At 60.3% G+C, this 57,671-nt stretch carries 52 protein-coding genes, 2 tRNA genes and 1 pseudogene (1 of these 55 running past the window's edge); 21 read left to right on the top strand and 34 right to left on the bottom strand.

Annotation, left to right across the window (positions count from 1 at the left end):
* The 5 genes from BGO80_RS05460 to BGO80_RS05440 form a co-directional block, all read left to right on the top strand.
* A protein-coding gene (locus BGO80_RS05460; protein WP_286719753.1) for an ABC transporter permease crosses the window boundary here: on the top strand, nt 1-551 show its 3' portion. Its footprint begins 622 nt before the window's first position; the window shows 551 of its 1,173 coding nt (coding positions 623-1,173); the start codon falls outside the window, past its left edge; the stop codon is at nt 549-551.
* Nucleotides 548-1,552, top strand: coding sequence for an ABC transporter ATP-binding protein (locus tag BGO80_RS05455; RefSeq protein WP_286719751.1), 1,005 nt, complete (start codon nt 548-550; stop codon nt 1,550-1,552). The genes BGO80_RS05460 and BGO80_RS05455 overlap by 4 nt, the downstream gene beginning before the upstream one ends.
* Nucleotides 1,553-1,874: 322 nt before the next feature.
* Nucleotides 1,875-2,876 carry an ABC transporter ATP-binding protein gene (locus tag BGO80_RS05450; protein ID WP_286719749.1) on the top strand — a complete coding sequence of 334 codons (1,002 nt, stop codon included), beginning with the start codon at nt 1,875-1,877 and terminating at the stop codon, nt 2,874-2,876.
* Between the two features lie 14 nt (nt 2,877-2,890).
* Entirely contained in the window at nt 2,891-4,471 is a 1,581-nt protein-coding gene (locus BGO80_RS05445; RefSeq protein WP_286719745.1) for a peptide ABC transporter substrate-binding protein, read from the top strand.
* 323 nt (nt 4,472-4,794) lie between these two features.
* Nucleotides 4,795-5,319 (top strand): peptidylprolyl isomerase, encoded by a 525-nt coding sequence (locus BGO80_RS05440; protein WP_286719740.1) that lies wholly within the window; start codon nt 4,795-4,797, stop codon nt 5,317-5,319.
* 131 nt (nt 5,320-5,450) lie between these two features.
* Here BGO80_RS05440 and BGO80_RS05435 read toward each other — a convergent pair whose 3' ends face one another.
* Nucleotides 5,451-7,493, bottom strand: coding sequence for a methyl-accepting chemotaxis protein (locus BGO80_RS05435; RefSeq protein WP_286719738.1), 2,043 nt, complete (start codon nt 7,491-7,493; stop codon nt 5,451-5,453).
* A gap of 170 nt (nt 7,494-7,663) precedes the next feature.
* On the opposite strand from BGO80_RS05435, the gene BGO80_RS05430 reads away from it, so the two are divergent.
* Complete coding sequence (locus BGO80_RS05430) at nt 7,664-8,254, top strand: TetR/AcrR family transcriptional regulator (RefSeq protein WP_286719735.1); 591 nt, start codon at nt 7,664-7,666, stop codon at nt 8,252-8,254.
* A 30-nt stretch (nt 8,255-8,284) separates the two neighbouring features.
* Here BGO80_RS05430 and BGO80_RS05425 read toward each other — a convergent pair whose 3' ends face one another.
* From BGO80_RS05425 to BGO80_RS05400, 6 genes are all read right to left on the bottom strand, one after another.
* Nucleotides 8,285-9,874, bottom strand: coding sequence for an L-aspartate oxidase (locus BGO80_RS05425; protein ID WP_286719734.1), 1,590 nt, complete (start codon nt 9,872-9,874; stop codon nt 8,285-8,287).
* 119 nt (nt 9,875-9,993) lie between these two features.
* Entirely contained in the window at nt 9,994-11,160 is a 1,167-nt protein-coding gene (locus BGO80_RS05420) for a DUF4214 domain-containing protein (RefSeq protein WP_286719732.1), read from the bottom strand.
* Nucleotides 11,161-11,357: 197 nt separating this feature from the next.
* Nucleotides 11,358-12,209 carry a fumarylacetoacetate hydrolase family protein gene (locus BGO80_RS05415; protein WP_286719730.1) on the bottom strand — a complete coding sequence of 284 codons (852 nt, stop codon included), beginning with the start codon at nt 12,207-12,209 and terminating at the stop codon, nt 11,358-11,360.
* 84 nt (nt 12,210-12,293) lie between these two features.
* Complete coding sequence (locus BGO80_RS05410) at nt 12,294-12,731, bottom strand: RbsD/FucU family protein (RefSeq protein WP_126149236.1); 438 nt, start codon at nt 12,729-12,731, stop codon at nt 12,294-12,296.
* Nucleotides 12,731-13,018 carry a hypothetical protein gene (locus tag BGO80_RS05405; RefSeq protein WP_286719729.1) on the bottom strand — a complete coding sequence of 96 codons (288 nt, stop codon included), beginning with the start codon at nt 13,016-13,018 and terminating at the stop codon, nt 12,731-12,733. Before BGO80_RS05405 ends, BGO80_RS05410 begins: the two co-directional genes overlap by 1 nt.
* Before the next feature lie 14 nt (nt 13,019-13,032).
* On the bottom strand, nt 13,033-13,782 hold the full coding sequence (locus BGO80_RS05400) for a GntR family transcriptional regulator (RefSeq protein WP_286719726.1): 750 nt from the start codon (nt 13,780-13,782) through the stop codon (nt 13,033-13,035).
* Between the two features lie 133 nt (nt 13,783-13,915).
* On the opposite strand from BGO80_RS05400, the gene BGO80_RS05395 reads away from it, so the two are divergent.
* The gene (locus tag BGO80_RS05395) at nt 13,916-15,466 is read left to right on the top strand and encodes a UxaA family hydrolase (protein WP_286719724.1); all 1,551 of its coding nucleotides are present in this window, start codon (nt 13,916-13,918) and stop codon (nt 15,464-15,466) included.
* 202 nt (nt 15,467-15,668) lie between these two features.
* Here BGO80_RS05395 and hpt read toward each other — a convergent pair whose 3' ends face one another.
* Nucleotides 15,669-16,208 carry a hypoxanthine phosphoribosyltransferase gene (gene hpt / locus BGO80_RS05390; RefSeq protein ID WP_126149239.1) on the bottom strand — a complete coding sequence of 180 codons (540 nt, stop codon included), beginning with the start codon at nt 16,206-16,208 and terminating at the stop codon, nt 15,669-15,671.
* A gap of 159 nt (nt 16,209-16,367) precedes the next feature.
* Nucleotides 16,368-16,742, bottom strand: coding sequence for a RidA family protein (locus BGO80_RS05385; RefSeq protein WP_126149259.1), 375 nt, complete (start codon nt 16,740-16,742; stop codon nt 16,368-16,370).
* 149 nt (nt 16,743-16,891) lie between these two features.
* Between BGO80_RS05385 and BGO80_RS05380 the strand changes: the two genes are divergently transcribed.
* Entirely contained in the window at nt 16,892-17,188 is a 297-nt protein-coding gene (locus BGO80_RS05380; RefSeq protein ID WP_286719721.1) for a GNAT family N-acetyltransferase, read from the top strand.
* Here BGO80_RS05380 and BGO80_RS05375 read toward each other — a convergent pair.
* The 3 genes from BGO80_RS05375 to BGO80_RS05365 all read right to left on the bottom strand — a co-directional run bounded on the left by BGO80_RS05375 (nt 17,185) and on the right by BGO80_RS05365 (nt 20,758).
* The gene (locus BGO80_RS05375) at nt 17,185-18,246 is read right to left on the bottom strand and encodes a DUF3298 domain-containing protein (protein ID WP_164550232.1); all 1,062 of its coding nucleotides are present in this window, start codon (nt 18,244-18,246) and stop codon (nt 17,185-17,187) included. The two genes, BGO80_RS05380 and BGO80_RS05375, sit on opposite strands and share 4 nt — an antisense overlap.
* Before the next feature lie 69 nt (nt 18,247-18,315).
* Nucleotides 18,316-20,055 carry a sensor domain-containing diguanylate cyclase gene (locus BGO80_RS05370; protein ID WP_286719717.1) on the bottom strand — a complete coding sequence of 580 codons (1,740 nt, stop codon included), beginning with the start codon at nt 20,053-20,055 and terminating at the stop codon, nt 18,316-18,318.
* Between the two features lie 103 nt (nt 20,056-20,158).
* Entirely contained in the window at nt 20,159-20,758 is a 600-nt protein-coding gene (locus BGO80_RS05365; protein ID WP_286719715.1) for an alpha/beta hydrolase, read from the bottom strand.
* Between the two features lie 141 nt (nt 20,759-20,899).
* Between BGO80_RS05365 and BGO80_RS05360 the strand changes: the two genes are divergently transcribed.
* Nucleotides 20,900-22,294: an L-serine ammonia-lyase gene (locus BGO80_RS05360; RefSeq protein ID WP_286719713.1), complete on the top strand. Its 1,395-nt coding sequence runs from the start codon at nt 20,900-20,902 to the stop codon at nt 22,292-22,294.
* Here BGO80_RS05360 and BGO80_RS05355 read toward each other — a convergent pair.
* Together BGO80_RS05355 and BGO80_RS05350 are read right to left on the bottom strand one after the other, a co-directional pair.
* Nucleotides 22,275-22,790, bottom strand: coding sequence for a hypothetical protein (locus tag BGO80_RS05355; protein WP_286719710.1), 516 nt, complete (start codon nt 22,788-22,790; stop codon nt 22,275-22,277). The genes BGO80_RS05360 and BGO80_RS05355 overlap by 20 nt on opposite strands.
* A 10-nt stretch (nt 22,791-22,800) precedes the next feature.
* On the bottom strand, nt 22,801-25,098 hold the full coding sequence (locus BGO80_RS05350) for an LPS-assembly protein LptD (protein WP_286719708.1): 2,298 nt from the start codon (nt 25,096-25,098) through the stop codon (nt 22,801-22,803).
* A 455-nt stretch (nt 25,099-25,553) separates the two neighbouring features.
* Between BGO80_RS05350 and BGO80_RS05345 the strand changes: the two genes are divergently transcribed.
* Nucleotides 25,554-25,629 (top strand) — tRNA-Phe (locus BGO80_RS05345).
* 499 nt (nt 25,630-26,128) lie between these two features.
* On the opposite strand, the pseudogene BGO80_RS05340 reads toward BGO80_RS05345, so the two are convergent.
* Nucleotides 26,129-27,142: pseudogene (locus tag BGO80_RS05340) on the bottom strand (recombinase family protein); the annotation flags it as partial.
* A complete protein-coding gene (locus BGO80_RS05335; protein WP_286719704.1) occupies nt 27,139-27,456 on the bottom strand; it encodes a hypothetical protein in 318 nt (105 codons plus the stop codon). The pseudogene BGO80_RS05340 and the gene BGO80_RS05335, both read right to left, overlap by 4 nt.
* A 263-nt stretch (nt 27,457-27,719) precedes the next feature.
* Between BGO80_RS05335 and BGO80_RS05330 the strand changes: the two genes are divergently transcribed.
* Nucleotides 27,720-28,457: a hypothetical protein gene (locus BGO80_RS05330; protein ID WP_286719702.1), complete on the top strand. Its 738-nt coding sequence runs from the start codon at nt 27,720-27,722 to the stop codon at nt 28,455-28,457.
* Between the two features lie 404 nt (nt 28,458-28,861).
* Here the strand turns inward: BGO80_RS05330 and BGO80_RS05325 are convergent, their stop codons facing one another.
* Nucleotides 28,862-29,479 carry a transcriptional regulator gene (locus tag BGO80_RS05325; protein ID WP_286719699.1) on the bottom strand — a complete coding sequence of 206 codons (618 nt, stop codon included), beginning with the start codon at nt 29,477-29,479 and terminating at the stop codon, nt 28,862-28,864.
* 90 nt (nt 29,480-29,569) lie between these two features.
* Nucleotides 29,570-31,684, bottom strand: a complete 2,115-nt coding sequence (locus BGO80_RS05320; RefSeq protein WP_286719697.1) for a nuclease-related domain-containing protein — start codon at nt 31,682-31,684, stop codon at nt 29,570-29,572.
* A gap of 120 nt (nt 31,685-31,804) precedes the next feature.
* Between BGO80_RS05320 and BGO80_RS05315 the strand changes: the two genes are divergently transcribed.
* On the top strand, nt 31,805-32,980 hold the full coding sequence (locus tag BGO80_RS05315; protein WP_286719695.1) for a hypothetical protein: 1,176 nt from the start codon (nt 31,805-31,807) through the stop codon (nt 32,978-32,980).
* A gap of 28 nt (nt 32,981-33,008) precedes the next feature.
* On the opposite strand, the gene BGO80_RS05310 is transcribed toward BGO80_RS05315, so the two are convergent.
* Nucleotides 33,009-33,362 carry a hypothetical protein gene (locus BGO80_RS05310; protein WP_286719692.1) on the bottom strand — a complete coding sequence of 118 codons (354 nt, stop codon included), beginning with the start codon at nt 33,360-33,362 and terminating at the stop codon, nt 33,009-33,011.
* Here BGO80_RS05310 and BGO80_RS05305 point away from each other — a divergent pair.
* Nucleotides 33,334-33,903 carry an ArdC family protein gene (locus BGO80_RS05305; protein WP_286719689.1) on the top strand — a complete coding sequence of 190 codons (570 nt, stop codon included), beginning with the start codon at nt 33,334-33,336 and terminating at the stop codon, nt 33,901-33,903. The genes BGO80_RS05310 and BGO80_RS05305 overlap by 29 nt on opposite strands.
* Before the next feature lie 61 nt (nt 33,904-33,964).
* On the opposite strand, the gene BGO80_RS05300 is transcribed toward BGO80_RS05305, so the two are convergent.
* The 7 genes from BGO80_RS05300 to BGO80_RS05270 form a co-directional block, all read right to left on the bottom strand.
* Nucleotides 33,965-35,803 (bottom strand): heavy metal translocating P-type ATPase, encoded by a 1,839-nt coding sequence (locus BGO80_RS05300; RefSeq protein ID WP_286719687.1) that lies wholly within the window; start codon nt 35,801-35,803, stop codon nt 33,965-33,967.
* A 208-nt stretch (nt 35,804-36,011) separates the two neighbouring features.
* A complete protein-coding gene (locus BGO80_RS05295; RefSeq protein WP_286719686.1) occupies nt 36,012-36,197 on the bottom strand; it encodes a hypothetical protein in 186 nt (61 codons plus the stop codon).
* A 523-nt stretch (nt 36,198-36,720) separates the two neighbouring features.
* Nucleotides 36,721-38,094: a type IV secretory system conjugative DNA transfer family protein gene (locus BGO80_RS05290; RefSeq protein WP_286719683.1), complete on the bottom strand. Its 1,374-nt coding sequence runs from the start codon at nt 38,092-38,094 to the stop codon at nt 36,721-36,723.
* Nucleotides 38,091-38,318: a hypothetical protein gene (locus BGO80_RS05285; protein WP_286719681.1), complete on the bottom strand. Its 228-nt coding sequence runs from the start codon at nt 38,316-38,318 to the stop codon at nt 38,091-38,093. Before BGO80_RS05285 ends, BGO80_RS05290 begins: the two co-directional genes overlap by 4 nt.
* On the bottom strand, nt 38,318-38,824 hold the full coding sequence (locus BGO80_RS05280) for a hypothetical protein (protein ID WP_286719679.1): 507 nt from the start codon (nt 38,822-38,824) through the stop codon (nt 38,318-38,320). The genes BGO80_RS05285 and BGO80_RS05280 overlap by 1 nt, the downstream gene beginning before the upstream one ends.
* Before the next feature lie 15 nt (nt 38,825-38,839).
* On the bottom strand, nt 38,840-40,111 hold the full coding sequence (locus BGO80_RS05275; RefSeq protein ID WP_286719677.1) for a relaxase/mobilization nuclease domain-containing protein: 1,272 nt from the start codon (nt 40,109-40,111) through the stop codon (nt 38,840-38,842).
* A complete protein-coding gene (locus BGO80_RS05270) occupies nt 40,108-40,545 on the bottom strand; it encodes a hypothetical protein (RefSeq protein ID WP_286719675.1) in 438 nt (145 codons plus the stop codon). Before BGO80_RS05270 ends, BGO80_RS05275 begins: the two co-directional genes overlap by 4 nt.
* Nucleotides 40,546-41,250: 705 nt before the next feature.
* Between BGO80_RS05270 and BGO80_RS05265 the strand changes: the two genes are divergently transcribed.
* Complete coding sequence (locus BGO80_RS05265) at nt 41,251-41,949, top strand: permease (protein WP_286719673.1); 699 nt, start codon at nt 41,251-41,253, stop codon at nt 41,947-41,949.
* A gap of 333 nt (nt 41,950-42,282) precedes the next feature.
* Here the strand turns inward: BGO80_RS05265 and BGO80_RS05260 are convergent, their stop codons facing one another.
* Nucleotides 42,283-43,278: an SH3 domain-containing protein gene (locus BGO80_RS05260; protein WP_286719672.1), complete on the bottom strand. Its 996-nt coding sequence runs from the start codon at nt 43,276-43,278 to the stop codon at nt 42,283-42,285.
* A gap of 240 nt (nt 43,279-43,518) precedes the next feature.
* Here BGO80_RS05260 and BGO80_RS05255 point away from each other — a divergent pair, with 240 nt between their 5' ends.
* Both BGO80_RS05255 and BGO80_RS05250 read left to right on the top strand, forming a co-directional pair.
* Nucleotides 43,519-45,588 (top strand): M13 family metallopeptidase, encoded by a 2,070-nt coding sequence (locus BGO80_RS05255; protein WP_286719671.1) that lies wholly within the window; start codon nt 43,519-43,521, stop codon nt 45,586-45,588.
* A 177-nt stretch (nt 45,589-45,765) separates the two neighbouring features.
* Entirely contained in the window at nt 45,766-46,323 is a 558-nt protein-coding gene (locus BGO80_RS05250; protein WP_286719668.1) for a hypothetical protein, read from the top strand.
* Between the two features lie 220 nt (nt 46,324-46,543).
* Here the strand turns inward: BGO80_RS05250 and BGO80_RS05245 are convergent.
* A tRNA-Met gene (locus BGO80_RS05245) sits at nt 46,544-46,620 on the bottom strand.
* A 253-nt stretch (nt 46,621-46,873) separates the two neighbouring features.
* On the opposite strand from BGO80_RS05245, the gene BGO80_RS05240 reads away from it, so the two are divergent.
* Both BGO80_RS05240 and BGO80_RS05235 read left to right on the top strand, forming a co-directional pair.
* Nucleotides 46,874-47,911 carry an aldo/keto reductase gene (locus BGO80_RS05240; protein WP_286719666.1) on the top strand — a complete coding sequence of 346 codons (1,038 nt, stop codon included), beginning with the start codon at nt 46,874-46,876 and terminating at the stop codon, nt 47,909-47,911.
* A gap of 134 nt (nt 47,912-48,045) precedes the next feature.
* The gene (locus BGO80_RS05235) at nt 48,046-48,750 is read left to right on the top strand and encodes a DUF599 domain-containing protein (protein WP_223214092.1); all 705 of its coding nucleotides are present in this window, start codon (nt 48,046-48,048) and stop codon (nt 48,748-48,750) included.
* Between the two features lie 53 nt (nt 48,751-48,803).
* On the opposite strand, the gene BGO80_RS05230 is transcribed toward BGO80_RS05235, so the two are convergent.
* Complete coding sequence (locus tag BGO80_RS05230; protein ID WP_126149250.1) at nt 48,804-50,078, bottom strand: tetratricopeptide repeat protein; 1,275 nt, start codon at nt 50,076-50,078, stop codon at nt 48,804-48,806.
* Between the two features lie 174 nt (nt 50,079-50,252).
* On the opposite strand from BGO80_RS05230, the gene BGO80_RS05225 reads away from it, so the two are divergent.
* The 3 genes from BGO80_RS05225 to BGO80_RS05215 all read left to right on the top strand — a co-directional run bounded on the left by BGO80_RS05225 (nt 50,253) and on the right by BGO80_RS05215 (nt 51,506).
* Nucleotides 50,253-50,564 carry a (2Fe-2S)-binding protein gene (locus BGO80_RS05225; RefSeq protein ID WP_126149251.1) on the top strand — a complete coding sequence of 104 codons (312 nt, stop codon included), beginning with the start codon at nt 50,253-50,255 and terminating at the stop codon, nt 50,562-50,564.
* Nucleotides 50,530-51,015, top strand: a complete 486-nt coding sequence (bfr, locus tag BGO80_RS05220; protein ID WP_126149252.1) for a bacterioferritin — start codon at nt 50,530-50,532, stop codon at nt 51,013-51,015. Before BGO80_RS05225 ends, bfr begins: the two co-directional genes overlap by 35 nt.
* A gap of 77 nt (nt 51,016-51,092) precedes the next feature.
* Complete coding sequence (locus BGO80_RS05215) at nt 51,093-51,506, top strand: VOC family protein (RefSeq protein WP_286719661.1); 414 nt, start codon at nt 51,093-51,095, stop codon at nt 51,504-51,506.
* Between the two features lie 18 nt (nt 51,507-51,524).
* Here BGO80_RS05215 and BGO80_RS05210 read toward each other — a convergent pair whose 3' ends face one another.
* From BGO80_RS05210 to BGO80_RS05190, 5 genes are all read right to left on the bottom strand, one after another.
* The gene (locus tag BGO80_RS05210) at nt 51,525-52,139 is read right to left on the bottom strand and encodes a nucleotidyltransferase family protein (protein WP_286719658.1); all 615 of its coding nucleotides are present in this window, start codon (nt 52,137-52,139) and stop codon (nt 51,525-51,527) included.
* A 91-nt stretch (nt 52,140-52,230) separates the two neighbouring features.
* Nucleotides 52,231-53,229, bottom strand: a complete 999-nt coding sequence (locus BGO80_RS05205) for an alpha/beta hydrolase (protein ID WP_286719654.1) — start codon at nt 53,227-53,229, stop codon at nt 52,231-52,233.
* 172 nt (nt 53,230-53,401) lie between these two features.
* Complete coding sequence (locus BGO80_RS05200; protein WP_126149255.1) at nt 53,402-54,616, bottom strand: lytic murein transglycosylase; 1,215 nt, start codon at nt 54,614-54,616, stop codon at nt 53,402-53,404.
* Between the two features lie 171 nt (nt 54,617-54,787).
* Nucleotides 54,788-56,923, bottom strand: coding sequence for a mechanosensitive ion channel domain-containing protein (locus BGO80_RS05195; RefSeq protein WP_286719649.1), 2,136 nt, complete (start codon nt 56,921-56,923; stop codon nt 54,788-54,790).
* A gap of 146 nt (nt 56,924-57,069) precedes the next feature.
* Nucleotides 57,070-57,671: hypothetical protein (locus BGO80_RS05190; RefSeq protein ID WP_286719645.1), on the bottom strand; the 602-nt coding region annotated here is incomplete at its 5' end.

Here is a 57,671-nt window from a genome sequence, read left to right as displayed (position 1 = left end):
TCTATGGCGGCATTGCCGGCTATATGGGCGGCAAGGTGGATGCGGTGATGATGCGCTTTGTCGAAATCATCTCCACCATCCCGCTGACGCTCTATGTCGTGCTGCTGATGGTTGTGTTCGATAGCGGACTGCTCTCGATCATCATCGCCATCGGCTCGGTGTTCTGGGTCGATATGGCGCGCATCGTGCGCGGACAGATTCTCTCGCTCAAGAGCCAGGATTATGTCGCCGCCGCCCGCACCATGGGGGCTTCCCCGGCGCGCATCCTCACCCGACACCTGCTGCCCAATTCCATAGGCCCGATCATCGTCACCCTGACCATGCTCATCCCCTCGGCCATCTTCATCGAGAGCTTCATGAGCTTTATCGGTCTCGGCGTCACCCCGCCGCTGGCCAGCTGGGGCTCGCTGACCTCCGAGGCCGTCGAGACACTGCGGGCCTATCCGCATCAGCTCTTCTTCCCTGCCGCCGCGATTTCCCTGACCATGTTTGCCTTCAATTTCCTGGGGGATGGCCTGCGCGATGCCCTCGATCCGAGGTTGCGCGGATGACCCAGCCCATTCTCTCCGTCCGCGATCTCGCCACCTCCTTCTTCACCCGCCGCGGCGAAGTCCAGGCCGTGCGCGGCGTCAGCTTCGATGTCTTTCCCGGGGAAATGCTCGGCCTCGTCGGCGAGAGCGGCTCAGGCAAGTCGATCACCTGCATGTCGGTGCTGCGCCTGCTCAAGGCCGGCGGCCGCATCAAGGGCGGCAGCGCCAGTTTCGAGGGCACCGATCTGCTGTCGCTCGACGAAAATGCCCTGAGCGAACTGCGCGGCAATCGCATCGGCGTCATCTTCCAAGACCCCATGACCTCGCTCAATCCCACGCTCAGCGTAGGCGAGCAGGTGATGGAAGCCATTCTGCGCCACCGCAAGGCCAGCCGCGCCGAGGCCAGGGCCCGCGCCATCGAACTGTTCGAACTGGTGCGCATCCCCTCGGCCGCCACGCGCCTCAAATCCTATCCGCACGAATTTTCCGGCGGCATGCGCCAGCGCGTCATGATCGCCATGGCTTTGGCCTGCGACCCCAAGCTCCTGATCGCCGACGAGCCGACCACCGCGCTCGACGTCACCATCCAGCGCCAGATCCTGTCCTTGCTCAAGGACCTGCAGCAGCGCCTGGGCATGTCGGTCATCCTCATCACCCACGATCTCGGCGTCATCGCCGAAGTGACAGACCGGGTGTTGGTGCTCTATGGCGGCCTGGTCATGGAAACCGCTCCGGTGCGCGATCTCTTTGCCCGCCCGGCCCATCCCTATACTGTCGGCCTGCTCGGCGCCGTACCCGATCTGCGCGACGACACCCATCGCCGCCTCACCCCCATCCCCGGCAGCCCGCCCAATATGCTGGCGCCACCGCCCGGCTGTCCCTTCGCCCCGCGCTGTCCCCACGCCATGGCCCAATGCCTCGCCGCCCTGCCGCCGCTTTTCGGCGCCACCCACCAATCCCGCTGCTGGCTCCAGCACCCCGAAGCGCCTTCGGTTCCGGGTATCCACGAGGTGGCGGCATGATGAGCGATAGCTTTGCACAGGCGGCCCCACCCCCACCCAACCTCCCCGTGATCGGGGTCGGCTTTAACACTGGACGCATGGCGACAACCGGAGGCTTCGGCTCCAGCGCCCCCTCCCCCCTTGAGGGGGAGGGCCGGGGTGGGGGGTGGTTCAGTGAGCCACTGATGGACCCCCACCCTCAATCCCTCCCCTCAAGGGGGAGGGAGGCGAAGGCTGCACACTGGCTCACTGGCACCGCACCACACTCGATCGGTCCCTCCCCCTCCTTCAGGGGGAGGCTAGGTGGGGGTGCCGAGGCCGGCGCAGCCAGGGGTATTTCCGCATGACCCAGCCCCTTCTCACCCTGCGCGATGTGCATAAGCATTTCCGTCTGCCCGGCCCGGTCTTCGGGCCCAAGCCGGTGCTGCGCGCCGTCGATGGCGTCGATCTCGAGCTGATGCGCGGGGAAACCCTCGGCCTTGTCGGCGAATCCGGCTGCGGCAAGTCCACCCTCGCCCGCACCGTCATCCGCCTTCATGAACCCACCTCCGGCAGCATCGTCTTTGACGGCGAGGAGGTCGGTCAGACCGCCGAAAGCCGGCTCGGAACCTTCCGCCGCCGCGTGCAGATGATCTTCCAGGACCCCTATGCTAGCCTCAATCCGCGCATGAGCGTGGGCGAGCTGATTGCCGAGCCCATGGACATTGCCCGTATCGGCACGCCGGACTCCCGCCGCAAGAAGGTGGCCGAACTGCTCGACCGCGTCGGCCTGCCCGCCGATGCCGGTGCACGCTTTGCCCATGAATTCTCCGGCGGCCAGCGCCAGCGCATCGGCATTGCCCGCGCCATCGCGCTCGAGCCCGATCTGGTGATCTGCGACGAGCCGATCTCGGCCCTCGACGTCTCAGTGCAGGCGCAGGTGGTCAATATGCTCGAGGACCTGCAGGCCGATCTCGGTCTCACCTACCTCTTCATCACCCATGACCTGTCCATGGTCCGGCACATCTCGGACCGCATCGGCGTCATGTATCTGGGCAAGATCGTGGAGCTGGCCACCAGCGCCGATCTCTACCATCGCCCCTCTCACCCCTATACGCGCGCTTTGCTCTCGGCCATTCCGGTGCCCGATCCGGAAGCCGCCCGCGCCGCCGAACCCATGCAGGGGGAAATCCCCAGCCCCATCGATATTCCCTCGGGTTGCCGTTTCCGCACGCGCTGCCCGCTGGCCACCGAGCTTTGCGCCCGGGTCGAGCCGCCGCTGACCGATATCGGCAGCGGACATCTCTCGGCCTGCCATTTCGCCAAGGAACTGGCGCAAGAGACGACCGGGGCTTCGGCCCCCTAACAGGAGAGAACGCAATGAAGAAATTGGTTCTGCCGCTGATCACAGCGGCACTGCTGGCAACCACTGGCGGCGTCTTCGCCGCCGGGGAATTGACCTATGTGGTCAATAATGAAAGCGCCAAATACGATCCGGGCACCACGGCCGAAACCTTCGCCGCACCGATCATCGGCAACACCTTCGAGGGTCTGGTTCGCATGAACCCCGAGGGCGAAGTCATTCCCGCCCTCGCCGAAAGCTGGGACATTTCCGAGGACGGCCTGACCTATACCTTCCATCTGCGCGATGCGAAGTGGTCCGATGGCCAGCCGGTCAAGGCCTCCGATTTCGTCTATGCCTGGAAGCGCGTGCTCGATCCGGCCACCGGCGCCATGAACTCGCAGATGCTCTACCACATCGTGGGCGCCGAAGAGGCCTTCAACGGTGGCGACGCTTCGGCCATTGCCATCTCGGCCCCCGATGACAAGACGCTGACCTTCACGCTCAAGCAGCGTGTCCCCTACATGCTGCAGCTGCTCAACTACCCGGCCTTCTACCCGGTACGCGAAGACGTGGTCTCCGCCGATCCGGAAGGCTGGACCCGCAACCCGGCCACCTTCATCGGCACCGGCCCGTTCCGCGTCACCGCCTTCAACCAGGGCGAGTCGGTCGTGTTCGAGAAGAACCCGAACTATTACGACGCCGACGCCGTCAGCCTCGACAAGCTCACCTTCCGCCTGATCCCCGATCCGGCAACGGCCCTGGCCGCCATGGAAGCCGGCGATGTCGACGGCATCGAGTCCGTCCCTGCCCCTGAAATTCCGCGTCTGTCGGTGGAATCTGATGCCTTCCTCGTCGTTCCGGCGCTGGGCACCACCTATGCCTTCTTCAACCCGCACCAGGCGCCCTTGGACAACATCCATGTCCGCAAGGCGCTCTCGATGGCCATCGACCGCTCGGAAATCATCGAATTCGTGCTGCAGTCGGCCGACACCCCGGCCCTCGGCCTCGTGCCCCCGGGCATGAGCCTTGCCGGTGAAGACTTCACCGAAGGCCGTGACACTTTCGGTCTCGCCGATACTGCCGAAGTCGAAGCCGCCCAAGCCGAACTGGCCGAAGCCGGCTACCCCAACGGCGAAGGCTTCCCGGCAACGCTCTACGTCACCTATTCCTCCCCGCCGATCGAAAAGCTGCTCGAAGCCATCCAGCAGATGTGGAAGGAAAACCTCAATATCGACGTCAATATCCAGGCGTCCGAATGGCAGGTCTACTACCCGGAAGTCCAGAAGGTCGAATACCAGATCGCCCAGATGGGCTGGGGCGCCGACTATCCGCACCCCATGACCTTCCTCGACAACTTCGTCACCGGCAGCGCCAACAACCTCAACAACTGGTCGAACGCCGACTACGACGCCGCCATCGAGGCCGCCAAGACCGCGACCGATGAGGCGACCTCGCGCGACGAGATGCGCAAGGCCGAGGCCATCCTGATGAACGACCACGTCATCCTGCCGCAATATCATCGCTACAACTACATGATGATGAGCCCCAAGGTGACCGGCTTCTGGCGCTCGCCCCTCAACGTCCCCTATTTCCGCGACGCTGAGATCAGCGAATAATCCCACTCCCAACCCCCGCCTCCGGGCGGGGGTTTTCGAACTGTATTTTTGGCTCCTGCCCTACCTCTCCCTTGCGGGAAGTGTTTACTTCGGACGTTTTGGCAATAGTCTTGAGCTCTTGCGCCTCCCTCCCCCTTGAGGGGAGGGATTGAGGGTGGGGGTCCATCAGTGGATCACTGAACCACCCCCCACCCCGGCCCTCCCCCTCAAGGGGGGAGGGAGAGTTGGAGCCGAAGCCTCGGTGCGCCCAAAGTGAGCGCTCCCCTCCTTCAGGGGAGGCCGGGTGGGGGCCGACCAAATCACCAACCTCCCGGATAAGCCCCGTGACCGTACCCGTTCTCGTCGAAACCGAACTCGGCGCCTTCACCCTCGCGATCGAGAGCGAACGCGCCCCGATCACCGCCGCCAATTTCCTCGCCTATGTCGATGGCGGCCATCTCGACAGCGCCACTGCCTATCGCATCGTCACCCTTGCCAACCAGCCCGCCGCGACGGTGCACAAGATCGAAGTGGTGCAATGGGGCCTGCGCAGCGATGAGCAAAAGCCCTCCCCCTTCCCCGCCATCGCCCACGAAACCACCGAGACGACCGGCCTTCGCCATCGGCACCTGACCATTTCCATGGCCCGCTTCGCGCCCGGCAGCGCCAGTTCGGAATTCTTCATCTGCATCGGCGACCAGCCCGAGCTCGACTTCGGTGGCCGACGCAATCCCGACGGCCAGGGCTTTGCTGCCTTCGGCACCGTCACCAGCGGCGAAGACACGCTCATGGCCCTCTTCGCCAGGGCCGAGCCCGACACCGAATACCCCGCCACGCCGCTCAAATTCCGCAAGGTCACCCGCGCCTGACACGGCGCGAGGCGGCACCGGCGCGGCGCGACCCTGAGGTCAAGCGCCGCGCCGGTCTGATCACCCCCCCCCGAGCCCGGGATAGACCTGTTGGGCGTGGTCAGTTTCCACCTTGCCGCTATTACAGCAAACTAGAACTCGTTCCAGTCCGTGCTGATCGCGGCATTGCCATTGCTGATATAGGCCCGCGCCGCCTGCACCATGCGGACACCGGTACTGGGCTTGGCCTTGGGCCTCGTTGAACCGCTATCCACCGCCGCCGGCGCGATCTTGAAGATATCGACGATGGTATCGAGATCGCGGGCCTGGGCCTCGGTCTGCTCGATGGCGGCATTGGTTTCTTCCACCAGCGCCGCATTGTGCTGGGTCATTTCGTCCATCTGGCGCACTGCCTGGCGGATCTCTGCGATGGCGGAGGACTGCTCGCCATTGGCCACCGAAATATCGTGCATCAGGCTGGCATTCTCCTGCACCGAAATCAGGATCGTGTCGAGTTTGGCAGCGGCCGTGGCCACGAGCCTGCTGCCCGCATCGACTTCGATCGAGCTCTGGTCGATCAGTGCCTTCACGTCCGAGGACGCCTGGGCTGCCGACTGAGCCAGGCGCCGCACTTCCACCGCCACCACGGCAAAACCCTTGCCGGCCTCGCCGGCACGCGCGGCCTCGACCGAAGCATTAAGCGCCAGGAGGTTGGTCTGGAAGGCGATGTCGTCGATCATGCCGATAATGTCTGATACCTTCGCCGATGAGGTGGAGATGCGGCCCATGGCACCGGTGGTTTCCTTCATCACCGCGCCGCCCTCATTGGCCAGCTGCGCCGCCCCGCGGCTGCGTTCATAGCCATCCATGGCCTTGCGGGCATTGATTTCCACCGCCTGGGTCAGCTGCTCCATGGCAGCGGAGGTTTCCTCGATGGCCGCGGCCTGGCGCGTGGTGCGCTCGGACAAATCATTGGCACCGGTCAGGATTTCATTGGTGGCGGTGCGCAATGTGCTCGAGGTTGCGCGCAGGCGCGAAACAACATCGGAAAGCGTGTCGGCAACCAGATTGGTGTCGGCGCCGAGCTTGGCAAAGGCCCCCTCATAGCTGCCGGACATGCGCTGGGTCAGGTCGGTCTTGGCCAGCGCGGCCAGGACATCCCCCGCTTCGCTTAGCGCCTCTTCGGTGCGCGTCAGCATCATGTTGAAATTGGTGGTGATCCGGCTGACATCGGCGTCGGCGAAGCTGCCCTCGATACGGCGCGAGAAATCGCCCTTGACCGCAGCGGAAACAGCGCCATCGAACTCGCCCTGGAAGCGCTCCATCATCTGGGCGCGCTCGAGCGCCCGCTGCGCCCGGTCGGCTTCTTCCTCGCCCAGCGCCGCCACGCGGATGCCATTGTCCTTGAACACCTGAACGGCGCCGGCCATGCGGCCAATTTCGTCGGTCCGGCCGGCATGGGGGATGGCGACGGAGAAATCGCCATCGGCAATGCCGATCATCGCATGGGTGATCTGCTGGATCGGCCGCACCACGGCGTTACGGGCAAACACCGCCGAACCGATGAGGATGAGGATGACCAGGCCACCAAGCGCCGCGCCGGTGACCTGTCCGATGGCCGAGGCATTGGCCGCCACGGCCTGCATCTGTTCGGCCGTGAGCTTGGCGGTATCGACACCCTCGGCGAGCAGGGCCCGCGCCTGTTCAGAAAAGCCAGACATCTCCCCCTGGATTGCCGCTTCCTGGGCGTCGAATGCCCCGCTATTTCCAGCGGCGATGTCGCGCTCGATCACTGTGCGCAATTGCGGCACCAGCGCCATGTAAGAGCCAACCAGCTGCACGGTGGCGTCGATGGCCTCGACCTCCGCTTCGTTTTGAATGCGGGCCCGAGCATCCGCCAGCACACCGATCAGGGCGGCGTGGTTCGTGTCGATGTTGTTCTGTGCCGAGGCGATCTGGATGGAGTTGGTGGCAAGACGGAAATCGCGCGAGCCGATGCGAACGCCGCGGAAATAGCTCTCGGCAGCGACGAGGTCAGTTGCAGTCGCGGCCGCTTCCATGGCTCGATTGGTGTCACGGATGGCATTGTTGTTCATCACGAAAAGCGCCGTGACCATGATGGCGAGGAAGAGCATGCCGATGGCCGAAATCGCGGTCATCTTGGTAGACAAATTCATTTTGGAAAGAAGCGACATTATGGTCTCACAAACGAATTGATAACCATACAAGACCATTAACAACTTAACATATGGTAAGTTATGATCGGCTTGGGCTTTAAAATTCCGTTAAGGTCACCCTCCTGACGCTGGCCATAGCGTAAGGAAAGGGTTAAAGCCCTGTTCTAACCCGTCGCGGGAGACAGGGGATGAACAAAAAATACAGCCGCACGCAGACCGCCATAAGCAATTCGGTTTTGAAACTGGCCAGCACGCTGGACTTCAAAGACATTACCGTGCAGATGGTGATCGATGATGCCGGAACAACAAGACCAACATTCTACAATCACTTTCGAGATGTAGAAGACGCAGCGCGTTTTACTGCCATATCCATGATGTCGGTGACGACAGAGGTGCCGCCGCAACCTGCCGAATGGGTGCCCAGGGACGCAGACTTCATCGCCAACCGCATCCGCGTCCAGGTCCGGCCCGTACTCGAAATCGTCGCCAGTCACCGCGCCTTCTTCCGCCGGGTGCTGGAGCAGGCTGCAAATCTCGACTATTTCAACCAGACCGTGGCCATGTTCATGTCCAAGGCGGACTGGGAATTTCGCATGGCGACCGAGAAAGTGCGCTCCAGCACCGACATGGATGTGCTCGAGATCGTCGCCAACGGCGCCATGTGGATGGTGATCAAGTGGACGCTGGGCGACAACGAGGCCAGCGTGGACGAATTGACCGACCGCTTCGCCCTCACGCTGACCGCGCTTGTCAGTGGTCAATTGCTCCAGACCGAATAGCCCTTTGGCGACGCGGCACCGCGTCGGGCCCTATCGCGACGCCGCTCGCAGAGCCAGCGCCTCGCCAAGCGTCATTTCGGTATGGTGTTCCCAACGCGGATCGGGCTCGGGAAAATCGGTGCGGAAATGACCGCCGCGGCTTTCGGTGCGCTTCAGCGCGGCGGCGGCGACCATGGTCGCCGAGGTGGTCATGTTGAGATAGGCAGTCGTGACCTGCTCGGCCTGCGCCTCCAGCACCGCGATATCGCGCAGCGCCTGCTGCAGGCCCTCGCGATGGCGCTCGACGCCGACCAGATTGGTCATGATCCCGCGCAATTGCTGCACGGCCAGCGAATTGCGCAGCACTTCCTCGGCCCGATTGCCTTCCGCCTCGTCCCATTCGATGCCTTTGAACGGCGCCAGTTGGCCCGCCGGCTCCAACCCGCCGATATCCTCGGCAATGCGCGCGCCATAGACCACGGCCTCGAGCAGCGAATTCGACGCCAGCCGGTTGGCCCCATGCAGCCCCGTGCACGAGGCCTCCCCGCACACCCAAAGCCCAGGCAGCGAAGAGCGACCGCGTTCGTCCACCTTTACCCCGCCCATGTGGAAATGCGCCGCCGGCGTCACCGGGATCATCTCGGCCACCGGATCGATGCCGGCATCGCGGCAATATTTGGAAACGGTGGGGAAGCGGGTGAGAATAGCGGCGCCCAGCACCTCTCTGGTATCGAGAAACACCCGCCGCCCCGCCTGAATCTGGCGGAAATTGGCGCGGGCGACGATATCGCGCGGTGCCAGTTCCGCATCGGGGTGAATGGCCGGCATGAAGCGCTCGCCCCGGTCATTGACCAGGATCGCCCCCTCCCCGCGCAATGCTTCGGTGGCAAGCGGCGCCGGGTCGGCGCCGGTGGCAATGGCGGTGGGATGAAACTGCACGAACTCGGGGTCGGCGATCACTGCCCCCGCCCGCGCCGCCATACCCATGGCGTGGCCCCGCACCCCCGGCGGATTGGTGGTCACCGCATAAAGCCCGCCCAACCCGCCGGCCGCCAGCACCGTGGCCCGCGCCCGCACGAAGATCGGCTCGGAATAACGATCCCCCAGCTTGCGGCAATAGACGCCGACGACGCGTCCATTCTCCCGCGCCAGGCTCAGCGCCGTGATCCCCTCGACGACACGGATGGACGGCGTGCGCCGCACCTGAGCGATAATGGCCTGCATGATGGCCCGGCCGGCCCGGTCGCCCTCGACCTTGACGATGCGATTGGCGGAGTGGGCCGCCTCCCGCCCCAGCTCGAAATTGCCGAAATCGTCACGATCGAACGGCGTGCCCCAGCGCGCCAGGTCCTCGATCCGCGCCACCGCCTCGGCAGTCACCCCTTCAGCCGTACCATGGTCGACAATGCCGGCCCCCGCCATTTCGGTATCCTGCGCATGGGCATGGGGGCTGTCGCCCTCTCCCATCGCTGCCGCTACCCCGCCCTGCGCCCAGGCCGAGGATGCCCCGGTGCCCAGCGGCTTGGGCGAGAGCACCGTCACCGGCCGCGGCGCCAGCTTGAGCGCGGTAAACAATCCCGCCAGCCCCGCTCCCACGATCAGCGCCCCATCGGCATAAAGCGTATTGTCGAATGTGGTCATGGCGTCCTCCCGCCTTGGCGGGATACGCCCCACGCGCCCGCGGCACAAGCCGCCCCAATCAAAAAGGCCGGTCACCCCGAAGGACAACCGGCCCCACGCCTCGGGGGAGGAGCGTGTATTCAGGCGATCCAGATGCCGTTATCGATCTGCGCCGCCACCTGCTGCTGGTTCTCCTCGCTCTCCGAGAAGAAGGCGAGCAGGTCGCCGCGATTGGTCTGGTTGTTGTCCAACCGCTGCACCCAGTAATTATAGCCCTCGCTATCGGCACCGCGATCGAGCGTATGCAGGTAGAGCAGTTCCACGAACCGTGCATTGGACACGGTCTCGACCGTCCCGAAGGTGCGCACGAATTCGGGGGAATGGATGAAACTGTCGGCAATGGCAGCGAGGCTGACATTGCCGGTATCGAGCCGGCCGATCCAATAGGTCAGCCCCTCGGCATCGGGCATGCGGTCGAACGCGGCCTGATAGAGCCGATAGGCCATGCCCGCATTTTCCCCGCCACCGGTATCGAGATAGAGCGTGCCCTCGAAGAACTCCACGCGCTCCACATCCTTGAAATAATAGAGCGTGTCCTCCTTGGCGAACACCACCGCATTCTTACCGGAGGCGAAAGCCATGCCTTCCGAGCTCTGCGCAAAGGTAACCGTATCGCGCCCACCCTTGCCATCGATATAGGTCGAGCCATTGGGCACGAGGAAGCTGTCATTGCCCGCGGTGCAATAGCGCTGGTAGGCGAAGGTCTCGGGGTTCACCTCGCCATCGGGATCGAGATTGTCGTCGGGGTCGAGCGCACCGCCAATGCTGAGCAGCCCCAGCACATCCCCCAGCACCCCACCCAGATCGAGAACGCCGCCATCGAGAATGCCCGTCAGGTTGAGCAGGCCGGACTCGGATAACAGCCCGTCAAGCTCGAGAATCCCGGTGAGGCCGGAGGTCAGCCCACCCAAATTGCCCAGATTGCCCAGGCCACCGAGCCCGCCCAACCCTGCCCCATCCAGCAGGCCGTAGGAGATGATCCCGCCATTGTCGGGCAGCACGACCAGCTTGTCGCCGCCCAGATTGAGCGTCACCAGCCCCTCTTCGAGCAGCGACACATCGAGCAGCGAGGCCAGGCCTCCCGTGCCGCTGGTTCCACCGGAGCCGCCGGTCAGGTTGCCGACCAGATTGGTCACCGGGCCGAGCGGTAGAGCACCACTTCCACCGCCGCCTCCTGCACCACCGCCACCGCCCAGAAGCCCGGACAAGGTCTTGTCGAGATTGAGCACGCCACCCAGAATAGCCATTGTGAACTCCCTAGATACTGTTGCCGGTCTCCGCGGGACATCGGCCCCAAAATGCCGGTTCAGCCTCGACGCTAGGGGCAACAGTTAAATGGGATGGCAACGTCTTCATCCGCACAAATGCGGATCAGGCTGGCCCAAGGCAAAACACCCCCCGGACCAGCGATCCGGGGGCGCAATGTCTAAAACCAACCTGGCGATCAGGCGCTATAGGCCCGCACGTTCTGCGTTTGCTCGCCCAGCCCCTCGATGCCGAGGCGCATGACATTACCCGGCTTGAGCCAGACCGGGTCGGGCTTGATGCCCATGCCGACACCCGGCGGAGTGCCCGTCGAGATGATGTCGCCCGGCTGCAGGCTCATGAACTGGCTGACATAGGAGACTATGGTGGCCACCCCGAAGATCATGGTCTTGGTGGAGCCGTTCTGATAGCGCTTGCCATCCACTTCGAGCCACATCTTGAGGTTCTGCGGATCGGCCACTTCGTCCTTGGTGACGACCCAGGGGCCGATGGGACCGAACGTGTCGGCGCCCTTGCCCTTGTCCCAGGTGCCGCCGCGTTCGGTCTGGAAATGCCGCTCGGACACGTCGTTGATCAGGCAATAGCCGGCCACATGGTCCAGCGCGTCCTTTTCCTCGACATAACGGGCTTCCTTGCCGATGACGATGCCCAGTTCCACTTCCCAGTCCGGCTTGATGGCGTTCTTGGGAATGATCACGTCGTCGTTCGGCCCGATGATGGCGCTGGTCGCCTTCATGAAGATGATCGGCTCAGCCGGAATGGGCGAACCGGTCTCGGCGGCGTGGTCGGCATAATTGAGGCCGATACAGATGAACTTGCCCACCTGCCCGACACAGGGGCCAATGCGCTGGCCGGCATCGAGCACCGGCAGTGCATTGATGTCGGCACCGGCGATCCTGGCGAGCCCTTCGGGCAGCAGCGTCGCGCCGGCAATGTCGGAGACGATGCCGGAGAGATCGCGCACGGTGCCGTCGGCAGCGAGAATGGCGGGCTTTTCGGCGCCCTTGGCGCCAATGCGGAGCAGTTTCATGGCGGGGTCTCCCTATGATGTGGCCTGTCCATACAGGCTGACATGTTAGCCTGTCGAGGCCGACCTTGGATCAATCCGTTCGCTTTATGCGGCAGCGGGACGGATGATGCCCTTCTTGAGAATGATGTTGCCGTAAAGGCGCGCTTCCCCGGTCTGCACCACCGCCGCCGCCGTGCGCGCCCGCTCGTAAAAGGCAAAGCGCTCTATGGTGGAAAAGCCCTGCCCCGGCTCGTGCCGGGTGATGATGGTCTCGAATTCCCCATAGATGGGCGGCCGCGCCGCCGCATCGCCCACCACCGCCATGCCGATGGCGGCGGCATCGACGAAATCGTCGAGCGGCATCAGCGTCAGCACCGCGTCAAGCACCTGCGTGGCCGAAACCCCGTCGAGCCGCATCACCTCGGGCCCCAGATACTCGGCCGGAAAATTGGCGTCGACGATGACGATCTCATCGCCATGGCCCATGGCGCGCAAGGCATAGAGCAGGTCAGGGCCCAAAATGGGCGGAATGGACTTGAGCATTATTGATCCTCTTCACTCTCCAGGCCCAGGGCACAGCTGCGGTTGAGCCCGGTGCCCGGGGCATTCTCGAATGTGCATCTGGTGGTGGGCGGATCGCCGCAGACCCGGGCCAGCTGCTTGAAGCCCACGCATGTCCCATCCGGACCGCGATAGCCGGGCCCGCCCTTGCAACCGCATCCCGTGCAGGCCGGGCGATCCGGACAATTGGCCAGTGCCGGCCCGGTGCTCCCCACGAGCCCGAACAGCAGGCCGGTAATCGCCAAGACCAGACTCAGGCGCGGTGCCATCGCCATGCTCCGTCTCAACCGAACGGAAAATCGTCGGTGTCACTGGCAAATTCCGCCCCGTCGTCAAACAGCTCGGGATGTTCACGTGCAAAGGCGAACAGCTCCACCATCACCGCGTCGATATGGGCGCGGATCGCGGCGATGGCCTGTGGCGCATCACCTGCCAGGATGCCGTCGAAAATCGCCTGATGCTCGGCAATGGTCAGCGCCAGCCGGCGCGGGGTGATGATCAGCCGCCGCGCCCGGTCGAGATTGGCGCGGGCCCGGTCGATGATCGACTTGACCTTGGAGAGCCGCATAGTGCGGAAAATGGTGTCGTGAAAACCCACATCGATCTGGTGGAAGATTTCCGCGTCGTCCCGGCTCGCCGCCTCGCGCTGATCGGCCATATTGGCATGCAGCGCCGCGATCACCTCGGCATCGTGCTTGCCGATCAGCACCCGCAAAGCCTCGCTTTCGAGGCCTTTGCGGATCAGCATATATTCCCGCACATCGGCGATGCGCACCAGCGACACGGTGGTGCCACGCTGCGGCGCAATATCCACCAGCCCCTCATCGGCTAGGCGCGCCAGCGCCTCGCTCACCGGAAAGCGCGACACCCCCAACTGCGTGCAGATCGCCGCCTTGTCCACCACCGCGCCGGGCGGCAGCGCCAGCGTCACGATGGCGTGGCGCAGGCTATTGGTGACATCGATGGTAACGCTGCCGCGCGAGAATGTCCCCGCTGCGGGCAGAAAATCATAAGGACCGGCTTCCGTTTTCATGCTAACATGTTAGTTAGGGTCTCAGTGCTTGACAATGCCGAAGCGTCGTCACCGCCCGCAATCTGCGGGCAAACCCCGACCAGGTAAAGCGCCGATCCGTGTTTCCCCAGGCCCCCGGACTCAAGACACCGCCATGACCGACACCCTGATCCGCCCGCAAGGCAAGACGCTCGTGCTCAACCCCTCCGACAATATCGCGGTGGCTTTGGCCAATCTCGATGTCGGCGCCGAGACCGCTCAGGGCGTCAGCATCGTCCGCCGCGTTCCGCGCGGGCACAAATTCGCCACCCGGCCGATTGCGGCGGGAGACGCGGTGGTCAAGTTCGGCCAGATCATCGGCTTTGCCAAGGAACCGATCGCGCCCGGCGATTGGGTGCACGAGCACAATTGCGGCATGGGCGGGCCCGACGGCACGCTGGTACACGACTATGCCTTTGCCGAGGGCGCTATCCCCGTCGACTTCCTGCCCCAGGCGCAGCGCGCCACCTTCGAGGGCTATCGCCGCGCCAATGGCAGCGTCGGCACCCGCAACTATATCGGCATCCTGACCTCGGTGAACTGCTCTGCTACCGTCGCCAAATTCGTCGCCGAAGCCATCAACCGCTCCGGCATTCTCGATGATTACCCTGAGATCGACGGCGTCGTGCCCTTCGTGCACGGCACCGGCTGCGGCATGGAAAGTCGCGGCGAAGGCTTTGACATCTTGAAGCGCACCCAATGGGGCTACACCTCCAACCCCAATCTCGGGGCGGCGCTGCTGGTGGGTCTCGGCTGCGAAGTGTTCCAGATCGGCCGCATGAAGGAACTCTATGGCATCGAGGAAAGCCAGACGTTCCAGACCATGACCATTCAGGAGCGTGGCGGCACCAAAAAGATGATCGAATGGGGTGTCGAAAAGGTCAGGGAAATGCTGCCCACCGCCGCGGCGGCCCGCCGCGAGACCGTCGATGCCAGTCATTTGACCCTGGCGCTGCAATGCGGTGGCTCCGACGGCTATTCCGGCATCACCGCCAATCCCGCACTCGGCTATGCCGCCGACATCCTGGTGCGCAATGGCGGCACCGCCATTCTCTCGGAAACCCCCGAAATCTATGGCGCCGAACACCTGCTCACCCGCCGTGCCGCCAGCCGCGCCGTGGGCGAAAAGCTCATCCAGCGCATTCATTGGTGGGAAGATTATACGCGGCGCAACCATGGCGAGATGAACAACAATCCCTCGCCCGGCAACAAGCTGGGCGGGCTCACCACCATTCTCGAAAAGTCGCTGGGTGCTGCCGCCAAGGGTGGCACCACCCCGCTCACCGCCGTCTATGAATATGCCGAAAAGGTCACCGAAAAGGGCTTTGTCTTCATGGACACGCCCGGCTTCGATCCGGTCTCGGCCACCGGCCAGGTCGCCGGCGGCGCCAATATCCTGTGCTTCACCACCGGCCGTGGCTCCGCCTATGGCTGCAAGCCCGTCCCCTCGATCAAGCTCGCCACCAATTCCGATGTCTATGCGCGCATGACCGACGACATGGACATCAATTGCGGCGATATCGTCGAAGGCGTCTCCATCGAGCAGAAGGGCCAGGAAATCTTCGACCTCATCCTCAAGGTGGCGTCGGGGGAAGAGACCAAATCCGAAGCCCTTGGCTATGGCGACAACGAATTCGTCCCCTGGCAGGTCGGGGCGGTGATGTAGGGGCGCTGCCCCGTGATCGTGCTATACGCGCAGAGCGTCACCCTCGGGCTTGACCCGAGGGTGTTTTGTTTTGGCGGTTGCTGAAAGTGAAGACCCCTTGGGTCAGGCCCGAGGGTGACGAGCGGTGGCCTAAGCCCCTCATCCGCCTTGCGCTGCGCGCAATCCACCTTCCTCCACAAAGGGAGAAGGGAAAATCGGTGCCCTATTCGACGAACCGCACCTTGCCGATATGCGGCAAATTCCGGTTGCGCTGGGCATAGTCGATGCCATAGCCGACCACGAATTCATCGGGAATGTCGAAGCCGATCCAGCGCGCCGGCACCTGCGTTTCGCGGCGGCTGGGCTTGTTGAGCAGGGCACACACTTCCATGCGGCGGGGATGGCGGGTTTCGAGAATCTCGAGCACGTGCTTGAGCGTATGGCCGGTATCGATGATATCCTCGACCACCAGCACGTCGCGCCCGGCGATTTCGCCGCGCAGATCCTTCAAGATCCGCACCTCGCGGCTCGATTCCATCGCGTCGCCATAGGAGGAGGCTTCGAGGAAATCCACCTCGACCGGCAGGTCGATCTCGCGCACCAGATCGGCGATGAAGATGAACGAGCCGCGCAGCAGCCCCACCACCACCAGCTTGTCGGTGTCGTGAAAAGTCTCGGTGATTTCGGCCGCCAGCGCCTCGACGCGCGCGGCAATCGCCTTGGCCGAGATCAACTGGTCGACGACATAGGGGGGCTTTGACACGGGATCAGTCACTCTCGCTGGCGCTGTCGAAAGGATCGGGAGCCGACATTGTGTCCGGCTTTGGGGCGCGACAGCCTCGCCCCATCCATGCGCCCACTGCTCGCGCAAAGCGTCGGTCCGGTCAAGCCGCCGCCGCGTCGCGACCCGGGTTTTCCGCCCTCAGGGCCGCCGCGCCACCAGATCGATTTCCACCAGCGCGCCAACGGCCAGCGCCGTGACGCCGACCGTCGTGCGCGCCGGCAATTTGCCGGGCTCGAAAAAACTGGGCCAGAGCGCATTGAGCGCGGCATAGTCGCGTTCGAACTGCGTGAGATAGATGCGGGCCATGGTCACATGCTCGAGCCCCAGCCCGATGCCGCCGAGCACGATTCTGAGGTTCTCCACCACCCGCCGCGTCTGCGCCTCCACCCCCTCGGGCAGCGGCGCATCGGGCGCCGCCGGATCGGTGGGCATCTGCCCGGTGATGAACACCCAGCCATCGGCCTCCACCGCATGACTGAACGGGGCGACCGGACGCGGGCCGGAGGAGATCATGTGATGCAATAGCGCGCTCATGGCGGGTCTAGGTTGGGTGGAATTGCGATCAGCATCGCTCCGGCAGCGTGGCTGTCAACCGTCTCCCCTTGCGAGCCGTTCATAATCCGTTCAGACTCCGGCAAGACTCACAACTAAAGGGGCTGGTCATGGCCGAAGGCGAGTACGAGATCCGGCGCGAGCAGAGCGCCACCAGAGGCCGCTATGTCATCGACCTTGCCCCCGGTTTCGAAGCCGAAATGACCTATCGCTGGTCCGAAGGCGGCCCCATGGTCATCGACCATACCGGCGTGCCCCCCGAATATGAAGGCCGCGGCATCGCCGCCCAACTGGTCAAGGCCGCCATCGCAGACGCGAGGGCAGAGGGGTTCAAGATCACCCCAGTCTGCCCCTATGTCGTCGTGCAATTCCGCCGCCACCCAGAATGGGCGGATCTGCACTCCTAATAGCCGTAGCGAATTTTATCAGCCTTCTCAGACAGATACGGCTCAAGATCGGTCCAGGACACCCGCGCCGTCGGCGCGCCATACGCATAGGCGGAGACCTCGTAAGGCTCGAACTGGATCAGTAGCCCGTAATCATCGGAAAAGTCCCAGCGCGTCGGATCGACCGCCACCAGGGCAACGACGTTGCTGTTGTCATCGAGCATGAGATTGTCGCCATGCTCGGCCTGGAGTGCCGCCAGCGTCAGCGCCGTCAGCTTCTTCTCCCAGCCCTTGCCGGTAAACATATCCGTAGCCTCGAGCCCGCGCTTCTCATCGACGAGATAGTGCAGGTAGGAGAGCGAATAATTGCCGTGCGCAGCGCCGTGGCCATACCAATACGTGTTTACTGCCAATGAGATACGGCCGGTTCCGGCTTGTTCCTGAACGGTGATCTTGTTGTCGGTATTGCTGGTGTCGTCGTCTTGTCCGTCCCCTTCGCCGCCCTGGGCAGCGAACATGCCGAGCTCGACCTCACCCTGCTTGCGCACGAATTCGTTGAACGCCACCGCATAGGGTTCGCTCGAATCCAGCTGTACAAGCGTCTGCTCGTGCTGGGCCACGGGCCAATTGGAATCGGGATCATCTGCCTCATAGGGATCGGGCAGCGCCGCATAGCGTGACTGCGGATAGAACCGCCGTCCATCCATCATTCGGCTGGTTTCGAGCACCTGGCTGCGGCTACTGAAAATATCGACGAGGCACGACACCCCGTTCTCGCTATAGGAGCCCTTGGCCATCGGCTTGGCATCGGAGGTGCAGGCCTTCTGCGCATAGTCCAGCCAGATGCGCTGATCGGCGCGCACGGCGTCAAGCGCCGCCTTGGAGAGCCCGCCAATCGCCGTTTCATAGGTCTTGCTCAGCCGCTCATCGGCCCGAGAAAGCTCGGGATTGTCGCAGATTGCGTGCTCGAACGGCGTTGACGCCTTGGCGCAGTCAAAACTGGCGGCCTGCGCCACCATCACCGTCGGCGCCGTGAAGCCGGCAATCGCCATTGCCACAACAGGAAGAAATTTCAACACCTTACGCCTCCTCGGCATGCAAGTTTCTGGATCAGGATATCCGGGATTTTTACGGCCGACAAACGGGGGTCAGGCCGTGCGCGGCTGCATCTGCATCTTGGCGTCGAAGACGACAACCATATTACGCCCGCGCTCCTTGGCCATATAGAGAGCCGCATCGGCCATATCGGCAGCAAGGTCGAGATTGTCGCCGCGCTCGGCCAGGCACGCGCCGACACTGATCGAGATCGCCATCTGCTCGCCGGCCGGCCCGATGACGGGCGCCTCGGTGATGGCCGCCATCAGCCGCAGTGCCGCCGGTCGCAGCGCCGCCGCCGCACAGCCGGGCAGCAGCACGATGAACTCGTCACCACCCCAGCGCGCGCAGCTGTCACCGGTCCCCATAATGGTGCCGATCCGCCGCGCCACCTCCAGCACCACAGCATCACCGGCGGCATGGCCATAATTGTCATTGATGGTCTTGAACCGGTCGATATCCAGAAGCATCAGGCCATAATCACCTGCCGCTGCGGCCTGCTCATGGGCCTCTGCAAAACCGCGGCGGTTGAGAATACCCGTCTGCCCGTCGCGAAACGCCAATTGCTCGAGCTCGCGCGTTCGCTCGCGCACCCTTGCTTCGAGCAGCCGCGTATTGTCGTCCACGGCCGTCGCCATCTCTGTAAAGGCGGCCGAAAGCCGGCCGATTTCATCCTGTTGCCCCACGCCCATATGCAGGGCCGGACCATAGTCCCCTTCTCGGGCGCTGCGCACCACGCCCTCAAGCCGCACCAGCCGGTCGAGCACCTGTCGCTTGAACACGAGGACCAACATGATCGTCCCCAACCCCATCACCGATATCAGCAGCAGCCCGATGGGCAGGAACAGCTGCCGGTCGATGATGGCGTCGACATCCATCAAGGTCACATTGTACCAGCCGAGCCGGTCGAGATAGCCCACGCCCACCAGCGTAGGCTTGCCGCCGATATCGACGAAAGCCGAGCGCGCCAGCGTCTCCCCGTCGGTGACATCCTCCATCAGTCCACGCAGCACGGCCTCATCCTTGGGGCTGTCCACCAGCGAGAACACGGTGCGCTTGGCCCGGATATCCTCCGAGAGGCTGGCCAAATTGACCAGGTTCTGGTCGCGATGTGCCTGCACCAGACCGCGGCGATCGACGAACATCGAGGTCACGCCGACCTGGGGCACATTGACCACTTCCTGAATGAAGGCGGTGAGGTCGATGCCCGTACCCAAAACCCCGAGCACCGTGCGTCCCTCGCGGATGACGCAGTTCATCCACACCTTGGTCACGCCCAGATTGGCGTCGTTGTCGACATTGAGATGGCACCCGTCACCCAGCGACTTGGTGGCGAAATACCAGGCGTCGCGGGGGTTGTCGGCGCTCACCGCATAGCGCAGCTGGTTGCCGGCATAGCCATTGCCGGCATCGTTGAAATAGTAGTTTTTTGAAGCGTCGATGACGAAGAAATAGGAGCGATCGGCAAAATTCTGCCGGTAGTGCTCAAGCTCGGCAATGCCACGGCGCTTGAGCACGGGATCGTCCTCATTGCGTGTCCAGTCGCGGATCGCCTGGCTGCCCGCCAAGGTCTCGGCTAGCGACACCTCTCGAATCAATGTGCCCAGACCGCGATGGCGATCATAAAGCACCTGCTTTTCGGCAAAGAGCGTGCCGAGCTGGATAACGGTCGACGCAACGATCCAGTTGAAGGCGAAATAACTGGGGACCGCCACCAGCGCAAAGGCCAGCACCACGAAAATCAGCACCCTGGAGGTCAGGGAATTGGTGATTGAGCGGCGAGGCGCAGGCATGCTCGGGATCCGGTTGGTGGATGCGGGGCCCTCCCGCGGACTTATCCTTGCGCAAAACGCCTATAGACTCTGTTAACGCCCAACCAACCGGAACCGCCTGCCCTTAGGCCCGCAACCAGGCCTGGATAGCCAGCAATTCCTCGTTGCGCACCTCATGGCCGCCCTCGTGCCAGGCCAGCTCTGTCTGGGCACCGGACCTCGAAAAATAATCCGAAAGCGCTTGCGTTGCCCCGGCTGGCGCAATCGGGTCGCGGCGCCCCGCTGTGATCAGCACCCGCCGATCGCTGAAATCGGCTGCGGGCGGCGCAAAGGGAATGAGCGGATGCATCAGTATCACCCCATCGAACAGGTCGGGCGCAGCAAACATCACCGAGGCCAGAATATTGGCACCATTGGAATAACCCAGCCCCAGCACCTGGCGCGGCCGCTCCGCGCCGATCGCCTCGCGCACGAAGTCGGCCATGGCGCTGGTCCTCATGGCAAGATCGGCCATGTCGTAGATGCCTTCGGCGGTCCGCTTGAAATAGCGGAGCGCGCCGCCCTCGCTGACATCGCCACGCGGCGCAACCCTGCGGGCCTCCGGCAGCAGTTGTCCGGCCAGCTCGAAAAACTGGTTCTCGTCCCCACCCGTACCATGGAAGAGGAAAATCACCGGCGCGGCGTCGTCGGCGCCCGGGGCAGAACGGAATTGATACATGGCCATGCTGTCTCTCCTGTTTGCTCCGATATTGTCTTTTAGCCCGCCACGGGCAATCGCCCGGCATGGCCACGCTCTGTTGCCGATTCCGGAACAATTGAGCCTGACCCATGGTTGCTCTCCGGTGCCGCCGGGGTAAGATGGATCATGTTCCTGTCCGTTTTCGACGTCTTCAAGATCGGCGTGGGTCCATCGAGCTCGCACACAATGGGCCCGATGTCGGCCGCGCGCCGCTTCCTCGATGAACTTGTCGGCGCCAACTGGCCCCGCGCATCGCGCGCCCAGCCCAAGGCGCTGACGGCGAGCCTGCATGGCTCTCTGGCCTATACAGGCATTGGTCACGGCAGCGATCGCGCCGTCATCCTCGGTCTTGCCGGACACGAGCCGTCCAGCATCGACCCTGACCAGATGGACGCCATTCTCGATACGGTGCGCCAATCTGGCCAGGTCTCGCCCGAGGGCCACCCCAGCTATCGCTTCCGTCCCGCCGTCGATCTCGAACTCGACCGGCGAACGCCCCTGTCCGGCCACCCCAACGGCATGCAGTTCGCCGCCTGGGATGCGGACGGGCAGTTGGTGCTGCGCCGCATCTACTATTCCATCGGCGGCGGCTTTGTGGTCAGCGCCGACGAATTGGAGGCCATGCGCTCAGCGCCAGCCGAGCCGCAGGACGTGCCCTGGCCCTTTGCCAATGCCCGGCAGATGCTGGACATGGCGCGGCAATCAGGCCTTTCCATCGCCGCGATGAAGCGCGCCAATGAAGAGGCGCGCATGAGCCGGCAGGCGCTAGACCGGGGCCTCGACGCCATCTGGGCGGCCATGTCGGGATGTATCGACCGTGGCCTGGTTCAGGACGGGCAATTGCCCGGCGGGCTCAAGGTGCGGCGTCGGGCCAGGGCGATCCACACGCAGTTGGCCGAGCGCTGGCAACGCAACGAAATCGACCCGCTGATGGCCAATGACTGGCTCAGCCTCTTCGCCATGGCGGTAAACGAGGAAAACGCCGCCGGAGGCCGTGTCGTCACCGCCCCAACCAATGGCGCCGCAGGCGTTATTCCCGCGGTCATCCGCTACGCCATTCAGTTCAATGCCGGCACCGGCCAAGGCGCCATCCGCGACTACCTGCTGACCGCTGCGGCCATTGGCGGCATCATCAAGCACAACGCCTCCATCTCTGGCGCCGAAGTGGGATGTCAGGGCGAGGTGGGCTCGGCCTCGTCCATGGCCGCAGCCGGGCTCTGCGCCATTATGGGCGGCACGCCCGAGCAGGTTGAAAACGCCGCCGAAATTGCTCTCGAGCACCATCTGGGCATGACCTGCGACCCAGTGGGAGGTCTGGTGCAAATCCCGTGCATCGAACGCAATGCCTTCGGCGCGGTCAAGGCGGTCACCGCGGCGTCGCTGGCCCTCAAGGGGGACGGCACCCATGCTGTGCCGCTCGACGCCTGCGTCGAGACCATGCGCCAGACCGGACGCGACATGAGCGACAAATACAAGGAAACCAGCCAGGCAGGCCTGGCCGTCAACGTTGTGGCGTGCTGACCCCACCCGGCCGATAACCGGCGAGAATGGCGGCCCGCAAGGCCTCAGCCACCGCATGCGCCGCGGCTTCTTCAGCGCCGATCTCGGATTCGTAATTGGTCGGCGAGAGCTTTTCGCCCTGATAGCTGGTGTCGGCAAAGCGCGTGAACGACACCGTCTGCCCGTCCGGCTGGCGGATGGTCACGGTGGCTTCGACGCGCATGCCCACCGGGCGACCGGCTGGAATAGCGTTTGAAATCCCTATCGACGGGCCCGACTTGACGGCCGCGACGCTCAGTACCGGATCACCGGCGCCACCCGTGGCCGGAAAGGCAATCGCCAATCGGTTGAGAACGATTTGGCTCAGCCGGTTGACGGGCGGCGCAAAGCTGAACCGCGTTGAGGCCATAGCCGCGGCGGACCGATCGCCATAGACCGGGGCAAAGCTGGTGCAGGCCACAAGCGTCGTCGCCAACAGCACTGCGCTCATCATGCCAAGAAGTCGAATTCGGGTCATCTCAGCGTCCTTATGGCGCCACGCCGGGGCCGGTATAGCCGATATCGAAGCCGGCAGGCGCCTTGAGGCGGAATGTGGCAGTGACCCGCGTATCATTGGGCTTGATGTGGGTCGCACCAGTCCGCGACGCGCCAGCACCGATCTGCAGATAACCGTCATCATACATCAGGCCGGCACCCACCTGCAGGAAACTATTGGCGTTGAGGTCCCAATAGGTACTGCCGGACACCGACCAGTAATCGCTGACGGGCACCGTCAGCTCCGCGCCGATCTCGTTCTGGTCGCGCACCATACCAGCGGCAGGAACAGCAGCAGTGTAGCGGTAATTGAGCGCGGCCGAGAACCGCTCCTGGCTGTAGCTGGCACCCAGACCGACCCGCGCCAGAGCCAGCTTGGCCGTGTCGATCTGCGCCTTGCCGCCGAGCTTCAGGCCGCCCGTGCCCCCGGCATAGGCACCAAGCACCGCATAAGACGAATTGGCCTCAAGCCCTGAGCCCACTCCCGCCTGCGTCGAGTCGGGTAGGGCAAAGGCATTGGTGCCGGCGAGCAGGAACGACTGCCCGGCGATCACCTCGAGATAGTCGCCACCATCAAAACTGGCGAGATAACGCCCACCGATATTAGCACGCAGGCCAGTTTCCTGCCGGTCGATGCCGGTGAAGCGGTTATAGGTGAAGACATTGGTGTCATCGAGCACCACGCTCTGACTGTCTTCATTGGTAATGCCGGGCTTGCTGCTGGCCGCACCCCGATAGACGATCTGCCCGATCGGCTCGATCAGATGCGTCACGCCGGGACTATGGGCAGCCATCGGGTAGCGAACATCCAAGGCCGCGATGGGCGTCACGCCCCAGAGATTGCCGCTGGGCGGCGCACTGGCCAGGAGGCTGGTATTGTCGTAATGCGCGCCGTCGATGCGCACCCCCAGGAAGGGCGTAGCGACGAAGCCACCGCCAATCATCTGGTTTTGCCAGGCAAGCTGGGCCATGCCGTGCAGCCTGGTGCCGGCATAACCAAGATCGTAGGTCACGCCGTTGACGACGCGAGAGCTGTCTGCCTGCCGGCTGATACCCAGGAGACGCGCCTCGACATCGATACGTCCCGCGCCGGGCGGCAGGGTAAAGCTCTTTTCCACCCGGATATTGGGCAGGGCAATACCCTGCTGGGCCCGCGTCTGGTTGGTGTTGGCCCCAAGAAGATTGAACTGCTGCACCCGCGCATCGAGATAGGTATCGGCGGTCAGATGAGTGGCATAGACCTCGTTCACCGCTGCGCGGCCCGGATCCAGCCGATAATCTTCGAAATAGGCGCTGTCGGTGAAGGCCGCATAGGCAAATCCCACCTTCCAGTCGGCCACCGGAACGAATTCGCCCGAAGTCTGCAAGGCACCACGCCAATCACGTTGCGCATCGGCAAAGGTGAAGGCGTTCTTGTCGAACTGGTAGAGCCCCGACGCCTTGATCCGGAACGAGCCCTGATCAAACCGCTGCACCCATTCGGCGCCGAGCAGAAAGCCCTGACGCGTCAGCAGGGTGGGCGTAAAGATGACATCGGTAAATTTGGTGGAATAGACATTGAGCGGCACTTCGACCTTGAGGCCGATGCTCTCGCTATAATCGAGCGAGGGGCGAGGCGCCTTTTCAAGCGCGCTATCGCTGAGATCGGGCAGCCAGAGGTAGGGCAGCCACGCCACCGGCACGCCAAGCAGGGCCAAGGTGGGGTTTTCAAGACTCACCGATCCATCATCAGCATTATAGACCACCCGGCTGGCACTGACCGACCACCCGATCCGCCGTCCCTGCGCGTCGATACAATCGCCGCATGGCGCATAGCTGGCATTGTCGAGAATGGTGCGCAACGCCTGGTCATATTCGGCGCTGTCGGCGGTAATGCGGGCCCCGTCACTGGAGGTGATGGCGATGGAATTGAGGAAGGCCTGCTTGAGCCCGCCGGTCACCTTGAGATCAGTGGCGCTGGCTACATTGCCGGCCGGATCACGGATGCTGACAGCCCCGGTGAACACCAATTCGCCACTGCCGCGCCGATAGACCAGATCCTGACCGCGCAAGACATAGCCGCTGGCCCCAAGCACCACATCGCCCCGGGCGGTGATGATATTGCGCTGCGCATCGAAAATCAGCTCATCGGCTTCTACCGCCGTGGGGGCCGTGGCATCGAAAGGCGCGTTGAAGAACGCCTCCGGCAAAAGGCCCTGGGCGCTCGCGGGAGCCAGCGCAAGCGCACTCGCACCACCGAATGCGGCAGCGGCGACCCAGCGCAGCAATGCATGGCGATCAAGCAGCCCCAAAACCCAGCCTTTTCTTATCCGGCAGCAAAGACCTGCAGAGTAAACCCCGCGTCACGCCGGAACGCACACCTCGCCCGGTCCATGACGTCCCCAAGCGAGCAACGTCCGGAAACTACAGATGTATCCCGGACCCGGCAACGAACAAAGTGCCCCTGCCCACCGGCCTGCGCGCCACAGACGCTCCACAGCGCTAATCGGCGCCGAAAACAAAAAGTACTTTCAATGCCCTAACCGAGTTTAACCTCTTGTAAACCATGCCCGCCAAGACAGCGTCTTTTGGCCCTGCTGTTGCACGCATTCCGCACCTTCATGCCAACCCGCCAGCAGTGACGCGCGGCAGCGACATTGCCGCCACATGACAGATTTTCCACAACTCCACTTCTGCCGCTTGCGCCGCCAAAACACTTCACCTATAAGGCGCGTGGCTAGTCGCCGGGTGCCCACCGCGCCCTGATGCCCAGATAGCTCAGTTGGTAGAGCAGCGGATTGAAAATCCGCGTGTCGCTGGTTCGATTCCGGCTCTGGGCACCATTACTTTTTCAGGCATGTTCACGCCTCCTAACATCTTGAATGGTGTTGAAATTTTCGCGGTTCGATAACCCTCACCGCGCACATAGGGCAACTTCTCCGTAAAGACCAACTTTAGCACCGCACGGCGATCTTCGATCCGGGGCGAATGCCAGAGTTTCAAAGGGTTTGCGAGGAAGTCAAAGGCGGTTCGATAAGTTTCGCCAAAGCTTCTAACGGGCTTGCCGGAATTTGCGATCTTGTCGGCTAGCACAGCCTTCTCGGCTTCAAGCTCTTTGATCTTCTTCTCATAGGCACGAACAACTGAATCGCTGGACGCATCAACGATGCGATCAAGCAACTGATCGACCTTTCTCCCGATGACCAGCATTTCCTTGCTCAAGTGGTCGCTCTGGCTGCGTACGTTTGCAACCTTCGCATCCCACAGGTCACGGAACATCTGAAACGCGAGATTGAACAGACCTTCTGATGGTTGGAGGTTGCCAAGCAACTTTTCAAAGTCGCCTTCAATGACCTCCCGGCGAATTGACTTACGCGCCATCGCGCAGCCGCGCGTATCGCAGAGATAGTATGGATAGGTTGCACTACGCCCTTTCGACCAACAGGCCGTCAGCGGCTCACCGCAGTGGCCGCAGGTGACAAAGCCGCGCAACGGGAAGTCCTCACGAAAATCTTTCCGCACGGGCGCTTTCGCCATACCGCTATGGCGGTTCTGGACAGCAAGCCACGTTTCCAAAGATACCAACGGCTCGTGCTTCGCCGGAATGAGGTGCAAGCCCCATTGTTCGTGCGTCATGTGCGCGGCATAAACAGGGCGCGCGAACAGTTCGTTGACTCGTTCCTGATGGACTTCACCGTGCTTGTCTTTTGGCCAAGCAGGCTGCGCCTCAAGAAAACGCTTCACTTCCACAATCGTCTCAAAACGCCCTGACGCATAGCCTTGCAGGGCGTTGGCAATGATGGATGCAAAAGGCTCATCGCGGACAAGAAACTTCCCATGGCCGGGCTTGCGCTCCATGCGATAGCCGATGGGTGCTTTTGCGACCCAATAGCCATTCATGGCGCGGGCGCGCATGCGGTTCTTGGTCTGCTCTGCATTTTTCCGGCGCTGGTGCTGTGCAACGGTTGCAAGAAGGTACTCCCGCAACTCGCTATCAGCGTCTTCGCCAAACTCCACCGATGGGGATTCGAGAATGCCGCCAGCGACAGCGATAGCGGCGCGCAATTCGATATGTGCTTCAACGCCACGTGCCAGCCGGGAAATATCGTCGATAATGACGACATGCGGCACTTTCTTATGCTTCTTGAGAAAGCCAAGCATGCCGCGCATGCCGGGCCGCTCTTTCAAGCTACCGGAAACGTCGTCACGGAACACCTCGACGACATCATAGCCGCGATAGGCGGCGTACTCGCGGCATCGCGTTTCCTGACTGGCAAGCCCATCGCCCTCCGTCTTTTGCTTCGTGCTGGATACGCGGCAATAGATGACAGCTTTGGTAGGTTGATTTGTTGTCATGGGCGTTCCTTCTTTCGCCGTCCTGCTGCGGTGGAAGCAAACGCGCTGGACAGGCGATCATCGTATGGTTGGGATTGGGTGTTGCCCGATCCTACCATGACCGCCGGGCCGTCTTCATCCATCACGCGCATTTCATGCACATGCTGGACCGGATCATCGCCAAAGGCACGATCCACGAAATTTTCCATGATATGCCAAACAGTAACAAGCAGCTCGGCCTCGCGCTCAGGGGCGAGATTCAGATGCACCACGTGAGATCGATAACGGCTGAGATCGTGAGCTTCTGACAAGCCATAGTCATTTACCTGTGTCATCGACCCGCTCCTTTCCGCAATCGCCTCCAGTCAGTTTCACTGTTTAAGTGGGGTGAACAATACCGGAACATTGGTTAAAATGCAAGAATATATTCCTAAATTCTCACATTTTCTCCCCTAGTAGAAGCGCCATTTGCCCGTAGGGCAACCAGCGTAACACTAGCAAACGGATCGAGCGGGATATGGTATTCAGGCGCTAAACTATTTCAGAATCATAGTTTTTCGCCAACTCTCTGGTGGTCGTATTTTCCAAAAGTACTACCATGCCCGCTAACAGAAATTCAGGCCGCTATCTGATCGGTCAAAAGCTATCGGACTACCAGTTCGAGAAACTGATTGATGCCTATGCCGCTGGCATGGACGCGAGCGAAGTCACAAGAACACGCTCATCGGGTGGATATGGGCGCAACCCGAATACGACGACGCGCATATTTGCCCTGATACGAAAGCGTCTGATGGATATCGGGTTTTACGTGGACCCACGCATCTATCTGGAGCGAGGGCATGATGACAGTTACAGCCTGACGGGTGACCATTTCAGCCAACAATTGGACGCCGAAGCTTTGACTTCGCTTTTGCGTGGAGGAAATGATGAAACGATCCTGCACAGGGTGGCAGAGATATTGTATCGCGCCGCGAACCAGCACGTGACAGCAGGAGCCTTGTCCAGAGACATAAAGCTGGCGATCAAGTGTACCGGGCCTCTAAATCGACCGCCGCAAAATCTTGATATATGGGCCGATCATGGAAAGCTGATTGCCTATCAAACGATGCTTGGGCGCACGCGCAGATCAGCGACACTCGCCGCTCTGGAACATAGCGACCGTCCGGACGACGCCAGTCAGATCGCCGCCATTCATGACAACATCATTGCCTCACAGCTCTATCTTATAGAAATGACCGAGCGTGACATGATGCGGAAGGTTCGAGCCAGACGCAGAGCTGGTCAAAGTGCCAAGCCCAAGCGCCGCAGTATATCTGGTAAAAATTCAGGGAAATGAGAGTTAGAAGAAGTGCAAGATGTGCGGTGTAGTACCGCAATCTTGGCAAGGGGGCCGCTGCGCGCCCCCGTTGCATCCCCCAGGCCGTGGCACTTCAGAGGCATTGAGCCTCTTCTGCGCCATTCAAACGGACGCCCGTTTGATCCCGCTTGGATGGAGGGCGTTCCGCCCTGTCCAAGACCTTGAACCCTGACCAGGCGTGCTTGCCGCTGGACTGCAACCAGGGGCGTCCGCCGCCCCTTGGAAACCGCGCCGATGGTTTCGCCCATGGAGACGACCAAAGGGCGTTCCTGCCCTCTGGACACCAGACCAACCGTGCGCGTTTGGATGCCGCCAGCGTTCCGTCGCTGGACCCCTCGCAAAAAGTTGCCGCCCCTAGCCCCCAAACACCAAATCCGCAAAGCTCAATCTGCTGAGCCGCGAGGCTCTTTGATTTTCCCAATCGCGATAACAGGAACGCCTTTGGGCGGTGGTTGATCCTCGACGCGCCGCCAACTCACCATGTCCATGGAAACCCAAGTCTTGGCGGTTCGGCGTTCCTGTTCAACCCACTCGGGACGATGATAAAGCCGAAGCGCTAGGGCGACGGCCGCGTTCATGAAACGAAACCGCGCATCGTTCAAAGGGTAGTCGCCGCCTTCGGGCAAATCCGATTTGAACCCGGAGCATAGCCCTTTAACGCGCTCGTCCTTGAAAGACATGCCATGCCTGGCATGTGCGAACTCGTTTCGCACTTTTCGCAGCAGGCCAATTTCGGCGTACTCAAAATCATCAATGAGCCCGAGCGCGAAACACGCGTCGGTTCTCGAAGATAGGCTTCCAATTGCAGCATTGCCCTCGTCAAGGAGGCGGGGCGAGGCAGCGTTCGCAACGAAGAAGCATCGCAGCGTTTCGAGCAAACGATCATCGATCAATGCGGCGGCCACAAGCGCAAGCCCCCGGTCGGACTCGCGTTTGAGCTCGTCCACAAATTTCGCCAAATCTTCCGCTGTCGATAGCAACATGTCGAAATTATAGCACATTTAATAGGCAGTCGCCTGCCGCTTTTGTGAGTCGAATATCATGGAATTGTGCTTGATCAGGAAGCCAGGAGTTTCGACAGAAGGCTGTACTCAGTCTCCTTGAGCGCCTTTGTCCAGCGGTGGAGTTCTACTTTTCTCGCCCATCACTCGTTGCTGAACGCTTGAATTGAACAGGGAGGACGCCACCAGGGAATTGGCCGCCTGATCTTCATCTTCTTCCCAGGGGTAAACCAACGGACGTAGAGCATCGATTGGATTGTCAGTATGAACGCAATCGACAATCACATACCAGCGATCGCTTTTGGTGTCGTACTTATGCTTCTCACCAATGACTTCAGCAGAACGCAAAGAGGCTTTGTCGTGCTTTTGCACGACGGCATAGGTGATGCCGCCTGACCCCGTCGGTATCGAAAATGCCTTGATCGCCTTGCCAGTAGCTCGAACTTCGTCTCGAATTTGCACAATGACTGCCGCATAGTCCTCTAAGGCCGCACTAGAGAAATCGTAAAGATCGACAACTACCGATGCGAGACGAGGATCGGCATCCTTCAATATTGCAAGCAATTCGGTTACGGGAGGAATAGAGAGACGTTCGAGAATTCCGACTGGTCGCGCTACTGGAATGCCAAAGTCGGTAGCCATCATATAGTCATCGACTACCGTTGCGAAATCTCGGTCGAGCATCATGAAATCGGCTTCGGGGTCGAGGGCCAACTTATGCGAGATATGATAACCCAAATAGTTGTACTCGCTGTCTGAACCCATAGTGTCGAATACGGCGGCGCGGCATTGCAGGTAGAAAAGCAAGTCAACAGGCTTTGGCAGCATTTTTGCAATACAGTCCAATACGCCCAGGTCCCATATTACCGGCGCAATATTCTCTCCGCGAGTAAGCAGGGTCCGTGAAATAAACGTCGCGCCAGGGAATGGGTCACTGAGCACAACGACCGGAAAAAGGCGCGGCAATCTAGGCATTTCAATAGGCCTGCCGTTTTGCCCCAGACACGATGCTCCGCTCTTCACGAGATTGGCGCAACTCAGTGCCTGTTGATACGGGTCTTGGATCGCGCCTTTGAAATCCGCCTTGAGCGCATCTGTGTCGCCTGCGCGGGCCTTCATTGTAACACGCTTGGATTTGGCCTGCACGATCAGCACGAACTCACCGTAGAGGACAAGCACGTCAATTTCGCCAGCGTCGTTCTTCGTTCCGTTATCTATGATAACGTTCTCGAAAACGTGGTCTTTGCCGAACACAGAACGAAGTATTTCAGCTGTCGTTTTTTCGAGAAAAGCTCCTCGGTTCTTAGCCATGGTCGGGACATAAGCCTTATCAAGTCCCATCCAATAAAAGGGGCTTTCATAGAGGCTCTCCATGAGGCGGTATTGGTTGGCAACATAGAGCACATCACCCAAATCGATGATCGGCGCAATTGCCACCCCGTTCACCGCGAAAGGGCTGTCAAACTGGATGTTGCTGGCTGTCGCAGGAGTTACAAATTTTGCTATGAACGCATCCGCCTTCGCACCAAATTTCTTTCGCAAATCCTCCTTTGCAATGAGTAGGCTGTTCGTAAGATCAGCGTTTGTGAAGACCTGACCTTGGGAACGGTAATGGCCTATGGCCGACATCTGACTGTTGATGCGATCCATTATAAATGTCGCAATATCGATGATGGGCCTGATAGACATCCCAGCGTTTTGCAGTAGCCAGATTGCGTCGTCGCGATAACGTAGCCGCGTGAATCGCGTTAACTGATGAACATAGAAATTCTCTGCGCCATAGAATATCGCTTCACGCGCAAGGGGGCCTATGGCGTCAGCCTCGCCAAGTTGGTTTCCCGCAGTGGCGCCAAACGCAGGAAATGCCTCAAAGTTAATTCTATCGTGTAATTCCCGCAGGAGTTTGTCAGCAAGAGCAGCAAATTCGCTCTCTTCTTGAACGACTGAATAGATGCGGTCACTGTTCGACTGAACCATTAAGCCGACAAGGAGCATTAGCTCATTCTTGTGCAGGCGCTCGGTCGAAAACCTATAGTCGGGATCATTGGTGATCCGACCGTCTTTTGGGTCGTAGTTGGTCACCCAATCCCGGTAGACCAATGCCGAAATTTCATGCAAAGCGCCATCGCTCTGTGCCAGCGATCTTAAATCAGAAAAAATCTCTTGTTCTGAGCGCGGTGATGGTCGTTGTTTGGTTTCGTCCATTTGTTCCCCCAGCCACATTATATGGGAGAGGCAGTACCACTGGCCAGATGATCAAACAGACTTACGGAAAAACAGAGCAAATTTATCGCACTACGGGTCAAATCATGGTTGAATGCGCGAATGGAAATTTCTGAAATAATACCGACTGATGGAATTCCACAGCGGATCTATTGCAATCAGTGCAAGACCCACACTGAACTTGCATACACGAATTTTGACGAGGTTGTTTCCGGCATAACAATCAGGATAACAGGCCTGCCAACGCTGCAGTGTCCCGCTTGCGGATATCAACAACTCCCGGATCGGTCGCGGTTTGCAGTCGTGCATCTTCATGATGAAGCGACAAAAAAGACATCGAACAAAGTGACGGTGGATAGGAAGAAAATTCCCGAAACCTATGGCTTCACCCAGGTTCCGTTCATCTATGACTCAGATGACTATAATTACCTACCCGGATTATATCGGTCATTCGACGTAGGTTTCTTGCAGCCGCTATTCTTCAAACGTCAGGTCCTCTTGAAGTACGACAACTATCCGGGTTATCGCGTTCAGTTTGCCTCCACAACGTACGGGCAGATCATTACGGACGAGGACGACTACATAAGCTTTGGCATCAACCGCCACGGAAATGTTGTGATGTGGCTTGGCGACGTTGCGAAGCTGCCCGACAGCGAACAGTACTATTTGAGATCAGAGAACATCGCCTCCGATCATGCTTTGGGTAGCGAATTTTATGATGGCCAAATCGAGTGTGTTTTCACGCCACGCACAAAAGAAGACGAGCTTTTCCGGCTCAGGTCAGAGTTCCTAGATAAGAGCTTCAAGAAATGCGGGGTGTCTCTCGGACATCTTGAGGCAGCGGCACTAGACCTCGCTCTATCATTCAATCCTCCGGTTATAGACACGCCGAAAGAGCGCCGCCACGTCGCTGACACCCTGAATAAAATCTACCTTGAGTCTCTTGATAACGGTGCATTTGACCGCGTCGTGGCAAGCCTTGGCGCAAAGTCACCAGGTACGGGCAGTCTCAAACGACTTCAAACCATTCTCCAGACACTCGCACCGAAAGACGACATTAATAAACTGATGTCGCCGCTCTACGTACTTTACGATTTGCGCGTTGCCTATTCGCACCTTACCTCCGGTTCAAGTTCACCGCATTTACCCTCAGTCACCGCTCGGCTTGGATTGGCCAACGACGCCTCGCTGCAGGACATCTACGCGAAGCTTATCGATGGCTTGCTAGTCACATTCGAAGGTATGGGAAAGGTGATGGAGACGGGATCTTCGACCTAACCAAGCAAGAATAGCACCAAAAATAGTGTCAGGTCGCTGAAAGCACTTTTGCAGTCCTAATGGCGGCGTCCTTTTCTGTACTTTCGGATAACTTCTCAGCAAAGACTAGTTTCAGCACGGCCCGTCGATCTTCGATCCGGGGCGAATGCCATAGCTTTGAAGGGTTTGCGAGGAAGTCGAAGGCGGTTCGATAAGTTTCGCTAAAGCTACGGATGGGCTTACCGGAATTCGCGATTTTATCCGCCAGCATCGCCTTCTGAGATTCCAGCTCTTTGATCTTTTTCTCATAGGCGCGCACGACCGTGTCGCTGCTCGCATCGACGATACGCTCTAGTAACTGATCGACCTTTCGGGTGATCGCTAGAGCCAGCTGGGTCTTCAACGCCGCCCAAGTCGAAGGCTACGATCTGGACATAACCGATCTCCCTGATCAGGCTCGTTTCAATCCAATCACGCGAGCCGAAGCCTTCGTACGGGCCACTGGTGCCAATGTTGAAGAGATAGGTGATGAAGCGTGTTTCATTCCGGGCACTGACAAAATCCTGATGCCAGAACGCAGGCGTTTCATTGACACCAAAAAATCCACCGCCGCCGAATGCTTCTATTCAACAATGTTCCATGAGCTAACACACTGGACAGGCGCAAAGAAGCGGTTGAACCGAGACCTATCTGGTCGCTTCGGCAGTGAAGCCTATGCCGTTGAAGAACTAATTGCCGAACTAGGCGCTGCATTTCTCTGCGCTGATCTTGGAATTACTCTTACACCGCGTCAGGATCACGCCAGCTACATTCGCAACTGGCTAAGAGTTCTCAAGACCGACAAGAAGGCGATCTTCACGGCAGCTTCGAAAGCGTCTGAAGCCGCTAACTGGCTGCTGGAACGCGAATCCCAATCGCTTCCATGGGAAGTGGACGCGGCTTAGCCGCGCCCACTATCCACTGATCAAAAATGCCTTGTCAGCTGAGTGATCCGATTCATGCGTACTATTGTTTAGCGCGCACGGGGGATGCGAGCAGGCGCAGTCCGTTCAATACGACCAGTACGGTGCCACCCTCATGCCCGATCACAGCCAATGGGAGCGGCAAATCAAAAAACAGTCCGCCAGTGACGAGAACAATCATTGCGCCTATAGCGAATGTAAGGTTCTGCCGGATGATCGACGCCGTCTTCCGGGCAAGATCATGGGCAGCGGCCAGTCGCTCCATGTCTTCGGACAAGAGCGCAACGTCAGCCGCCTGAAGCGCGACATCCGATCCAGCAGCTCCCATAGCGATACCGACATCGGCGCGGGCGAGCGCCGCCGCATCGTTCACGCCATCACCTACAAAGGCGACCCTGCCATTGCTCGCAAGCTCGCCAACCATGCGCACTTTGTCTTCTGGCAACATGTCGGCATGAATGTTTTCAGCAGCCAGCCCAAGCTCTTGACCGATACGCAAAGCAACCGGGCGACGATCCCCGGTCATCATAACGATCTTCTTAATCCCTCTGCTTGTCAGAGCTGTAAGCGCCGAGCGGGAGGTTGCGCGCACCTGGTCAGCGATACTGACCGCGCCCAGTACCCGAGAGCCAAGTCCCAGATAGATAATTGTCTGAGACGTTTCGGAAAGGCTCTTCAGTGCCGAATGATCGAGCGAGGCGTTCATCTGCGCGGCAAGTCGCGGATTGCCTGCCCAGAGCTGTCCGTCGGTATGGCAACCGACAATACCTGCACTGGGCCGGTTGCTGACATCTTCCACATAGGCAAATTTAATGCCGCGTGCCGTAACATCCTGCCTGATTGCATCGGCACTATGATGTTCTGATTGGGCTTCGAGCCCGGCGAGAAGCGAAAGGAATCGTTCCTCGTCCCCATCAAGCGCAACCACGCCGGTGACCGCCGCTCGTCCGGTGGTCAGAGTACCTGTCTTGTCGAAAGCGAATGTATCCACGGCTGCCAACGTTTCGAGCGCTGCGCCGCCTTTGAACAACACCCCGCTACGAGCCGCTGCTGACAGGCCAGACAAGATAGCAGCCGGTACAGAAATCACGATAGCACAGGGACTCGCAGCAACCAGCAGTGTCGCAGAACGGTACATGGCTTCGTCCCAGTCGCGGCCTAGCCAGTAAAAGACGATGAAAGCCAGCACTGCACCGGCCAGCACCGCAACCGTATAGCGCTGACCGAACCACGCGCTGAACCGCTCCGATGGTGCCTTCGCAGCCTGTGCCTGCGTTACCAGGGCGATCATTCGCGCAACCGTGCTTTCGGCGAGAGCCTTCGTGACCTCTACCTCAAGTACGCCATCGAGATTGACTGTGGCCTCGAAAACCTGCGTGCCAGGGTCTTTGCTGACGGGCATGGACTCGCCTGTAATGCTGGCTTCATCGATGGCGCTGTGGCCATTGAGGATCGTCCCGTCAGCGGGAACGCGCGCCCCCGGACGAAGTATTACGATGTCGCCGACGCGAAGCTGAGCAGCAGAGATTTCTTCAACGGCTCCACCAGATGTTTTACGCAGTGCCGTTTCGGGCCGAAGGGCCATCAAGGCTTCAATGGCGCGCCGCGCCCGCCCAAGTGCTCTTTCTTCAAGGGTTGTGGAAAGGCTGAAGAGCGTCAGGAGTACTGCGCCTTCGAACGGCGCGCCGACGACTGCTGCCGCGATGGCAGCCACAACCATCAACAGATCGATGTCGAGAACGCGTTCTTGCCAAAGGGCAGTCAGGGCGCGTTGCGCAGCGGGAAAACCACCGGCAAGATAAACAAGTGTCATACCCAGAACGGACGACAGTGTGGTCACCGTGCTTTCCAAAGGCAGAAAACCGGCAATGGCCAGAGCCATTCCCACAATTGTCAGCCCTGTGAGAACAAGAGGAAGGTCCGCCGCTTGGGAAAGCGGTTTGTGAGTGTCATCAAGCATCCCAGATCATACCTCGCAAATGCCCGTTCCATAAAGGTTTTTATGGATGTCTAAGCGGGCACCAGCCTATCGGATCATTGCGCCTAGATATGATCGCGGGAGACGGTTCGAAGGATATGCATTCTTAATGCTATAACGGTGACGCGTCATCGTCGCGTAAATTTGGGTCCAACTCGCGCCGCAGGATGGTGTCGGCAATTTCGTTGAGATCGACGAGAAACCACTCTCCGGGTGATTTTCCCATCAGGAGCTTGTTGCGCTCTGCCTCCGCCTTCAGGAATTCATAGGCTTTTTCTGAAACTTCAATCGTAGGCACTTTCCGTTTCCTCCATCGGTGCTCCATGCCGCAGCGGCATTGGAGGGTAATCATTTCAGATCGGGGAAAAACATTTCTGACGAATTACGATGGTGTGTGACGATGATTTTGATAGGTCCAGCGACGAAAGGCAGTACTATTGCCGTGCAACCTAATGGAGCGGCTCAACCCCATTGAGCCGTTCTTTTTAGGGCATGTAGCGATGTTCGCAGGCGATCCGTCTGAAAAGTGGTTCTGCATACATTTAACTGGAATTCCGAAGTATTTTTTTGCGGTGTCGTGTTCCAAAATGGCGTCTGGCCATACTATGTAGCCGTAATCATCTTCAGAGAAGCAAAGCTCAACTCTGGTGGCAGAGCCGTACAGATGTCTGTAGTATCTGCGCGCGCATCTAATTCTGCTCTCTGCTTCTGACAGGCTGCTCATGATATTTAGCCATATGCCTTTTAATGTTTTTTACAACCATAAGACTATATGCATACGGCTGTGTGCGTTCATTCGCTGATGCCCCTTCGAACTCCGACTATACTAAAATATACCTTTCGGGCTTTTCGCGCACATCGCGCAGCAGACCTGTTAGCTCGGGCCGTTCCCAAAAATTCGGCATCTCCACCGTGAAAAATCCTTGATCACGGGATTCCAGCAGCGCCTTGCTGCCACCTGTGGCCGCGCGAATATCTTCCACTTGTAAGAGCGGGCGCGACTGCTCCACGAGGTTGTCGCCGGAACCGTTGACCTGGTTGTTGTTGACGTTGAAGCCTCGCACCATGACAGAGGTTTTGCCTGAGCGGTGCTCGATGTCTTTGAGCGTCTGATCGTCGGGCAGACCGCGATAGAGCGTATGGGCCACGGCCTTTTTCCAGAGCCGCGATGTTTCCCGGCCATAGCGCGATTCAATTTGTGCGGCGGCGTTCTGAAACACGCCCAGAAAATTGATACCGCCTTCGCGGTAGAGCGTCAGGATTTCATGGAAGTTGGAGACATATAGCTGTCCCCATTCTTCGCCCACGACGAGCGCGCGCAGCGGACCGTGCGCGGTCACAAACCGCTGCACAATCGCTGCTATCATCGCGCCGACAAAACTTCGGCTACTCTCTGAAGTTGCCGATCCAATGATGAAAAGCGCAGTTGGCGTGGACTTCATTTCAGCCGGATCGAATGTGTTGCGCTCGGTAACACCACGTGCCGCTGCACCAGGCTGAAAGGCTTGCAGCCTTTCGATGATGAGAGAGGAGTAGGCATTCCATTGATCGGTTGAGGCAGTCAGGCCTGCAATTTGCCTGCACATGCCGGAGTCATCTTCCAGGCGGTTATCACTGGCCCAAAGCAAAAGATCATCGGCAATCTCATAGGCAGCACGTCCGTAAAAGTCCCAGAGCCCGCCAGGTGTGCAAGGCCAACGCGTCGTTGGGAATCGCGCTGTAATCTTATTGTAGAGCGCAAAAGCAGAGCGAACGCCTTGCCCGATCCACCGATGCGCAGGGTTGGGATCAATCGGCACAAGATAGCTGGCAGCATCATAAGCCGCTTCGTTCAAAATGCCGTAGAGGTCAGGTCGCGCGGCAATCTCAATGACGCGGGTATTAATGTTGTAGCTGTCTGTGCGATAGCTATAGAGATTGCCGGGATTGATAAATCGGACCTGATAGCCTTGGCGTTCAAGCGTCTTCCAGGACACCCAGGCAAGCTCTCCATCTTTCGGATCAGTGATGATTTTGGTCAGATGCGCCGTGCGCGGTGAGACCAGGTTGACACCGAGGAACCGTGTGAGCTTGCCTTTGCCCGCCTGCGCATCAATGGCGACAGGTTCGGTGCCGCCATAGACAATCGGCTTCTTGTTAAAGAAGCCGAGCTCAATACCTTTGCGTAGATTTTTGTATTCGCTGGGATGCTTCATTCGATCAATCCTGATTTGCGAAGAGCGTCTTCATCATTGAGGACCGAGTGACCAAGCTGGCCACTCGGATTGGCGCTAAGCATGCTTTTGTGCTGTGCCTCAGCGCGGGCTTCTGCCCGCGCTCTGGCAATGCGCATCTCTTCCGCGTCCTTCCAGGCAAGACGCTGCTGATACTGAGATTCAAACATCCAGAAAAACTGGAAGATTTCGGTGAGATGGCGCACTAACGCTTTTCCTCATCATCCCAGGTGGCAAACTCAAAAGAGCCTTGCCCATCATCGCCGTTGTCGTTGCTGGGCTTTGAGTGAGACGCCGGAATTGAAGGCGTCACATCGATCATTTCTGAAGCGTTCGCTTTCTCATGCTCTTCCGCGAGATGCATGATCCATGCACTGAGCAGCGAGCCGATAGTGTATCCTCCAAGAAGGATCAGAAAGATGTAATCATCATCAATCCGAACGTCGGCCATCTGGGCGACGATGGCCACAGCGAACGGCGAAGTAAAAGCGCCCGCAATGCCGCTATAAACGAAGCACCGCGCCTCCGATGGTTTGATCGTCTCTTTGAAAATCGTTCTAGGCTCATTCCAGGCCCAGAAGCACACACCCGTCAAAAACAAAGAATAAAGCGCCAAAATAACGCCGACGAAAATCGCGGCGAAGAGCAAGAACACACCGACCAGTGCCAGCGCGAAGACCATACCGTTCACTTCAGAATTGTTGTTGTTCATAGTGAGATTCCCTGTTTAGCGTTCGAGGCGCAGGCCGTGCGATTGTCCACGCGAGCGGGCCTGCATCTGGTGGTGCTGCGTGAATTTGAAGAAGCGCCCGATATCGCTGCGCAGCTCCAAAAGCTGCTTGGCTTGCGCGCTTCGTAGTTCTTTGAATTCGGCTTGAAGGACCGCGCGCCGTTCGCGCTGCCTGTCGATCAAGTCCTGGCGTTCCTGCGAATGGCGCAGGCGCGTTTGCGCAGCCTCTTGTTCATTGGCACGCCGCACTTCCTGATATTTTCCAGTGATGCGATGCCAGAGGCCGCGAAGCCCGGTTGGGAGACGCTGCGCTCTTTCGCGCGCCTCCAATTCCCATTGATTGGCCTGCTGCGCGCTTAGCGCCGCGCGCTCAGTCCGATGCTCTTTTGTCATCGCGGCTTTCTTCTCGCCGAGCGATGCAGAGCGTTTTTCGAAATGCTTTTTGGCTTCTTCGATGTGACGCCGGATTGCGGGCGTCATGCGCTGGCCGATGACTTCCTTTGTCTCATCGACGCTTTTGAGAGCATCGCCATCACCAAGGCGCTCGCGCACTTCTTTTGTTTTGAGGTCGAGCATACGCGGCAGCGACCACACTTCGCCCTGATGATCGAGGGCGACAAAGCTGCGCTTGTCGCCCTTGGCCAGGAAGAAACCGCGCTCCAGCAAGGACCGCTCAAATGATGCGGTATTGTCAGACCGCTGCCAGCAATCTTGCAGCGTGGATTTAAGCCAGCGTGGATCGATGCCCTGACGTTTGGCTTGCTGCCATTCTGCCAGATTGAAGTTTGTCGGATCGCGCTCGCTCGCGCGTTCCAATCCGCGCGGCAGTTTCCAGCCGTGCTCAAGATACAGCTCACGCGATACGCCCATGAGCTTTTGCTTGAAAAAGCTCATTTGCTTTGCGGTCATTGTCTCGGCATCGATGCGCGACCACACAGCATGCGCATGGCGACGGCCTTCTTTTTCGTGGAAGACAATCGCGCGCGGCTGGCCTTCAAGATCGAGATCCTTTTCGATCCGGCCTATGGCCTTCTCAAACTCATCGACAGAGACGCGCGCATCCGCAGGCGGACTAAGAGAAAGGGAGAAAAGATATTGGCGGCACTTAGTGCCTTTGCTGATCGCTTCGGCTTCCCTAAATGCGCCGTGCAGATCGGTGGAGGCAAAGCCGCGCAGGTCATGGACAGACAGATGCTCATTGTCATCTATCTTCATAAGGTGCGCCGCCAAATCTTGACCGCCGCCGCGCTGAGAGGCTTTCAGGATCATGCCTGGCCTCCCGTGCGGTGGCCGAGTGCATTCAGAATCGCCGCACGGATTTCATACACGAGTGCAATCGCGGCGGAGATTTCTGCTTCGGTTTCTGGCGTGATGAGCAGCGTACCAATCTCGGCAGCGCGCGCCAAATCCTGCAATGAGATGAGAAGTTCGGAGCGGCCAAGCAGTGCCAGTGCCCGCGCAAGCGCCTCCCTGTCCTGTATGGTGAGGACCTTCCGGCGCTTGCGCCCCTCAGGAATCCCATCAAGAAGCTTGGACTTTATATAGGCCCCGAGCGGAGCGCCCGCAGCCTCCAAAGCTAAGCGGGCGCGGTCGGCCTCGCTCAGGCGGATGCTGAACGGTGAAAGCCTCTTCTTCGGCCCGTTTTCATAAGGAGGCTTAGTGGCGGCAATTGCCGCGCACTCGAATTCGGTGTTGAGGGTCATAGCGGCCCCCTACAGCGATGGCGGAGCGGGACGCGCTAACGATGTGTCCTTAAGGACTTGCTCCCAATGGGCTAATTCATCGAAGATTTGGTTCGATTGTGCACCGTACAGGCGCACCACCTTCTTCCATTTAAGTTTGATGGCTTGCTTGAGTTTCAAGCCAGCACCGCATGGCCCCAAACTGTGCTGGATTAGCACACGGCACCCCTGGCGCACCGCGAATACCTTCCTTTAAGATCAGCGACTTAGCATACCGACGCGGAGCGGGTTAGCACACCAGCTAGCACAAACCGCAGCAACGCTCCGTCGCGTCGGTATGGTCCCAAAGGACTCGCTGGCTGGGTGGCAAGGGGCTAGACGGGCACATGAGAACGACTGCGCGCGCCCGACGCCGTTGCCAAAAATCGCCGGATTGCGCCTCGCTCCCGACGGTCGGCTTCGCAACAATTTCTTATTCGGGCACTTTTACGTCACTCAGCCCATCCATGATCGACGTGAACCACCACATGCTGGCGCGCAATCTCGATACAACAACGAAGATGATCGACACGTTCTATTCGGCAAATCCGCGCCACCGATTAAGGCGGACGGATTGCTAGAGGCAGACTGTACAAGACCGGTGAGGATGCCGGGATCACAGCGATGGTTGCCGCATAAGCCCGGGTGGTTCATGTTAAATCCGCAACTTTGCGGCAGGTATCACGCATGGATTTCATGAAGCTCCTCAAATCGATTGAGGAACTGCTCTATGAGCTGATCACATGGTTCGTGTTTTACCCTTTGACCTTCTGGCGCATCGTCACGCGGCCGATATCGATGCTGGCCTATGCGCAAAAAGAACTGACCGAAAAAGATCACGAACAGTTCGACGATGCGGTCAGCCCGCCCATCCTGCTGTTGTTGACGCTGGTCCTGTTGCACGTCCTGGAGGGTGCAGTGGCAGGGCGCGCACCTTCAGTCTTTCCGACGCTATTGCAAGATGACCGAAACCTGCTGGTCTTTCGCGCCTTGGCCTTCAGCCTTTTCCCGCTGTTGTTCGCAACCATGAAGCTACGCAACAGCGGCGCCCGCATGACGCGCAACACTCTCAAGCCGGCATTCTACAGCCAGAGCTATGCGACTGTTCCCTTCGTCATGGCGATCAGCCTTGGCATGCAACTCTCTTCGCACGCCCAGGCGCTGCCCGGTGGGAGCATGTGGGGCCTCATGGTCGCCCTGGCCGGAACGATATGGTATTTGGCGGTCGAGACGGTGTGGTTGTCCAAGGGGACGCAAATGTCCAGATTGCGAGCAGTGCTCGCCACGCTGGGGATATTTCTTGTTGCAGTATTCGTCCTGCTTGTCGCTGCCGCCCCTGTTGCCCTGGTGGGGTATCAAATGGATCAGCAGGCGCCCACGCCCTAGTTCGCTAGCCGGTTGGACCCTGTCCGGACAGCAAGCCGACAGATAACAGCGGCCAATCATTGTGGCGATGGGCCAGTGCGGACACCCAAAGCGCGCCCGTACGCAAATAGGCTAGGGTCGGCAGGATCCGCGTATTACCGATGCATTGACGGACATTCCAGTCATGGTGGGCAGGTGCCATTCGGCCGACCAATGCGCGAAAGGGACCACAAGTATCCGGTTGCTCGGACTGCTTCCTATCGGCACCCACAATAATGTGGATAGTTCCGACCTTCGCCTGTTCCTGCCCTCAATAATCGTGCGGCCCCACCGAAAGCAGGGCCGCTCAGGACACTAGCGCACAGACTGAAAGCTGCCATCCAGCGCAAAGTAGCAGTTGAAGAACTGCGTGCTGCCATCGGCCTGGTCGAACCAGCCCTGCACGACATAATTGCCTGGAAGGCTGAGGACGCTGTTCACCGTTATCTCGGCCGGTCGAACTCCGAAACGCGCCGAAGCTTCACCGGTGCAGAAGCGCGGCATGTCAGCGTTAGACACCGCACTTGGCGTTGGGTTGGACGGCACCGGCTGCGGCTGGGAGCGTGGCCTCACGACGGTTGGCAGGGAAGTTGGCTGGCCAAAAGATTCATGCAGATATCGGCCCGCGACCCAACCGCGCTGGCCGCGCGGTGTTTCGACCTGACACCAGCGGGTGCTGCCACTGGTGGTGCAGCCGAAATTGCGCAGCGTATCGCCATCGCGCACCGTGCCGATGACCGGGTTACCGGTCGACGGGCCGGAGCGCACATTGAGCGTATCGCTGCCCAGCCCCTCAACCTGCCAGTACTCGGGTCCGCTGCCGACACTGACCGGCGCCACCGGGCCGGATGGAAGCGTCGTCGGACGCGGCGCCTGGGCGGCTGAGCCGTCCACAGAGATGGTCAGGTCGAAGTCGGCTGCCTCATTGCGCCGGGCGGCGTTGCGCATCAGGTAAACGCTGATGGTGTAATTGCCCGAGGATGTGAGGCGCAGATTGGTGGAATTGCCCGAGATGGAGCCATTGAACAGCGCATCCGAGGCGCCCGGGGCGCTGATGTTGAAATAGTTGCTCGAATTGTTGGTATCGAGCTGCACGGACATGGTCTGACCGGCTGATACGCCGATGCGATAGTCAATGGTCTGATAGCCCTCGATGGTGTCCGAGAGCGTGGTGCCACTGGCCCCGCGGGGAAAACGAACGTCAACAGTCCTCGCATCCTGAGCCGACGCTGGAAGCAGCGACAGCATCAGAGCAACTAAAGTGGTCAAGGTAGCGGGTAAGAAGGCACGGCGGATTGATGTGATGCTCACGACAGCCTCCGCAAATAAATTGATTACCCCACGGTTTGGCGAAGAAGTGCCGATATTGTGGCAATCAAAATCGCTTTTTGTATCGCTTCAATTTTAGGCAATATTCAGAATTTTTCTCACCTTAGGGACGGTTCTGGCGTCCAACGCGACTTGCGCAAGTAAGGCCCGATAAGTGATTTGCCATTTCGCAAATTGCGAATTCTGATGGTCTTATCGCGTCAGCCCTGAGGAAAACCGAGCATGAACCGTAGACGTGCTTTCGCCCTTGTCGCATCCACTGCTCTGATGGGAGTGTCGGCGCTCGCGCAGGACGCCCCAGCCATTCCCTCGCTTGGCGCGGCAGAGCTGAATTTCTCCGTCGAGAACATGGACAGGTCGGTCTCACCGAAGGAAGATTTTTACCGCTACACGTCGGGCGCCTGGCTCGACCAGGCCGTCATTCCCCCCTCCTCGCCAGATGTGAATGTGTTCAGCTTCATGGTGGACCATGTCACCGAGCAGATGGCCACGGTCATATCGGATGCGGCGGCCAAGGCTGATGACGCGGAAGCGGGAACGCCGGCGCAGCAGGTCGGTGACCTCTACAATTCCTTCATGGATCTGGATCGGATCAATGCCGCAGGCGTCACGGCGCTGCAGCCAGCGCTCGACACGCTTGAAGCAGTGGACAGCCTTGACGATCTTTCCACATATCTCGGCAAGCGTGGGCGCGACACCGCATCCTTCGTGCTGGCCGCAATCGTCCCTAATGCCGATCGCGCCGACAGCACCAAGATGGCGTTGTGGTTCCTCAGCGGCGATCTCGGTATTGCATTGGGTGCCATCTATGAGGAAGGCGAGGATTCGGCGCGCGTTGTCGCCTACAAGACCTTCGTGCGCGACACCCTGATCCTGGCCGGTGATAGTCCCGAAATTGCCACCGAGACAGCCGACCTCGTCTTTGAGCTCGAAGCAAAAATGCATGCGGGCAAGGCCACACCCGTGGAGCGGGTGGACCCCCGCAATGTCTATAACCCGGTACCGTTCGAGGACTTGCAGGCAGAAATTCCCGAACTCGACCTGACCCTGCTGGCGCGGGGCCTGGGCCTCGAGCCGGAAGAGACTGTGGTCAAGACCGAGCCGCGCTATCTCGGCGTCTTGTCGCAGATTCTGCGTGATTATTCCCTCAATGAGATCAAGGCCTATCTCCGCTTCCGGCTGATCGAGAACTATTCAAGCTATCTCGGCCCCGCTTTCGAGGCGCCGGGCATCGCCCTCATTCAATCCCTGATCGGGACCTCGGAGACCAAGCCGCGGGAGGAGATGGCGCAAAGCCTGCTCAAATCCAATCTCGGCCAGCCGCTGTCGCGGCTCTATATCGATGCCTATTTCGCCGAGGAGACACGGCAGACGGCGCTCGACATGATGGACCGGATCAAGGCGGCGTTCCTTGAACGCATCAAGACCCGCAGTTGGCTGAGCGAAGAGACACGCGCTGCCGCCATCGAGAAGCTGGAACGGCTGACTTATTATGCCGGCTATCCCAATGAATGGCTCGACTACAGTTCGGTCGAAATCAAATCCGATGACCTGATCGGCAATATCAGGCGCCTCAACCGACACATGATCGATGTCGAGGTCGCCAAGATGGGCAAGACCGTAGTCGAGACCCATTTCAGCGACGACGCCACTCTGCCCCTCAGCGTCAACGCGGCCTATAGCCCGTCGATGAATGGCTTTGACGTGCCTGCTGCCATTATCCAGCCCGGCATGTTCGATATTTCGCAGCCCGCACCGGTCTATTTCTGTCGCCTCGGCGCGGTTCTCGGCCACGAAATGACCCATGGCTTCGACAGCGGCGGGCGCCTCTTCGATGCCGATGGCAATCTTCGGGACTGGTGGACGGCGGACGACGCGGCAGCTTTCGAGGCCGAAGCGCAGAAGCTGGTGGATCAGGCCAATGCCTATGAGGTTCTGCCCGGACTGATGGCCAATGGCCCGCTGAACGTCAAGGAGAACATGGCCGACTTCGGCGGCATAACCCTCGCTCACGCAGCGCTGATGACCTATCTCGAGGAGCATCCTGAGGACAATGTCGAAACCAACGGGCTGACGCCGTCGCAGCTCTGTTTCGTCGCCTTCAGCCAGATGTGGGCAACAAAGTCGACCGACCAATACACAGCCTATCTCGTCGGCAATGACGTCCATGCCACCGGCGACTACCGCGCCTTTGCGGCCCTCCAGCATGTGGACGCCTTCTATGAGGCCTTCGACATCAAGGAAGGTGACCCCATGTGGCTCGCGCCCGAAAAGCGCGTGCACGCCTGGTAGGCGGCGGCGGGAACGGCAGGCCTGTTCCCCCGCCGGGCATGACGATGACCTTCACCAAGGTTGAAGACATGACCACCGGCATCCTCGACGACGGTGCGGAAACCTACACGATCGCCGACGTGGTTTTTCTCGGCGACTGACGGCAGCCAGGCCGTCGCCAACTGGAAGGACATTGCGATGAACAAGCTTATTCTGGCCACGGGCCTCGCTGCCGCCTGCCTGATGACAGCTCCTGCACAGGCGGCGGTGCCGCAGCTGAACTTCACCTGCGCCGACGGCATTGCGGTGCATGCCGACGAGAGCGGCCCCGTCTATATCGACGGAGAGGAAGCCGAGCTCGAAGTCTTCAACGACGACTATTCCGAAGCCAGCCTTGGCGAAACCACGATCTCCATTGCCATCAACACCGATGGTACGCCGGCTCTGTCCTATACTGGACCCGGCGGCACCAATGGCATCTGCAACCCCACGCCCGGTACTGAAACTGCGGCGACCGGCGGCGCAACCATCCCCTTCTTCAATGCCGAATGCCCGGGCGAACTTTTCGTCCATGCAGACGAGGGTGGACCGGTCTATCTCAACGGCAAGGAGGCGGCGTTCACCTCGTTCAGCGAGACCTATTTCGAGGCAAAGGCCGGCGACGTCACCGTGTCGGTGACCAATATGGCCGACGGGGCGCTGGATGTGTCCTATACGGGACCCGGGCGCGCCAATGGCGTGTGCAAGCTGCAATAGCGGCTTGCCAGGCTTTCATCAAAAGCGGACGGAATTTCTTCGGCAGGCAGCGCGATGGCGACATTTAAAGCTGTCGAGCATCGCCTTGCAGCCAACACCGGTCCCTGGACGATGATGGCTGCCTATGAACCAGTTCTCTAAGAACCTGACATGGGCGGCTATCAGTGCAAATCCATAAACAAAAAGCCCAGCAAACTCATCGAGTTCACCGGGCTTTGTTTGGTTGCGGGAGCAGGATTTGAACCTGCGACCTTCAGGTTATGAGCCTGACGAGCTACCGGGCTGCTCCATCCCGCGTCATGCGCTGGCACCGGTTCGGTGCAACGTGAGGGCTATATAGGGGGTGGAAGGGCGGAGCTCAACCCCTCTCTTGCCCAGCATGACGCTTTTTTGACCGAGAGCGTGTGCGGCCAGGCTTTTCGGCGCCCAGCCTGTGGATAACCCCCTGCCCAGTCTGCACCATCGGCGAATGCCGCTGGATCACTTCCCTGCCCGAAATAGCTGGTCTAGGGTCCCTGACCCACCGCAAGACACAGCACCGGACATCGTGATGGACTTCAAGACATTGGGTCGGACCGACCTCAAGGTAACCGACATTTGCCTCGGCACCATGACATGGGGCAGCCAAAGCACCGAAGCCGAAGGCCATGCGCAGATCGCCATGGGGCGCGACGCAGGCATCAACTTCATGGACACCGCCGAACTCTACGCGGTGCCGGGTAGTCCCGAGACCAGCGGCCGTACCGAGGAGATTATCGGCAACTGGTTTGCCGCCAACAAGGACCGGGATCGCTGGGTGCTGGCCAGCAAGATCGGCGGCGGCGGCAGCCCGTTTCTGCGCGGCGGGCGACGCGCCGATGGCGAGGGTATTCGCGAGGCCTTGGAAAAGAGTCTTCGCCGGCTCAAGACCGATTATGTCGATCTCTACCAGATCCATTGGGCCAGCCGCGGGCACTATCATTTCCAGCATTATTGGGACTATGCGCCCCACCAACAGGACACGACCGATGTCCTTGCCAACCTTCTCGAGATGCTCGACGTGCTGGGCGAACTGGTGCGCGAAGGCAAGATCCGCCATATCGGGGTTTCAAATGAAACCACTTGGGGCATTGCCCAATGGTTGCGCCTTGCCGAACAACATGGCCTGCCGCGCCTGGTCTCGGTCCAGAACGAATACAATCTCATTCGCCGCCAGTTCGATCACGACCTGGCCGAACTCAGCCACCACGAAGATGTCGGCCTCTTGGCCTATTCGCCGTTGGCGGGCGGTATGCTCACCGGAAAATATCTCGACGGCGCCACGCCTCCTGCAAGTCGCAAGGACTATCAAAAGGGCTTCTGGCGCATCAACGAGCACTCCGAAAGCGCGACGCGGCATTATTTGGCCCTGGCAGAGCAGCATGGCATCGCCCCCATCCACATGGCCATTGCCTTTTGCCGCAGCCGACCGTTCATGACGGCGACAATCATTGGTGCCACCCGTACCGCCCAGTTGCAGCACGTGCTGGCCGGGCTCGAACTCAAGCTCTCGCCAGAACTCCTCCGGGAGATCGACGCCATTCATCGCCTGCAACCTCGCCCGATCTGAGGCCAACCCTAGGGCGCAGCCCCTTAGTGGAACAGTCCCACCAGCGGCAAGGGCGCCTTGCGGGCAGAAGCGATTCCCATGATTGAGGCAGCGGCCTATAGTCCCGGCGACACCACATCGCCGGAGTTCTTGCGTTGAATCCTGCCTCCCTCGCCGTTTCGCTGCTGCCGCTCGTGGCGTATCTGGCCTACAACATCATCGTGCCCATGGTGGAGCAGAAGCGCCCTTCGCTCTCGGTGATCATGAATATGCAGCGCCGGCGCTGGGTGGCCAATGCCAGCCGCAGGGAGAGCCCGTTCGACGCCATTCTCTCCGGCAACATCATGGGGTCGGTCAGCCTTCTGGCTTCCACCTCGGTGCTGCTGGTGCTGGCGGTGTTTGCCATGTTCGGGCAGTTGTCGACGCTGATGGCTGCGCTCGATTCCCTGTCGCTGCAGCGCACCTATTCCCTTCTCGACGTCCAGTTGCACCTGGTGGTCATGCTGGCCATGTTCGTGCAGGCATTTTTCGCCTTCACCCTGTCGCTGCGCCAGTTCAACCATTTCTGCATCATGCTGGGGGCGCTGGACCATGATCGGGTGACCAGCGACGAAGAGATCGAAGCCATAGCCCGCATGAACGCCCTGGGGGCCAAGAACTTCAACAGCGGCATCCGTGCCTATTACTTCTCGGTATCGACCGTGGCCTGGTTTGTGTCGGAATGGCTGGCGGTCGCCGCCTGCATCATCACCGTGCTGATCCTGGCCCATCGCGAGTTCTTTTCCTCAGCACACCGCACCGCCGCATCGGCGGCAGTCATCGCTGCGCGCCACCGGGCGCAACGCCAGGAACAGCAATGAAAAAGGCGCCCCAAGGCGCCTCTCCCTTACTCTGAAACGTGTTGCGACCCAGCCTATTTGGTCTTGGTCTTGCCCACAGCGGGCGTGGTCCCACCTGCATTGAGCCTGGCGAGGTTGTCGACCGCCAATTGGTACCCCTGGTCGGCGGCGGCCTGGTAATAGCTCTTGGCCAGGTCGAGATCGGCAGTAACACCCAGCCCATTCTCATAGATGTGGCCGAGATTGTTGAGGCCGATCGGCTGACCAGCATCGGCAGCGATCTGCGTCCAGTGCAGCGCCTCGTCATAGTTGACATCGGTGCCCAGCCCATCGAGATAAAGCAGGCCTAGATTGACTGCGGCGCGCATTTCCCCGCCTTCGGCGGCCTCGGTATAGAGATCGAGCGCTTCCTTGTAGTTCTGCTTTACCCCGCGACCATCTTCATAGAGCAGCGCCAGGTTGTGCTTGGCCAGCGCCATGCCCTGGTCGGCGGCAAGGCGGTAATTCTCTGCGGCCGCTTCAAGATCGACCTCGGTGCCGATGCCGTTTTCCAGCATGAAGCCGAGATTGTTCTGGCCGAAACGGTCGCCCTGATTGGCGGCCAGCGTATAGAGCTCGACAGCACGTTCCGGATCGGCCTTTTGCCCCAGCCCGTCCTGCAGCACCTTGCCGAGATTGACCTGGGCGGACGGATCGCCCTGATCGACGGCACGCTCAAACCACGCAGCAGCGGCGACATAATCGCGCGGCACGCCCAGCCCGTCCTGATACATCAGGCCGAGATTGGACTGCGCCTTGGGCATGCCTTGTTCGGCGGCAGCGCGATACCAGCGGGCAGCCTCGGTATAGTCCTGCTCGACGCCCTCGCCGAAATCATAGGACAATCCGAGACTGTTCTGAGCCATGGCGAAGCCGGCCTCGGCGCCCTCGGTCAGCAATTGTGCGCCGCGCTCCATATCCTGGTCGACGCCATCGCCAGTGGTCAGCATGTCCCCATAGATGGCCAGGGCCACCACATGCCCGCCCGCGGAGGCTTCCTCGAACAGCGGCACGGCATCCTCGGTATCGCCATTGGCGAAATAGGCGCGGGCCAACCAGCCCTTTACCTGCGCGGAATCGGGCTCTTCGCGCAGCGCCTTGCTGCACAATTCGATCGCCTTGGTCGTGTCGATATCCCAGGTTTCTCGCCCGATCGTTTCAAATCCGGGCTCATACTGGCTTGCGGCCGCAGCAGCACACGCATCGAAGGCAGGTCCGGCCAGTGCGGCGGGAACAGGCAAGGCCAGACCGGCTGCCAATACCAGAGACAGGCCGGCAAGCGGCCCGCGGACGATCAAAGATTTGGACAAGGCTTTCTCCCAAGTTTCAAGCCGCTTGCGGCAATCTAGCAAGGCTAGGAGCAACGGCAACTCCTGATTGAGGGTGATGAGAGACTTGGGCAGAAACGCGTCAATTTATGACGTTGACATTCATGTATGGGGAGCGTTTATTCCCAGCCGTTGAGAACGACCGGCCCCTGAACAATGCTCGTCTGCCAGTGCAATATGATCACGTCTGCCGAAATCGAGGGCATTGTCCTCGATCTGCTCAAGGCCGATCCCTGGCAGCTCGTCGTTCCCGCCAAAGTCTATGCTGAACTCAACCGCCGCGCCAAATGCAGCGGCTGCGTACCGAATGTGGTGGACATTATCGTTCGGGTCACCGAAAACTACCACGCGCAGCAAGCACACCCGCCCGCCGAACTGATCACGCTTCAGTCCGGGCTGGAAAAGCTCAAAAGACAACGGATTGGAGAACGTCGTGAAAGGCGAAGCACAGGTCATCGAGCGGCTTAACGAAGCCCTCTTCCTCGAACTTGGTGCCGTCAACCAGTATTGGGTGCATTATCGCCTGCTGGACGACTGGGGTTACAAGAAGCTGGCGACCAAGGAACGCGCCGAATCCATCGAAGAGATGCACCATGCCGATCGCCTGATCGAGCGCATCATCTTCCTCGAAGGCCATCCTAACCTGCAGCGCGTTGCGCCCCTGCGCATCGGCCAGACCATCAAGGAAGTTCTCGAGGCTGACCTTGCCGGCGAGTACGACGCTCGCGCCTCCTACAAGGCCAGCCGCGAACTCTGCGAAAAGCTGGGCGACTACGTGTCCAAGAACCTGTTCGAGGAATTGCTGGCCGACGAGGAAGGTCATATCGACTTCCTCGAGACCCAGCTCGAACTGCTCGACAAGATCGGGCCAGAAAAATACGGTCAGCTCAATTCGGCCTCGGCCGACCAGGCCGAATAGACTGTTGACACGAGACGACAACCGCCCGGAACAATTTCCGGGCGGTTTTGTTTTGCCCGGAACAAGGGAGAGTGCAAATGCAGTTTCACACCGGCCGTCTCATCGACCATGTCCATTTGCGCGCCAGGGATTTTTCGGTCACCTCGCGTTTCTACCAGGCGATCTTGGCCGCACTCGACATCAAGGTGGGTGCCGTCAATGACACATGGCTACAGGTGGATGAGCTATTCATCGACGCCGCCGATGCCGATACCATTCCCAGTCACATCCATCTCGCCTTCCAAGCCAAGGACGAGGCCATGGTGCATCGATTCTACGAGGCTGCGCTGGCCGCCGGCGGCAAGGACAATGGCGCCCCCGGGGAGCGCCACTACCATCCGGGCTATTTCGCCTGCTTCATCATCGATCCTGACGGCAACAATATCGAAGCGGTCTATCACGGCCCTTCCACCCGCTCCGCGGCCTCGGTGACCATAGAGCCGACAGCCTGACGCGATCCTGCGCGAAGCCTAGCGGTCTGGCCAAGGCACGATGGTGAGTTCCGGCCAGACGCTGGCGGCGCGCGCCGCCTTCTTGGCATGGGTCTCACGGTTGTCGATCGCGAGGTTGGGCGTCACCCGAAACCCAAAAATATCGTCGAGCCCGAAAGGGGCATGCACCGATATCTCGCCATCGGGTTCGAGCCGCACCGCGACCGCATGGGTGCGCGAGGCGAAGTAGAGCATCATTTCCGCGCTGTTCTTGAGTTCGGGATAGGCCACCCCGAATTTTTCGGGGAACCACAAATGCACCCGCGCCTGGTTGCGCAGTTCGACCGGTAGTGGCAGGCCGGCAAACTGTGCGGCGGCCCGGCGGATCACTGCGTCCTCGGCCTCGTAGCTGCGGTCGGCAGCGTCGAAATAGACGACATCGGCATCCTTGATGCCGGTCAATGCCGGCCGATTGGTGAGCGTGTTCCAGACAGTATTGTAAACAGCGCCAGAGGCCAGCAGCGGATCGGGCAGCCCAAGAGCATTCATGCCCTCGAGAATGGCCATGAGATGGGGCTGTGCCCGTACGATCTCCACCAGCGCGGCGCGCTGGCGATCGGGGCTGGCATCGGCATAACGAAGATGGTCGTGCATGTGCCAAGGCTAGCGCGATTCACCCAAAGGCGAAATCGCGCTGGCCGGCCTGGCGCCAGGATTGCTGCCAGGCGGTGTCAGCAGACGTGCCTCAGTCCTCGATCGGCTGGAACATGGAGTTAAGCTGGCTGACGATCTGCTCCATCGGCGCAATGGCCTCGGGCAACATTTCGGGCGCCTCGGGGGCCACGGCCACATAGGGTACGCCACTGGGGAAGGCGCCGAAACGCTGGAAGAATGACACCATGTCCTCGAGCACAGGCATGCGCCAGCGCCAGGCCGCGCCCATGGCGATTACCGGCTCCATATGACCGAAACCATCATAATATTGAGTGGTCACCCACACACCCTGAGCCCGCAGCCGGTCGGCGAAACGCTCGGTATTCTGCATGCGCACGATGGGGTCAGTGGTGCCGGTGGCCAGATACATGGGCGGAGAATCGGCGGTGATCAGATTGATCGGCTGGGTGCCCTGCGGATTGGGCGCCGATCCGAAGGTGGTCCGAACCTCGTCATATTCGAAGGGGTAGAAGTCATATGGACCAGACAATGCCGCCACGCCCAGGATCGGCATGGTCACCCCATATTCCTTGAGGAAGGAAGGATCGAGGGCCAGCATCACCGCATTATAGGCCCCGGCGGAGTGACCGGCCAGGAACAGGCGATTGGGGTCGCCACCATAATTGGCGATATTGTCCTGCACCCACCGAAGCGCATTGGCGCTGTCCTCGAGAAAGCCCGGATAGACTACCTCCGGAACCAGACGGTAATCGGCGATGACGGTAACGAAGCCGCGCGACGCTAACGCCCGGCCAACGAATTGGTAGTCGCTGCGCTCGCCGCGGTTCCAGCCGCCACCATAGATGAAGAACACTACCGGTGCCGGCGCGCCACGCTGCTCGGGCGCATAGACGTCGAGCTTGTGCCTGGTGCCGTCGGCATAGGCGATGCCGTCACCCACCTTTGAGGTACCGCCATCCATGGCGGCAGGCAGGTTGAACGGATCCATGATCGACAGCGCCGAGGCGGTGCCGGGCAGGAGAGCGAGAACAGCGAACATCGCCGCGATAGCAGTACGAAATAAGGTCATGGCGGACTGGATCTTGAACCGGATTGGGGCGGCTTATGCACGCCAATGCTGGGGATATTATGACGCCCGCAGAATGGGCGAGGGCAGGCGCGCCGTGATCGATCGCTACCTGCCCTCTACTTAAGCCCGACAATTCTGCGCGCTGATGATTAACGAGAGGTTAACGCCGAGATCACTTCAAACGCTCGAGCACAAGGCCGGAAACATGGCCGTCGGCGGCAAGGCCCTGGCGCTGCTGGAAGGCCATCACCGCCGCACGCGTCTTGGGACCGATGACCCCATCGGCCGTGCCCACATCGTAACCGGCCCGCGCCAATAGCGTCTGCAACTCGGCGCGCTGCGCCTTGGAGAGCGCATAATCGCCCGCCGGCCAGGGCGTCACGAACGGCCCGCCCCCGATGATGCGATCGGCCAGATGCCCGACGGCGAGCGCATAGCTGTCGGAATTGTTATAGCGCTTGATGACCTCGAAATTGGGCAGCAGCAGGAAGACCGGGCCATTGGCGCCAGCCGGCATATAGAGCCGGGCAACATCACCGGAGCGCGGAAAATCCCGCCCGGAAACGCGTGTGATCCCCATTTGCTTCCACTGTCCCACCGTCAGCTTGCCGGCATCGCGAGCCGCCGCGAAGTTGAAGCCTGCAGGCAGTTTGACCTCGTAGCCCCAGGTTTCGCCCGGCCGCCAGCCGAAGGCATTGAGATAGTTGGCAGTGGAGCCCAAGGCGTCCGGAATGGAATTCCAGATATCCTTGCGCCCGTCACCGTTGAAATCGACGGCATAACGCATGAAGCTCGATGGCATGAACTGGGTATGGCCCATGGCACCCGCCCAGGAGCCCACCATCTGCTTGGGGGCGACATGGCCATCCGAAACGATACGCAGCGCCGTCAGCAGCTCATTGCGGAAGAAATCGGCGCGATAGCCACTTTCAGTGAGCGTGGCGAGCGCATGGATGGTGTTATTGCCGCCCATGAAGCCGCCAAAATTGGTTTCCATGCCCCAGATCGCCAGAACGATCTCCGGCTGGACCCCGAACCGCTGCGTCGTTCGACCCAGCGTCTGGGTCCATTCCGAGCGCATGGCGCGGCCCTTGCTGGCCTGGGCATCGGTAACCCGGCGATCGACATATTGCTGCACCGTCTGGGTAAATTCGGGCTGCTTCTTGGTCAGCTCGATCACCTGCTTGATCGGGCTGTAACCGGCAAAGGATGCATCGAAGGCCTGGCGGCTGACGCCCTGAGCCTGGGCAGCGGGCCAGAGCCCGCGCACGAAATCGGCACTATTGGCGGTGGCGGCGCCCACCTGCCCGACCAGCATGCTGGCAATAACACCACCGGCAAGCACAAGGCGGCCGAGGGAATGACGAAAAAGGGTTGGCTTTTGCATATCTGGCCTCGTGCTACGCAAACAAAGTCACGAGCACGCCCGGCGCTTGCCGGACGCACCCAGAGCCGTCGCCCCCGATACGGCAGATATGACTATTTTAACCCATCCAATTAAGATGAGCTTAAGGCCAAGCCGGTCTTGGCCTGCTGGCGATCACGAAGTTGTTGCCGCTCAGCCGCTGCCCTCGTCGGTCAGATGCCCGGCGGCGCCAGGAACATAGGAAACGCGCGGCGTCGGTGTGCGGATGTCCCGTTCGGCAAAGAGGCGCTTCAGCGTCTCCGAATAGAACCGTCCAGGCCCCCATTGCTTGCCGGCGAGCGTCTTGATGCGGGCCCGCAATTTCATCGAGGACGGTGTCAATGCAATCAGCCCGGGCAGGTCGAGATCATCGAGGATGACCTTGTTGTGCTCGGTCTCCATCAACAGCGTGAAGGCATCACGCATGGTCTGCTTCACCACCTCGATATCGCTGTCATAGGCGACCTCGACCTCGGCGACGTAGAAGGAGAAACCGCGCACCATATTGGACACCTGATCCACCGAGGAGAAGGGGATGAGGTGAATGGTGCCGCTCATATCGCGAATGGTCACCGAGCGGATGGTGAGCTTTTCCACCACCCCCGAGCGGCCGGCGACCTCGACCACGTCACCCTCGTTCATCACATTCTCGAACTGGATGAAGATGCCGGTGATGATGTCCTGCACCAGCTTCTGCGCACCGAAACCGATGGCGAGACCGACCACACCTGCACCGGCAAGCAAGGGCGCAATATTGACGCCAATCTGAGCGAGCGCGAGCATCAGCCCGAATATGGCCAGGGCAATGGTAAAGGCGTTCTTGAACAGATTGAGCAGCGTCTTCTCGCGCGGCGTCGGCACCTTGCCCACCGTGGTGTTGAGCCGATATTCGACCCAGGACGCCACCACCACATGCAGCACGATGGCCACCAGAACGATCAGCGCCGCCGAGACCACCGAGCCGGCCACGGCCAGTCCCTCGTCGCTGGCGACCCAGCCGGCGAAGTCGAACAGGGCCCAGGCCTGGCCGATGGCAATGATCACCCCGGCGACCACCACCCAGATCACCACGGTCATGACACCAGGCACAAAGGCGCGCAATCGGCCTTCGAGGAGCGGCAGGCGCTTTCGGACATCCTCCGGCAGGCTCAATCCCGCAGTGACGAAGCGCCCCACAAAGCTGGTGATCAACACGCCGACGGCGATGGCGATCAGCGATTGCGCCGTGGCGCCCAGCATGAAGGGTAGCGCTTCATCGGGATTGGCGAACCACACCACCAGCAGCGCCAGGAGATAGATGATCACCAGTTCGTGCCAATGGCGGCCGACAATCACCAGGATGCGCCCTGCACCGTCCTGGCCACGGCTGGCCGCTATTTCGGCCAGCCAGTTGCGAACGTCGTCGCGATTCTGCAGCACGATGATGATGCCGATGGTCACCGCGGTGGCCATCACCAGCACCTGCACCGCCGCCCCCGCCGCCGGACCAATCGTGCCGTTGAGCATGGGCGCAACGAACATGAAGGTGTAGCCGAGCAGCGAAATGATCCGCGCCGCCCAGAATGACCAATAGGCCGAATTGTCGTCGCTGACCGGCAGGATACGGATCGATGGGTAGCGCGGGGCCAGCACCGCTCGCACAGCCAGCTTGCTCAATTCCACCACGAGGAAGGCGTTGAGCAACAGCGTCTGGTTAATGCCCATCTGCCCGGATGGCATGGTGCCGGCATTGAGCGCCAGCACATAGCCCAGGGCCCAGGCGATGATGATGGTGGCCGCGTCGATCAGCAGCACGAGACCCAGCCCGACGATACGGGCCAGCAAGGAGCGTCCGGCCAATGGCGTGGCAATTCTGGCGCTGAGGCGACCGGCAAGCAGGCTCAACAGGAAGAAGCTGCCGAACAGGCCGACCAGCACAATGCCGAGATTGACCGCCAGATCGCGCAGCATTCCCAGATCAGCATTGAGCGTGCCATTGAAGGCGTCGCGCATATTGGTGAATACGCCCCCAACCGCCCGCACCGTCTGCGAAGCGCCCTGGGCGACGCTTCTGGTATATTCAGCCAGTTGTCGGGCAATGCTGAGATCGGGAGGCGTTTCCGGCGCGGCGGTCACCTCACCCGGCGCTGCCTGACGCAGACGCTCGATCAGCTCGGCGCGTGCACTATCGTCTTCCAAAATCCGGATGAGCTCATCGGCCGGCGTCGCGGTGGGATCTGCTGATGTGGTCTGCGCATGAGCGGGCAGCAGCAGGAAGAGCGTGGCAAAGAGCAGGACAAGGAAGCGCATGGATCTCGACGATAGCGGTAGGAACAATTGCCAGCATGGCGTTTCAACCGCCGAGGTCAACCCCGCGGGTGGCGCACAATCTGCAGGCAGCTCACCACTAGCGGGTGGATTGCGTCCATATTGGGATCGCGCCCAGCTTTTCGGTCCTAGACAGCGATGACATTGGCCAGGCGCTTGAGGAAGGTCTTGGCAGCAGCCAAGGCTGTGCTGCTGTCTCCGGCCAGATCTTCCCGGCCGCTTTCGGCCAGTTCCGCCAACCGGTCGAGCAAGCCCTGCCGTTCGTTGTGCAAGTCCGGCGGGAGATCGAGATCGGCGGCAGTGGTGAGCGCCTGCCGCATCTCCTGTAGGCGCAGCAGCATGGAGAAACTGGCATAGAGGCGCCTCGCGACGCTGGCATCTCGCTGCCAGTTCTCACCGGCGAACATGGCGCTGGCCCTTTGCCCCGCACCCAGGCAGTCGAACGCCTCGCAGCCATCATAGCCGAGCTCTTCGCGGCGTGCATGGATGCGGCAGCTGAAGTCGGCCGCAAGGTTGTGGCAGGGCTGGCCCGCCGGCTTGTCATGCGCGAACTGGGTGCCCCTTTGGAAGGAGAGCGCGGTGCAGCACAGGGCAAAACACGCGCTGCATTGGGCGTTGAAGGTGTCGTTGTTCATCCCGGGATTTGGTAATTTTGATGCGCAAAAGCCCCGGTTTTGAGGCCGGGGCTTTTGGATTGGTTTTGAGACGGTAAAGAGATGGGACGTGTGTT

Origin of the sequence: Devosia sp. 63-57, from assembly GCF_001899045.1 — a bacterium.
Taxonomy (GTDB): Bacteria; Pseudomonadota; Alphaproteobacteria; order Rhizobiales; family Devosiaceae; genus Devosia; species Devosia equisanguinis.
Note: the sequence above shows the minus strand (reverse complement) of the source record. Positions and strands in the feature narration are given on the sequence as shown.

Bases quoted from the DNA above. Each gene is read 5' to 3' on its own strand.
- BGO80_RS05455 (WP_286719751.1), top strand. From the start codon at position 548: ATGACCCAGCCCATTCTCTCCGTCCGCGATCTCGCCACCTCCTTCTTC.
- BGO80_RS05450 (WP_286719749.1), top strand. From the start codon at position 1,875: ATGACCCAGCCCCTTCTCACCCTGCGCGATGTGCATAAGCATTTCCGT.
- BGO80_RS05445 (WP_286719745.1), top strand. From the start codon at position 2,891: ATGAAGAAATTGGTTCTGCCGCTGATCACAGCGGCACTGCTGGCAACC.
- BGO80_RS05435 (WP_286719738.1), bottom strand. From the start codon at position 7,493: ATGTCGCTTCTTTCCAAAATGAATTTGTCTACCAAGATGACCGCGATT.
- BGO80_RS05430 (WP_286719735.1), top strand. From the start codon at position 7,664: ATGAACAAAAAATACAGCCGCACGCAGACCGCCATAAGCAATTCGGTT.
- BGO80_RS05425 (WP_286719734.1), bottom strand. From the start codon at position 9,874: ATGACCACATTCGACAATACGCTTTATGCCGATGGGGCGCTGATCGTG.
- BGO80_RS05420 (WP_286719732.1), bottom strand. From the start codon at position 11,160: ATGGCTATTCTGGGTGGCGTGCTCAATCTCGACAAGACCTTGTCCGGG.
- BGO80_RS05415 (WP_286719730.1), bottom strand. From the start codon at position 12,209: ATGAAACTGCTCCGCATTGGCGCCAAGGGCGCCGAAAAGCCCGCCATT.
- BGO80_RS05410 (WP_126149236.1), bottom strand. From the start codon at position 12,731: ATGCTCAAGTCCATTCCGCCCATTTTGGGCCCTGACCTGCTCTATGCC.
- BGO80_RS05405 (WP_286719729.1), bottom strand. From the start codon at position 13,018: ATGGCACCGCGCCTGAGTCTGGTCTTGGCGATTACCGGCCTGCTGTTC.
- BGO80_RS05400 (WP_286719726.1), bottom strand. From the start codon at position 13,782: ATGAAAACGGAAGCCGGTCCTTATGATTTTCTGCCCGCAGCGGGGACA.
- BGO80_RS05395 (WP_286719724.1), top strand. From the start codon at position 13,916: ATGACCGACACCCTGATCCGCCCGCAAGGCAAGACGCTCGTGCTCAAC.
- BGO80_RS05385 (WP_126149259.1), bottom strand. From the start codon at position 16,742: ATGATCTCCTCCGGCCCGCGTCCGGTCGCCCCGTTCAGTCATGCGGTG.
- BGO80_RS05380 (WP_286719721.1), top strand. From the start codon at position 16,892: ATGGCCGAAGGCGAGTACGAGATCCGGCGCGAGCAGAGCGCCACCAGA.
- BGO80_RS05370 (WP_286719717.1), bottom strand. From the start codon at position 20,055: ATGCCTGCGCCTCGCCGCTCAATCACCAATTCCCTGACCTCCAGGGTG.
- BGO80_RS05365 (WP_286719715.1), bottom strand. From the start codon at position 20,758: ATGGCCATGTATCAATTCCGTTCTGCCCCGGGCGCCGACGACGCCGCG.
- BGO80_RS05360 (WP_286719713.1), top strand. From the start codon at position 20,900: ATGTTCCTGTCCGTTTTCGACGTCTTCAAGATCGGCGTGGGTCCATCG.
- BGO80_RS05355 (WP_286719710.1), bottom strand. From the start codon at position 22,790: ATGACCCGAATTCGACTTCTTGGCATGATGAGCGCAGTGCTGTTGGCG.
- BGO80_RS05335 (WP_286719704.1), bottom strand. From the start codon at position 27,456: ATGACACAGGTAAATGACTATGGCTTGTCAGAAGCTCACGATCTCAGC.
- BGO80_RS05330 (WP_286719702.1), top strand. From the start codon at position 27,720: ATGCCCGCTAACAGAAATTCAGGCCGCTATCTGATCGGTCAAAAGCTA.
- BGO80_RS05325 (WP_286719699.1), bottom strand. From the start codon at position 29,479: ATGTGCTATAATTTCGACATGTTGCTATCGACAGCGGAAGATTTGGCG.
- BGO80_RS05320 (WP_286719697.1), bottom strand. From the start codon at position 31,684: ATGGACGAAACCAAACAACGACCATCACCGCGCTCAGAACAAGAGATT.
- BGO80_RS05315 (WP_286719695.1), top strand. From the start codon at position 31,805: ATGGAAATTTCTGAAATAATACCGACTGATGGAATTCCACAGCGGATC.
- BGO80_RS05300 (WP_286719687.1), bottom strand. From the start codon at position 35,803: ATGGCTCTGGCCATTGCCGGTTTTCTGCCTTTGGAAAGCACGGTGACC.
- BGO80_RS05290 (WP_286719683.1), bottom strand. From the start codon at position 38,094: ATGAAGCATCCCAGCGAATACAAAAATCTACGCAAAGGTATTGAGCTC.
- BGO80_RS05280 (WP_286719679.1), bottom strand. From the start codon at position 38,824: ATGAACAACAACAATTCTGAAGTGAACGGTATGGTCTTCGCGCTGGCA.
- BGO80_RS05275 (WP_286719677.1), bottom strand. From the start codon at position 40,111: ATGATCCTGAAAGCCTCTCAGCGCGGCGGCGGTCAAGATTTGGCGGCG.
- BGO80_RS05270 (WP_286719675.1), bottom strand. From the start codon at position 40,545: ATGACCCTCAACACCGAATTCGAGTGCGCGGCAATTGCCGCCACTAAG.
- BGO80_RS05265 (WP_286719673.1), top strand. From the start codon at position 41,251: ATGGATTTCATGAAGCTCCTCAAATCGATTGAGGAACTGCTCTATGAG.
- BGO80_RS05255 (WP_286719671.1), top strand. From the start codon at position 43,519: ATGAACCGTAGACGTGCTTTCGCCCTTGTCGCATCCACTGCTCTGATG.
- BGO80_RS05250 (WP_286719668.1), top strand. From the start codon at position 45,766: ATGAACAAGCTTATTCTGGCCACGGGCCTCGCTGCCGCCTGCCTGATG.
- BGO80_RS05240 (WP_286719666.1), top strand. From the start codon at position 46,874: ATGGACTTCAAGACATTGGGTCGGACCGACCTCAAGGTAACCGACATT.
- BGO80_RS05225 (WP_126149251.1), top strand. From the start codon at position 50,253: ATGCTCGTCTGCCAGTGCAATATGATCACGTCTGCCGAAATCGAGGGC.
- BGO80_RS05215 (WP_286719661.1), top strand. From the start codon at position 51,093: ATGCAGTTTCACACCGGCCGTCTCATCGACCATGTCCATTTGCGCGCC.
- BGO80_RS05210 (WP_286719658.1), bottom strand. From the start codon at position 52,139: ATGCACGACCATCTTCGTTATGCCGATGCCAGCCCCGATCGCCAGCGC.
- BGO80_RS05205 (WP_286719654.1), bottom strand. From the start codon at position 53,229: ATGACCTTATTTCGTACTGCTATCGCGGCGATGTTCGCTGTTCTCGCT.
- BGO80_RS05200 (WP_126149255.1), bottom strand. From the start codon at position 54,616: ATGCAAAAGCCAACCCTTTTTCGTCATTCCCTCGGCCGCCTTGTGCTT.
- BGO80_RS05195 (WP_286719649.1), bottom strand. From the start codon at position 56,923: ATGCGCTTCCTTGTCCTGCTCTTTGCCACGCTCTTCCTGCTGCTGCCC.